48 protein-coding genes and 1 tRNA gene (1 of these 49 running past the window's edge) are annotated in these 57,671 nt (G+C 56.9%); 23 read left to right on the top strand and 26 right to left on the bottom strand.

The window, feature by feature from the left end:
- Positions 1 to 2,490, bottom strand: partial view of a molybdopterin oxidoreductase family protein gene (locus tag ACVDG4_RS16870; protein ID WP_447236326.1) — the 5' portion only. Its footprint begins 315 nt before the window's first position; the window shows 2,490 of its 2,805 coding nt (coding positions 1-2,490); the start codon lies at positions 2,488 to 2,490; the stop codon falls past the left edge of the window.
- Positions 2,491 to 2,776: 286 nt separating this feature from the next.
- On the opposite strand from ACVDG4_RS16870, the gene ACVDG4_RS16865 reads away from it, so the two are divergent.
- Positions 2,777 to 4,273 carry a BCCT family transporter gene (locus ACVDG4_RS16865; RefSeq protein ID WP_447235961.1) on the top strand — a complete coding sequence of 499 codons (1,497 nt, stop codon included), beginning with the start codon at positions 2,777 to 2,779 and terminating at the stop codon, positions 4,271 to 4,273.
- Between the two features lie 126 nt (positions 4,274 to 4,399).
- Here the strand turns inward: ACVDG4_RS16865 and ACVDG4_RS16860 are convergent, their stop codons facing one another.
- Entirely contained in the window at positions 4,400 to 6,658 is a 2,259-nt protein-coding gene (locus tag ACVDG4_RS16860; RefSeq protein WP_447235960.1) for a putative bifunctional diguanylate cyclase/phosphodiesterase, read from the bottom strand.
- Between the two features lie 140 nt (positions 6,659 to 6,798).
- Positions 6,799 to 7,788, bottom strand: coding sequence for an ABC transporter substrate-binding protein (locus tag ACVDG4_RS16855; RefSeq protein ID WP_133949476.1), 990 nt, complete (start codon positions 7,786 to 7,788; stop codon positions 6,799 to 6,801).
- A gap of 413 nt (positions 7,789 to 8,201) precedes the next feature.
- Here ACVDG4_RS16855 and ACVDG4_RS16850 point away from each other — a divergent pair, with 413 nt between their 5' ends.
- On the top strand, positions 8,202 to 8,903 hold the full coding sequence (locus ACVDG4_RS16850) for a nitroreductase family protein (RefSeq protein WP_447236325.1): 702 nt from the start codon (positions 8,202 to 8,204) through the stop codon (positions 8,901 to 8,903).
- Positions 8,904 to 8,969: 66 nt separating this feature from the next.
- Here the strand turns inward: ACVDG4_RS16850 and ACVDG4_RS16845 are convergent, their stop codons facing one another.
- Genes ACVDG4_RS16845 through ACVDG4_RS16835 form a run of 3 tightly spaced genes read right to left on the bottom strand, consistent with a single transcriptional unit; the run spans position 8,970 to position 11,491 of the window.
- Positions 8,970 to 9,533 carry a TadE/TadG family type IV pilus assembly protein gene (locus ACVDG4_RS16845; RefSeq protein ID WP_447235959.1) on the bottom strand — a complete coding sequence of 188 codons (564 nt, stop codon included), beginning with the start codon at positions 9,531 to 9,533 and terminating at the stop codon, positions 8,970 to 8,972.
- A 1-nt stretch (position 9,534) separates the two neighbouring features.
- Positions 9,535 to 10,074, bottom strand: a complete 540-nt coding sequence (locus ACVDG4_RS16840) for a TadE/TadG family type IV pilus assembly protein (RefSeq protein WP_447235958.1) — start codon at positions 10,072 to 10,074, stop codon at positions 9,535 to 9,537.
- Positions 10,075 to 10,084: 10 nt separating this feature from the next.
- Positions 10,085 to 11,491, bottom strand: a complete 1,407-nt coding sequence (locus ACVDG4_RS16835) for a pilus assembly protein TadG-related protein (protein WP_447235957.1) — start codon at positions 11,489 to 11,491, stop codon at positions 10,085 to 10,087.
- Between the two features lie 394 nt (positions 11,492 to 11,885).
- On the opposite strand from ACVDG4_RS16835, the gene ACVDG4_RS16830 reads away from it, so the two are divergent.
- Positions 11,886 to 12,785 (top strand): heparin lyase I family protein, encoded by a 900-nt coding sequence (locus ACVDG4_RS16830; protein ID WP_447235956.1) that lies wholly within the window; start codon positions 11,886 to 11,888, stop codon positions 12,783 to 12,785.
- Positions 12,786 to 12,873: 88 nt separating this feature from the next.
- Here the strand turns inward: ACVDG4_RS16830 and ACVDG4_RS16825 are convergent, their stop codons facing one another.
- From ACVDG4_RS16825 to ACVDG4_RS16775, 11 genes are all read right to left on the bottom strand, one after another.
- Positions 12,874 to 14,010: an acyl-CoA dehydrogenase family protein gene (locus ACVDG4_RS16825; RefSeq protein ID WP_447235955.1), complete on the bottom strand. Its 1,137-nt coding sequence runs from the start codon at positions 14,008 to 14,010 to the stop codon at positions 12,874 to 12,876.
- A 13-nt stretch (positions 14,011 to 14,023) separates the two neighbouring features.
- The gene (locus ACVDG4_RS16820; protein WP_447235954.1) at positions 14,024 to 15,217 is read right to left on the bottom strand and encodes an acyl-CoA dehydrogenase family protein; all 1,194 of its coding nucleotides are present in this window, start codon (positions 15,215 to 15,217) and stop codon (positions 14,024 to 14,026) included.
- Positions 15,218 to 15,289: 72 nt separating this feature from the next.
- Positions 15,290 to 15,751, bottom strand: coding sequence for a MaoC family dehydratase (locus ACVDG4_RS16815; RefSeq protein ID WP_447235953.1), 462 nt, complete (start codon positions 15,749 to 15,751; stop codon positions 15,290 to 15,292).
- A gap of 231 nt (positions 15,752 to 15,982) precedes the next feature.
- Positions 15,983 to 16,429, bottom strand: coding sequence for a MarR family winged helix-turn-helix transcriptional regulator (locus ACVDG4_RS16810; protein WP_409685133.1), 447 nt, complete (start codon positions 16,427 to 16,429; stop codon positions 15,983 to 15,985).
- Between the two features lie 161 nt (positions 16,430 to 16,590).
- Complete coding sequence (locus tag ACVDG4_RS16805; RefSeq protein WP_447235952.1) at positions 16,591 to 17,793, bottom strand: CaiB/BaiF CoA transferase family protein; 1,203 nt, start codon at positions 17,791 to 17,793, stop codon at positions 16,591 to 16,593.
- 1 nt (position 17,794) lies between these two features.
- On the bottom strand, positions 17,795 to 19,936 hold the full coding sequence (locus ACVDG4_RS16800) for an acetate--CoA ligase family protein (protein WP_447235951.1): 2,142 nt from the start codon (positions 19,934 to 19,936) through the stop codon (positions 17,795 to 17,797).
- A 14-nt stretch (positions 19,937 to 19,950) separates the two neighbouring features.
- The gene (locus ACVDG4_RS16795; protein ID WP_447235950.1) at positions 19,951 to 21,474 is read right to left on the bottom strand and encodes an AMP-binding protein; all 1,524 of its coding nucleotides are present in this window, start codon (positions 21,472 to 21,474) and stop codon (positions 19,951 to 19,953) included.
- A gap of 21 nt (positions 21,475 to 21,495) precedes the next feature.
- The gene (locus tag ACVDG4_RS16790) at positions 21,496 to 22,275 is read right to left on the bottom strand and encodes an enoyl-CoA hydratase-related protein (protein WP_447235949.1); all 780 of its coding nucleotides are present in this window, start codon (positions 22,273 to 22,275) and stop codon (positions 21,496 to 21,498) included.
- A 104-nt stretch (positions 22,276 to 22,379) separates the two neighbouring features.
- The gene (locus ACVDG4_RS16785; protein ID WP_409685118.1) at positions 22,380 to 23,585 is read right to left on the bottom strand and encodes an acetyl-CoA acetyltransferase; all 1,206 of its coding nucleotides are present in this window, start codon (positions 23,583 to 23,585) and stop codon (positions 22,380 to 22,382) included.
- Positions 23,586 to 23,597: 12 nt separating this feature from the next.
- Positions 23,598 to 25,085, bottom strand: a complete 1,488-nt coding sequence (locus ACVDG4_RS16780) for a hydroxymethylglutaryl-CoA synthase family protein (RefSeq protein WP_447235948.1) — start codon at positions 25,083 to 25,085, stop codon at positions 23,598 to 23,600.
- Between the two features lie 29 nt (positions 25,086 to 25,114).
- Positions 25,115 to 25,528, bottom strand: a complete 414-nt coding sequence (locus ACVDG4_RS16775; protein WP_447235947.1) for a PaaI family thioesterase — start codon at positions 25,526 to 25,528, stop codon at positions 25,115 to 25,117.
- 199 nt (positions 25,529 to 25,727) lie between these two features.
- Here ACVDG4_RS16775 and ACVDG4_RS16770 point away from each other — a divergent pair, with 199 nt between their 5' ends.
- The 7 genes from ACVDG4_RS16770 to ACVDG4_RS16740 all read left to right on the top strand — a co-directional run bounded on the left by ACVDG4_RS16770 (position 25,728) and on the right by ACVDG4_RS16740 (position 32,397).
- Positions 25,728 to 26,648 (top strand): SDR family NAD(P)-dependent oxidoreductase, encoded by a 921-nt coding sequence (locus ACVDG4_RS16770; protein WP_447235946.1) that lies wholly within the window; start codon positions 25,728 to 25,730, stop codon positions 26,646 to 26,648.
- Positions 26,648 to 27,508, top strand: a complete 861-nt coding sequence (locus ACVDG4_RS16765; protein WP_447235945.1) for a MaoC/PaaZ C-terminal domain-containing protein — start codon at positions 26,648 to 26,650, stop codon at positions 27,506 to 27,508. Before ACVDG4_RS16770 ends, ACVDG4_RS16765 begins: the two co-directional genes overlap by 1 nt.
- Before the next feature lie 19 nt (positions 27,509 to 27,527).
- The gene (locus tag ACVDG4_RS16760; protein ID WP_306147909.1) at positions 27,528 to 27,974 is read left to right on the top strand and encodes a MarR family winged helix-turn-helix transcriptional regulator; all 447 of its coding nucleotides are present in this window, start codon (positions 27,528 to 27,530) and stop codon (positions 27,972 to 27,974) included.
- A 33-nt stretch (positions 27,975 to 28,007) separates the two neighbouring features.
- Positions 28,008 to 29,153, top strand: a complete 1,146-nt coding sequence (locus ACVDG4_RS16755) for a CaiB/BaiF CoA transferase family protein (RefSeq protein WP_447235944.1) — start codon at positions 28,008 to 28,010, stop codon at positions 29,151 to 29,153.
- Positions 29,154 to 29,347: 194 nt separating this feature from the next.
- Positions 29,348 to 30,412: a C4-dicarboxylate TRAP transporter substrate-binding protein gene (locus ACVDG4_RS16750; protein ID WP_306147907.1), complete on the top strand. Its 1,065-nt coding sequence runs from the start codon at positions 29,348 to 29,350 to the stop codon at positions 30,410 to 30,412.
- Positions 30,400 to 30,999 carry a TRAP transporter small permease gene (locus ACVDG4_RS16745; protein ID WP_447235943.1) on the top strand — a complete coding sequence of 200 codons (600 nt, stop codon included), beginning with the start codon at positions 30,400 to 30,402 and terminating at the stop codon, positions 30,997 to 30,999. Before ACVDG4_RS16750 ends, ACVDG4_RS16745 begins: the two co-directional genes overlap by 13 nt.
- Positions 31,000 to 31,053: 54 nt before the next feature.
- On the top strand, positions 31,054 to 32,397 hold the full coding sequence (locus ACVDG4_RS16740) for a TRAP transporter large permease (RefSeq protein WP_447235942.1): 1,344 nt from the start codon (positions 31,054 to 31,056) through the stop codon (positions 32,395 to 32,397).
- Between the two features lie 82 nt (positions 32,398 to 32,479).
- Here the strand turns inward: ACVDG4_RS16740 and ACVDG4_RS16735 are convergent, their stop codons facing one another.
- From ACVDG4_RS16735 to ACVDG4_RS16700, 8 genes are all read right to left on the bottom strand, one after another.
- The gene (locus ACVDG4_RS16735) at positions 32,480 to 32,929 is read right to left on the bottom strand and encodes a GNAT family N-acetyltransferase (protein ID WP_447235941.1); all 450 of its coding nucleotides are present in this window, start codon (positions 32,927 to 32,929) and stop codon (positions 32,480 to 32,482) included.
- A 156-nt stretch (positions 32,930 to 33,085) separates the two neighbouring features.
- The gene (locus tag ACVDG4_RS16730; protein ID WP_447235940.1) at positions 33,086 to 34,249 is read right to left on the bottom strand and encodes an acyl-CoA dehydrogenase family protein; all 1,164 of its coding nucleotides are present in this window, start codon (positions 34,247 to 34,249) and stop codon (positions 33,086 to 33,088) included.
- Positions 34,250 to 34,311: 62 nt separating this feature from the next.
- The gene (locus ACVDG4_RS16725; protein WP_447235939.1) at positions 34,312 to 35,859 is read right to left on the bottom strand and encodes an AMP-binding protein; all 1,548 of its coding nucleotides are present in this window, start codon (positions 35,857 to 35,859) and stop codon (positions 34,312 to 34,314) included.
- Positions 35,852 to 37,048, bottom strand: coding sequence for a CaiB/BaiF CoA transferase family protein (locus ACVDG4_RS16720; RefSeq protein WP_447235938.1), 1,197 nt, complete (start codon positions 37,046 to 37,048; stop codon positions 35,852 to 35,854). Before ACVDG4_RS16720 ends, ACVDG4_RS16725 begins: the two co-directional genes overlap by 8 nt.
- Positions 37,049 to 37,070: 22 nt before the next feature.
- Complete coding sequence (locus ACVDG4_RS16715) at positions 37,071 to 38,858, bottom strand: acyl-CoA dehydrogenase family protein (RefSeq protein WP_447235937.1); 1,788 nt, start codon at positions 38,856 to 38,858, stop codon at positions 37,071 to 37,073.
- A 63-nt stretch (positions 38,859 to 38,921) separates the two neighbouring features.
- Positions 38,922 to 40,712, bottom strand: coding sequence for an acyl-CoA dehydrogenase family protein (locus ACVDG4_RS16710; protein ID WP_447235936.1), 1,791 nt, complete (start codon positions 40,710 to 40,712; stop codon positions 38,922 to 38,924).
- A 44-nt stretch (positions 40,713 to 40,756) separates the two neighbouring features.
- Complete coding sequence (locus ACVDG4_RS16705; RefSeq protein WP_447235935.1) at positions 40,757 to 41,923, bottom strand: acyl-CoA dehydrogenase family protein; 1,167 nt, start codon at positions 41,921 to 41,923, stop codon at positions 40,757 to 40,759.
- 7 nt (positions 41,924 to 41,930) lie between these two features.
- Positions 41,931 to 43,148, bottom strand: a complete 1,218-nt coding sequence (locus ACVDG4_RS16700) for a CaiB/BaiF CoA transferase family protein (protein ID WP_447235934.1) — start codon at positions 43,146 to 43,148, stop codon at positions 41,931 to 41,933.
- A gap of 201 nt (positions 43,149 to 43,349) precedes the next feature.
- Here ACVDG4_RS16700 and ACVDG4_RS16695 point away from each other — a divergent pair, with 201 nt between their 5' ends.
- The 13 genes from ACVDG4_RS16695 to ACVDG4_RS16635 all read left to right on the top strand — a co-directional run bounded on the left by ACVDG4_RS16695 (position 43,350) and on the right by ACVDG4_RS16635 (position 57,332).
- A complete protein-coding gene (locus tag ACVDG4_RS16695; RefSeq protein WP_447235933.1) occupies positions 43,350 to 44,120 on the top strand; it encodes an IclR family transcriptional regulator in 771 nt (256 codons plus the stop codon).
- 430 nt (positions 44,121 to 44,550) lie between these two features.
- Positions 44,551 to 45,588, top strand: coding sequence for a TRAP transporter substrate-binding protein DctP (dctP, locus tag ACVDG4_RS16690; protein ID WP_447235932.1), 1,038 nt, complete (start codon positions 44,551 to 44,553; stop codon positions 45,586 to 45,588).
- A gap of 134 nt (positions 45,589 to 45,722) precedes the next feature.
- Positions 45,723 to 46,322: a TRAP transporter small permease gene (locus ACVDG4_RS16685; protein ID WP_447235931.1), complete on the top strand. Its 600-nt coding sequence runs from the start codon at positions 45,723 to 45,725 to the stop codon at positions 46,320 to 46,322.
- On the top strand, positions 46,319 to 47,728 hold the full coding sequence (locus ACVDG4_RS16680; protein WP_447235930.1) for a TRAP transporter large permease: 1,410 nt from the start codon (positions 46,319 to 46,321) through the stop codon (positions 47,726 to 47,728). Before ACVDG4_RS16685 ends, ACVDG4_RS16680 begins: the two co-directional genes overlap by 4 nt.
- Positions 47,729 to 47,756: 28 nt before the next feature.
- Positions 47,757 to 49,016: an MFS transporter gene (locus ACVDG4_RS16675; protein WP_447235929.1), complete on the top strand. Its 1,260-nt coding sequence runs from the start codon at positions 47,757 to 47,759 to the stop codon at positions 49,014 to 49,016.
- 55 nt (positions 49,017 to 49,071) lie between these two features.
- The gene (locus ACVDG4_RS16670; protein WP_447235928.1) at positions 49,072 to 49,575 is read left to right on the top strand and encodes a MaoC family dehydratase; all 504 of its coding nucleotides are present in this window, start codon (positions 49,072 to 49,074) and stop codon (positions 49,573 to 49,575) included.
- 218 nt (positions 49,576 to 49,793) lie between these two features.
- Complete coding sequence (locus ACVDG4_RS16665) at positions 49,794 to 51,176, top strand: V-type ATP synthase subunit B (RefSeq protein WP_447235927.1); 1,383 nt, start codon at positions 49,794 to 49,796, stop codon at positions 51,174 to 51,176.
- Positions 51,176 to 51,799: a V-type ATP synthase subunit D gene (locus ACVDG4_RS16660; RefSeq protein ID WP_306147889.1), complete on the top strand. Its 624-nt coding sequence runs from the start codon at positions 51,176 to 51,178 to the stop codon at positions 51,797 to 51,799. Before ACVDG4_RS16665 ends, ACVDG4_RS16660 begins: the two co-directional genes overlap by 1 nt.
- A complete protein-coding gene (locus tag ACVDG4_RS16655; protein WP_447235926.1) occupies positions 51,796 to 53,589 on the top strand; it encodes a V-type ATP synthase subunit I in 1,794 nt (597 codons plus the stop codon). The genes ACVDG4_RS16660 and ACVDG4_RS16655 overlap by 4 nt, the downstream gene beginning before the upstream one ends.
- Positions 53,586 to 54,035: an ATP synthase subunit C gene (locus ACVDG4_RS16650; protein WP_008195907.1), complete on the top strand. Its 450-nt coding sequence runs from the start codon at positions 53,586 to 53,588 to the stop codon at positions 54,033 to 54,035. The genes ACVDG4_RS16655 and ACVDG4_RS16650 overlap by 4 nt, the downstream gene beginning before the upstream one ends.
- A gap of 9 nt (positions 54,036 to 54,044) precedes the next feature.
- Positions 54,045 to 54,746, top strand: a complete 702-nt coding sequence (locus tag ACVDG4_RS16645; protein WP_447235925.1) for a hypothetical protein — start codon at positions 54,045 to 54,047, stop codon at positions 54,744 to 54,746.
- Positions 54,747 to 54,750: 4 nt separating this feature from the next.
- A complete protein-coding gene (locus ACVDG4_RS16640; protein WP_447235924.1) occupies positions 54,751 to 55,500 on the top strand; it encodes a hypothetical protein in 750 nt (249 codons plus the stop codon).
- On the top strand, positions 55,497 to 57,332 hold the full coding sequence (locus tag ACVDG4_RS16635) for a V-type ATP synthase subunit A (RefSeq protein ID WP_447235923.1): 1,836 nt from the start codon (positions 55,497 to 55,499) through the stop codon (positions 57,330 to 57,332). The genes ACVDG4_RS16640 and ACVDG4_RS16635 overlap by 4 nt, the downstream gene beginning before the upstream one ends.
- A 215-nt stretch (positions 57,333 to 57,547) precedes the next feature.
- On the opposite strand, the gene ACVDG4_RS16630 is transcribed toward ACVDG4_RS16635, so the two are convergent.
- A tRNA-Met gene (locus ACVDG4_RS16630) sits at positions 57,548 to 57,624 on the bottom strand.
- Positions 57,625 to 57,671: the final 47 nt, after the last annotated feature.

Below are 57,671 nucleotides of genomic sequence, written 5' to 3'. Positions count from 1 at the left end.
TGCCATGTGAGCAACCGGCACAACGATCTCCCCATGGGGCGAGGTTACCTTTGCCCAATCACCTTCTGAGAAGCCATTTTCTTCCCAAATCCGGGTCGGCACATAAAGCGGGTTCCGGCCGTGGATCTGCCGGAGCCAGGCATTCTGACTGCCCCATGAATGATACATCGCCATTGGCCGCTGGGTAAGCGCATGAACCGGATAGGCGTCCGGGTCCGCAATGGTATCGCTGAGTGGTGGATACCAAACTGGGAGCGGGTCGAAGGCTTGCCTGACTTGATCTCTCAAACGATCGGGCGGTTGCCGGTCACCGTGCCCTTCTGCGGCCAGCTGGAACCGGCGCATGGGCTCGGAATAGATCTCAAAGAGATAGGGCTGCGGGCTGTCGAACAGACCCAGATTTACGGCCCAGTTCTGATAGGCCGCATTCCAAGGCTTATAAAACGCGGCTTCCTCCGGGATATGCTCGACGAAGAAACTGCCGTTTTCGATGTAGCGATCCAGTTGGGCAGGGTTCACCTCACCGCGGCCAGCTTGCTCGCCGTTCCCGCGGAAACCGGCGAGCGGCCCGATCCCCGGTCGGCGCTCGTGATTGACGATGTAGTCGGCATAGTCGGCATATTTGGCGCTGCCGTCTTCATTGACGAAACCGGGCAGGCCAAGCCGTGCACCGAGATCCACCAGAACGGATTGGAAGCCCCGGACATCGCGGTCCGGCTCAATCACCGGCCAGCGGATCGCATCGGCTGCCGCATCCGCTTCGCAGATCGGCCGGTCCAGCAGGCTGATGCAGTCGTGCCGTTCCAGATACGTGGTGTCCGGCAGGATCAGATCCGCATAGGCGACCATTTCGGAGGAATAGGCGTCCGAATAGATGATCTTCGGGATCATATAGTCGCCGTTCTCATCCTTATCCGTCAGCATCTCCATGACACCACGGGTGTTCATGGAGGAGTTCCAGGACATGTTCGCCATGTAGAGAAACAGCGTGTCGATCTTGTAAGGATCGCCCGCATGGGCGTTGGAAATCACCATATGCATGAGGCCATGGGCCGACATCGGGTTTTCCCAGGAAAACGCCTTGTCGATCCGCGCCGGCGTGCCGTCGTCTTTCAACGCCAGATCGTTCGGGCCGCGGACGAAGCCAAGATGCGGGCCATCCAGCGGACAATCCGGCTGGGTCTTGCAATGCGGCGTCGGGTGCGCCGTGACCGGCTTCGGGTAAGGCGGCTTGAACCGGAAGCCACCCGGAACCTCGACCGTTCCGAGCAGGATCTGCAGCACATGCAGCGCCCGGCAGGTCTGGAACCCGTTGGAATGAGCAGAAACCCCGCGCATGGCGTGAAAACTCACCGGCCGGCCCGGCATGGTCTGATGGGTTTCGCCGCGGAAATCGGTCCAGGGTTGGTCGATCTCGAATGCTTCTTCGAACGCCACGCGGGCAAGCTCTGCGGCAACAGCCCGGATCTTGCCGGCAGATACGCCACAGGCTTCGGCAACCGTCTCCGGGGCGTAGGCATCATCCAGATAGCGCTCCGCAAGATGCTGAAAGACGGTCCTGCAGGACACGCCATCTGCGTCATATTCTGCACCGAGATCCGGTCGGACACCTTTCTGGTCGAATGGTGCCGGTTTTCCGGTCACCCGGTCGATCACAAGGGACTTGCCGTCAGCATCTTTCAGCAGCAATCCGTGGTCGTCAGACCCTGGATTGTCGATCACCAAACAGGGGGCATTTGTGAAGCGGGCCAGATAGTCAAGATCGATATGTCCAGTTCTCAGAAGCACATGGCAGAGAGACAAAATGAACAGTCCATCCGTGCCCGGGGTGATTCCAACCCACTCATCGGCAATGGCGTTGTAGCCGGACCGGACCGGGTTCACACCGATGACCTTACCGCCCCGCGCCTTCAGTTTGCCGAGGCCCATCTTGATCGGATTCGAGTCGTGATCCTCTGCCACACCGAACAGCATGAAGAGCTTTGTGCGGTCCCAATCCGGCTGCCCAAATTCCCAAAAGGCGCCACCGATCGTGTAGATACCGCCGGCTGCCATGTTGACCGAACAAAAGCCGCCATGAGCGGCATAGTTGGGGGTACCGAAGTTCTGTGCCCAGAAACTGGTGAAGCTCTGGGATTGGTCGCGACCGGTGAAAAATGCCAGCTTTTCAGGAGCGGTCTTGCGGATGGGCTCTAACCAGGAAACGGCTGTTTTCAGCGCTTCTTCCCAGCTGATTTCCTCAAATTCACCCGACCCACGCGGGCCTGATCTCCTGAGCGGTTTGCGCAATCTGGACGGTGCGGTGACCTGCATGATCCCGGATGCGCCCTTGGCGCAGAGCACGCCCTTGTTCACCGGATGATCCCGATTGCCCTCGATGTATGCGACTTTCCCGTCCTTTAAATGGACGTTGATCCCACATCGGCAGGCACACATGTAACAGGTGGTTTTTCGTATTTCATCGGAGACAGCCGGAGACGTCTCCACCATCGGTTGACTATGATTGAGCACATCCCCTCCCAAGGCGTCTCTAGAAATCGCATCCTGCCAAACTGCGCCACAGCGAAATCTGAGTTTCATTTGGGCGCTTTTATGAGTACGGCTTTCCAACTGAAGACTTGAGTTGGCTTGACGTCAAGAGGGGCAGAACACTTCTGCGGCTGAAGTGAGCCTCTGTTTTTTCTTCGCGCAATTAGAATACTCGGGCGCGCTTCTGACGGCCTAGGCATGGATCACAAGATGGGCTAGCGTTCGCAAATTCTGTCTGGAGGCCCCCTTGGATTCAAACCGCCTGCTTCTCACATGTTCCATTGGCCTTTGTGCCGTCGTCGGCTTGTGGGGTGTCATCGACCCGGAAGGCCTACAGGCCATCGCGCGCGAGATCGTTGATCAGTACTTCATAAGCCGCGGCTGGTTCGTGATGCTGTCTGTCACGATCATGCTGCTGTTCTGTCTTGGTCTGACCTTCAGCCGTTTTGGCGACATCCGCCTCGGTGTCGATGATGACCGGCCGGAATACTCGACACCGACCTGGATCGCCATGCTGTTTGCCGCCGGTATGGGTGTCGGACTGTTGTTTTGGGCGGTGGCGGAGCCCCTGACTCATTTTGCGTTCTTGAAAGACAAGACGTCGGTCCCGGAAGCTGCCGATTTCGCGCTGCTGGCAACGAACTTTAACTGGGGCATTCATGCCTGGGCGATTTATGGCACGACGGCGCTGGCGATTGCTTATTTCAGCTTCCGGCGGGGCACGCCGATGCTGGTCAGTGCGCCTATCAAAAGCCTGTTCCCTGGCGAGAAGTGGGCCAATCTTGTTGGCTGGTTTTCAGACTTCATGGCAATTGCTGCAATCGCGATCGGGGTTGGTGGATCGATTGCAATGGGTGTATTTCAGGTTGCCGATGGCGTATCGGTGCTTGCTGGCACCCAGACGGCGGCGCCGTGGCTTGTCGGCTTGATTTTTGTTGTCATGGTCATTGCATATATTCCGCCCCTGATGGTCGATCTCAGTACCGGCATGGCAAAGCTTTCTAACATCGCCATGAGCCTTGCGATCGCCCTAGTCGCTTACACAGTTATCATGGGCCCGAGCGAATTCTTGATGAATTCGGTGATTGGCGGTATCGGCATGTACATTGCCGATGTCATCCCCGCCGGCTTCCGCACCTTTACCTTTTACGGTGACGAGATCGGCCGGTGGTTTCAGGACTGGACACTCACCTACATGGTTTGGTGGATCGCTTGGGGTCCGTTCGTCGGGGTCTTTGTTGCGCGGATATCCAAGGGCCGCACGATCCGTGAATTTGTTCTCGGCGTCCTGATCGGCCCAACTCTGTTTTCCACGATCTGGTTTGGCGCTTTTGGCGGAGTTGGCATCTTTGAGACCCTCAACGGCAAGGGCGAGTTGCTTGCTTTGACACAGACCAACGTCGAGCGCATGACGTTCGCTCTCCTTGATCGCCTTCCTTTGGCCACCTTGACCACACTGGCAACCATTCTGGCGGCCTTCCTCTTCATTGTGACGAGCGTGGTGAGTGCCGCCTTCGTACTCGGCATGTTTTCGACTGGCGGCAATCAAAACCCGAGCACAAAGATCAAGGTCATCTGGGGCGGATTGCTGGGCATACTCGGGGCAGCGATGATCCTCTCGGGATCCATGTCGGCCGTGAGGACACTTATCGCCCTCGGCGCGTTGCCTTTCGTGTTTATAACGATGCTGCTGCTGGTTTGCCTGATAAAGGCGCTCATCCTCGATAATCCCAAGGAGGCTTAAAATGCTTATCGGTGATCCCGTCGATACACTTATGAACTTGGGGACCTTTGCGTTTATCGGCTTCCTTGCCTGGATCCTGATGCGCAAGATACCAAAAAGCTAAAGGCAGTCAGGGACTGAAACGCGTCAGCTCGCGCGCTTCAATCCGCCCTCGGCCAACGGTGCCGGCCGGTCGAAAAGATAGCCTTGCAAGTACTCGCAGCCCGCATTGACCAGAAACTTGCGCTGATCATCAGTTTCGACACCTTCACCGATCGTTTTCATTCCCATGACCTTGGCAATGCCGAGAAGCGTGCGGACCAGCATGTCGTTTTCTTCGCTGATGCCAATGCGCGCCACAAAGCTGCGGTCGATCTTCATCGTGTTGAACGGGTATTTGTGCAGATAACTCAAGCTGGAATACCCGGTCCCGAAGTCGTCAATCGCGAGGCCGATATTCATGTCACGGAGTTCAGCAAAGACCTTCTGGGTGCACTGGTCCTCCTCCAGCACCAAGTCTTCCGTGATCTCAAGCAGCAATTGGTCAGCAGACAAACCATAGGTCATCAGAAGGTCAGCCACATGCTCGGCAAACCCTTCTTTCTGAAACTGGCTTGAGCTCACGTTGACAGAAACACCGGTTTCGCCCCAATTGCTGGCGTCGCGGATCGCCCGCTCCAACACCCAATTGTCGATTTCGGATGTAAACCCAGCTTCCTTGGCAATGGGCAAAAACAACCCTGGAGAAACAAGCCCCCGTTCGGGATGGCGCCAGCGAATAAGAGCTTCAGCGTGTGACCGTTCGCCCGTCTCGGACACCACGATCGACTGATAAAACAATTCAAACTGATCGTCCTGAAGGGCAGTCGCCAGCTCACTGCGGAGCTGTCGGCGTTCGCAGCGCTCCTCATCCATCCTATTGTCGAACAGCCTGTAAGACCGTTTGCCTTCGGCCTTACACCTTTGAAGAGCAACATCAGCGGATCGAATGATGTCGAGTATACCTCGGCCGTGGTCCGGAAAACGGGCAATCCCTGCGCTGCAGGATGCATCGATCAGACGCCCTTCAAACTCAATTGGCTCGATCAGATCATCAAACAATCCAACCAGATTGCTCGGGAAGTGGTCTTCCCCGACCCGGCCTTCTACCAGAATTACAAATTCATCGCCGCCAATCCGACCGATCAGCGCGTCCGGCCCAAGACGCTTTCGTATCCGGACGGCTTGGCTCATGATCAGCCAATCTCCAGCCATATGCCCATGGATGTCGTTGACTTCTTTCAAGTTATCCAGGTCCAGATAAACAAGACTGGCGCCGTTTATGCGCACGTCTTCGGATGACAAGCGCTTGCCGGCTTCCTTGTAAAACTGGGCACGTGTGGTGAACCCGGTCATGGAATCATGAGACGCCGCCCGACGCGCTTCCTGCTCCTGCACCGCCAGTTCACTTTTGGCCTGTGTGATCTGACGTAAAGCCGCCAGAACCATGATCAAAATGGTTCCAAGAGACAAAAACAGCACCGGGATCGAAGACACGATAACCCCGGTTGCACGGCTGATCGGATTCCAAACAAGCAGAGCCACACTCGAACCCGCTGCATTCTTCAACGGAATTCCGATCATCCCTTCTGGAACTTCATCCAACAACTCAAGTTGTTCGACAGGCAGGATGGACAGCAGCTCAGCCAATCTGCGGTCGTTCAGCTTGAAAACGGATATCAGGATGTAGGGCTCCTGATAGACCATCGGAATACCGCCAGGATCGGGGACGATCGCAAAAGCGGTTACAAGACTTGGAATGCCGTTAATCCGGAAGACATCCGATCCATTCAGATCAGCCAAATCACCGACGAACAGTATATCTCCAGCTTCATTCGCGCTGAGCCCGGCGAGATAATTGTCACGTATCAGCTGCAACGCATTAGCAAAGTCACTGCTCAGGATATGCTGAAACACCGGTTGCGCCGGTTCGCCTGACCGGCTGGCAGAAAATGTCAGGCCATCACTCGGCTCTATCAGCCCGGAAAAGTCGGGGGAAAAGTCGCCGGCCATATCGACGCCAAACCGGTCTGATATCCAGTTCGCATCTGGTTTGGAAACAACATTGATGTAAGCGGCATTGGAGGCAGCGTACCGCTCCATCTCGTCGACAAGCGACTGCTGGTAGCTGTCAAAAATCCGAGAAACCGCCATGACTTCGCGCTGCGCGGTTTCCTTTTCGGCGATCCAGACCTTGATGAAGACTGCGCCGAAAACAACCAACACGATCGTGAATAAAACAGGCACGACGGCGACTGGCGCGACAAATAGCGTATTTATTCCAATGCGTCTTTTTACGATGCCTTCTCGGTTTTCACTTCCGTCATCATAGATCGTTTCGTCATTTTTATCGTCAATAATACACATATTCTATCCAGATCTGGACGATATGAAGTAGTGTTTAAAGGTAATTCTCTAATTTTCTCTCAATACGTGTAAAACAACAAAAAAGCCGGAACGGATAACCCGCCCCGGCTTCAGAACTATTTGAGCGACAGATGCTTCGCTTAGAGCTTGTCTGTCACTGCCGTTGAGGTCGCGCCCTCCGGCTCCTTGGTAATAACCGGATCAGACCCACCGGAAAGGAGAGACTTTACGGTCCGCTCATAGGCGGCCATGTCCAACTTGCCGTCAGACCCATCGACCAGCTTGTTGATCTCGCCAACCATCCGGATCTGATGCTTTTCAGTCTGAGCACCGGTGGCGTCGTTTTCCAGAACGATTTCAGCTGCCTCTTCCGGATTTTCGGCAGCATACGCCCAGCCCTTCATAGAGGCTTTTACAAAGCGCGCCAGCTTGTCGACCATTGCCGGGTCTTCCAGGCTGGACTCCAGGACATAGAGGCCATCTTCAAGGGTCGCGACGCCCTGGTCTTCATATTTGAAAACCACCAGCTCTTCCGCCGGGATGCCCGCGTCGATGACCTGCCAATACTCGTTGTAAGTCATCGTGGAAATGCAGTCGGCCTGCTTCTGTAGCAACGGATCCACATTGAAGCCCTGCTTGAGAACCGTCACGCCACCGTCACTGCCGTCCGTCGGAATGCCAAGCTGGCTCATCCAGGACAGGAACGGATATTCATTGCCGAAGAACCACACGCCAAGCGTCTTGCCGCGGAAGTCCTCCGGAGAAGAGATTCCGGTTTCCTTCCGGCATGTCAGCATCATCCCGGACTTCTGGAATGGCTGGGCGATGTTAACGAGCGGCACGCCCTTTTCGCGCGACGCCAAAGCGGACGGCATCCAGTCGATGATGACATCTGCGCCACCACCGGCGATCACCTGTGGCGGCGCAATGTCCGGACCGCCCGGTTTGATTGTGACATCAAGGTCTTCTTCTTCGTAGAAGCCTTTGTCTTTGGCGACGTAGTAACCTGCAAACTGGCCTTGCGTAACCCATTTCAACTGAAGCGTCAGCTCGTCGGCAGCCTGAGCACCGGTCGCAAACAGACCAGCGCCAAGGACCGAAGCCAGTGCCAGACTTTTGAGTGCCTTCATTGCCATTCCCCTATTGGTTATGGGCGTGCCTTGCTGGCTCCGCCCGTCTCTGGAAGTCAAACCTTGCCGGGAACAAAGGAATGAACATCTCCCTCACGCTCTTGCACATTCCCCGCAATATGGCCGCGCTGCGCTGTGCGGGCGTGTCGCCTTCTTCACAGTCAGCCTGACCAAATGGTCAAGAAAATCTAGAAAGCTGCCAGCTCTCTGGTCAAGACTATTTTTTAGTCATGCGGAATTTTAATTCTGTTGACCCGTTAATTCGCTCATATTGTTTCTATTTTCCAATTTCCACTCAAGCTTGCATTGCCATGATATTGGCAATTCCTGCAGTATCAACCTTGCTGCCTTTGGATGGAACTCGGGCAAGCCTCATACTGATGGACAACAGCCAAGACGCGCAAGGTCTTTCCATGATCGACAAATCAAACCTCGTCTATACGGCTCTGCCAATGCCGGATCGGCGGGCTATTTCCGATGAAGACATGCGCCAGCGCGCCAATGAGTTTCTGGAAGACGTCCGCACCCGGCATACGGTTCGCCAGTTTTCCGACAAACCAGTCGAGCGCAGCGTGATCGAAACCTGCGTACGCGCAGCCGGCACCGCTCCTAGCGGCGCCAATCATCAACCCTGGCATTTCGTGGCAATCCGCAATCCAGACCTAAAACGCCAAATTCGAGAGGCCGCCGAAGAAGAAGAGCGAAAGTTTTATGATGGCGGGGCGGGGGATGCCTGGATCAAGGCGCTGGAACCGATCGGCACCAACGCGCACAAACCGCATCTGGAAATCGCTCCGTGGCTGATTGTGATCTTTGCACAGCGCTGGGGCACGTATGAAGACGGAACGCGCTACAAGCACTACTATGTTCCTGAAAGCGTCGGAATCGCGACTGGTGTGCTGATCACGGCTTTGCACCATGCTGGCCTCAGCACCTTGACCCACACGCCAAATCCGATGCGGTTTTTGAACGATATTTTGGACCGCCCAGAAGCCGAAAAGCCCGTCATGATCCTCGCTGTCGGCCATCCGGCAACAAACGCCACCGTTCCTGCTGCAGCCAAAATCAAAAAACCGCTTGAGGAGATCCTAAGCGTGTTTGATACCGAGGCTTAATTCGGGAAAAATGGGCAACTTGAGAGCTGTCTTATGGACTACGCTATTCCGGTGTTTGCGCCACAATCAGCTGTCGTCTTCGTGCACTATTTCTGTTTTGAACCGCGGGCGCCGGATATGGAAATCATTCAGACTGAAGTCACCGACAATGTCACTTACAAACAAGGCTGAATGCTCCAACGACAACTGTACGACGATGACAGTGTCGCCTTCTGCGAGGGTCGGAAAATCAAACTGGGCCAAATCATCATCTTCCAGAAGCGCATCGTCATCATTACTTTCTGACCAGTGAACCTCCAATTCATCCTCATCATCGAAGAAATTGCGGACACTCGAAACTGTCATGATGAAATTGCTGTCAGACGCGTAATTTCCGAGGATCGACACTGCCGTTGCTTCAATAAGATCGAAATCATCCTCTGTAAACGTATCTCCATTGAACCGGGTAACGAGATCTGTTGTCACACTTGCTGCTCGCTCAAGCTGACGGGAAGCACGGAACCCATCAAATAAACTGGCGGTGTTCAAGAAGATCAGGATCAACAAGGGGAAAATGAGCGCAAACTCGACCGCGGCAGCTCCCTCTGCAGCCGCCCGAAAGCTCCGGATCCTTTTAAAGAACAACTGCATCTTAAAAAGGCTCGTTCATGAAGGCCATTGAAGAGATTATTTCGAACCGATTGTTGTCGGTTTTCGAGAGCTCCAGGCCAAATCCTAACCCCGGTGTATAGACATCCGTTGTAACGCACGCCCGCATAAACACGATGCTGGTCCCAGCGCCCGGATTGAAGTTCACAACAGGCTCGAATTCATCACCTTCATCGCGGCAGACTGCGTCCGTGTCCGGCAGATCGACTAGGTTATCGATTTCCGTGAGCTCGATAGTGATATTGTTCGCGCAATTCGGAACAACAACACCTACGAGATCGCAGATATCTTGCTCAAGGTCATCGCTGGAAACCGTATTGTTCGCCAATCCTTGTGTGACTGTCCCGATATAGACTGATTTTGAGGTTGTGTTTACAGCATGATCCAGCATTGCCATGCGGATGAACAAAAGCCCCATCTCAAAACAGGACAGAAACAACGCAAAAAATGGCAGGCCAATCAGCGCAAACTCTACGGCAGTCGCACCGTCTTTCTTTTTAAGGAAACTTCGCAGGACACGCATTGAAATCAACCTAGCCGGAGATGCGAAGACTGTTTACTGACGCCGCAATAGCATTGAATGCATCATCGATGTTCAATCCCTCAACAAAATAGTAATTTGAAAGACTTGATGCACAGTATTGAAGAAGCCTGTCTGGCAAGGAGCCACTACTTATCTGAAATCCTATTGTATACACTTGAACATTGTTATCGTTCAAGTATTCACAAACGCGCTTAAAGTATGCAACCGCATCATCAGCTTTGGAGGAAGCGGTGTTTATGTTGCCTTTTGATACGATGGTTTGCTGAGTGCTGTTTTTGATTTTTCCAGTCGTTGTGTAATCTCTCGGCCGAAACTGCGCAGTAATCGCGCCGTCTGTCATGATAACCGCAACCTTAAGCGTGTCCTCATCATTAAAATCAGCAGGCCGGTCCGAAAAATCACCGCCCAGCTGCCCCCTCATGTCACTGGACAGAACCTTTGCACCCCACAGCGTTCCGATGTCCATGCCGGTACCGTCGGACAGGTCCATGTCATCAATCAACGCCTTCAAGTCGGATGTGTTATTTGAGTTAAGAAGCATTGCGGTGTCGTCAGACGGACACCAGGGATTGGTCGCGACCCATTTGGTAAAGTCAGGTATTTGCGGGCGGCTGTTCGCCGGAATCGCGGTCATATCGAAGTCGTCATCTGTGTATTCGATGCACCCTTCTCTCTCCGTAGAGAACATGAATTTGCCGTAGGGAACGTTTTTGTTCACGTAGTAATCAGCCGAGCTTGGTGAGTCGATAACCCCCGGGGTCGATGAGTTCACAGCATATCTGTCGTAGAAATCCCCGATGTTAACGGTTCCGCCAAACGGTATAATGCTCAGGGACGTGTATTCCCGATCGTCTTCGTTCAGCATTGTGTCAATAAATGACTTAGCAGCTGAACGCAGGTTCGTAATTTTCGAACCGCCCATGGACGAGGAGATATCAAGTACAACCGCCACTTCGACATTTGTTGCTGCTTGCTGAGCAACTGAAGATGCCAAAACACTCGTCGTGTCGATCCCGGCCAGCTTCAAAATCGTCATTTCGATGTCAACGGTCGCATTGATCTCGACAGACTTTGCATTGAGGCTGTCCGTGACATTTCCCATGGTCAGATTCAAAGTTGTCCAGGGCGCGGTGTCGGGCAGGTTGGCTCGGACATACTCATCTACCGTATCTTCGATACTCGCAGTGTTGCTCAAAGAAGCGGCCGCAAGCGTCGCTGAGTCCAACGTGGATTGGAGTTTTGCCTGAGCGGTCGTCATCCGGACGACATCGAGGCTGCCAATCGTGATCAGCATGAGCGGCACAAACGCCAAAGCTGTAAGAATGGCGACATTACCGGACTGATCCGCCCCCAAGTTGGAAAAACGGGACGCAAGTTTTTGAAGAAGTGAGCGCAATTGCGAAATCCGTACTCTAGAAATGCCTTACAGCGGTGGCACCATTTTTCTCGCCCTGAACAGTTCACGGTTGATCAGTGGACGGCACAGTATTTTTGAAATAACAATCCGATCACTTCTATAAAGTTAATCTGAATAAATAAATTAGATATGGTTACACTTGCCTGAATGCAGCTTTATTGCCTATTTTTTGTTCATAGTACGTATTTTTGCCAATATCTATGTAGGACGAGCTCCGAATTTGATCATTCGCATAAAAAAGCAACTTCCTTCTTTTCCAGATAAAAGTGCAATTGGCCCCAAAAAACTGTGATCACAAGTCTGTGTTTACGGAACGATAAGCACGCCCTCGCGTTCGCTCAGTTGATGAATGAAAGCAAAAAAGGACTTCCCTATGACAGCAGGCGACACCGGCACCATGTCTTTTTCGAAAGCAAAAGCTTGTTCCGTTTGCGGAGCTCTAACGCTCTTGGGCGCGTCAGCCGCACTCGCTCAAGACGAGATCGTGATCGGTGGTAAAGCCGTACCTGTCGAGGAAGACTCCTACAAATGTGATATGACCGCTGAGGAAATCCCGGATGACCTGAGCATCAAACGGTTGGCGAACTGTGAATCCGCCGAACTCATCGATTTTGAAATGCCGGGCAAAGATCTGCGCGCCGTAAAGTTCACCATTTCACCGGATGACAAACCTATTTCATCCGGGATCCGCGCTGAGTTGCGCGATATGTACGTAGCCAAAAATGGCGAGGAAGTCTGGTACCGGATCTCCACATTGATCCCGGAGACGTTTCCCATGGAAGCAGACCACCGGCTTGTCCTGTCTCAGTGGCACGAGCGGCTAAGTGAAGGTGGCTATAGCTTGCGACCCAACATTTCGCACCGGCTCTGGAACGGCCGTTTTGTCGTGACGCTATGGAGCGACGACGTCATCGAGCGGCTTGGCACCATCGAAGGAGACGGCCAGATCCTTTATTCGGAGCCACGGATCGACCAGGGCGTCTACCACGAATATGTCTACCGTGTTGTGTGGTCGCCAAAAAATGATGGCCGGATCGACTCCTGGATGCGGCAGTGTCCGCCCCTGCGGGAGACCTGTGACAGCGATTGGCAGGACATGATTCAGTTTGAAGGTACAACCGGCTATTCCAACGACAAGATAGACGGCTATTATTTCAAGTACGGGCTCTATACCGTGAGTGACTTCGACGTGCCGTTTACGGCGTTTCACAAGGATTACTGGAGCGGACCAACCGCTCAGAGCATCGGATTGTCCGATCCGATCTTCAAATGAGCCCGGCGAAAAATATGTCTTTCGGCTAACATGTTAACGCAGTCGGGAGGACTATCCTCCCGATCGCGTTGCTCAGCAGCCACGATATCTAAGCCATCTGGCGGGCGTAGCGCTCCAAATGGTGGTCGGTATCGCCGAACGCTTTTTCTGCGACCATGACCCGTTTCACATAGTCACCAAGCTCATATTCATCCGTCATGCCGATGCCGCCATGCATCTGGATCGCATTTTGACAGATCACCCGCCCGCGTTCGCCAAGGTAGACTTTGGCGGCAGAGACAGCTTTCTTCCGAATGAGGGCCTCCGGGCTATCGGCGGTCATGGCGGCTTCAAACACCAGCGACTTGGCATGCTCGAAATCAATCATCATTTCGGCCAGCTGATGCTGAAGTGCCTGGAACTCGCCGATCGGACGGCCGAACTGGGTGCGAACCTTCAAATACTCGGTCGTCATGGCGATGATTTTTTCGAGCGCTCCCAAAGCCTCTGCGCAAAGTGCTGCGGTCCCTAGATCTGCGATATGTTCGATGAGGTCTGCCGCCTTGTCTTTCGGACCCAGCATCTCAGATGCCGCCACAGGAACATTTTCAAGCACAATGTCCGCACCGGTCCGGCCATCTGCAAACCGGTAGGGTTTCATCACCACACCGCTTGCGTCCGGCCGTATGAGGAACAAGGTAAGACCATCCGGATCAGCCGCATGTCCTGAGGTTCGGGCCGACACGATCAGAATGTCCGCTGACGGGGCGCCGATCACTGATGTTTTCCGGCCGGAGAGCCGGTAGCAATCGCCGTCCGGTTCCGCACGGGTCGCAACACTTGAAAGGTCAAACCGGCTTTCCGGTTCCAAAAACCCGACCGCGGCGCGTTTGGAGCCGTCCGCAATACCGGGCAGAAAAGCGTTTTTCTGGTCGTCTGTTCCAGCCAATTGAAGGGCGCCCCCGCCCAAAACAACGCTTGCCGTGAACGACTCGAGCGAAAGGTGACGCCCAAACTCGACGGCCGCGACCATCGTGTCGACGGCGGTGCCGCCAACTCCCGCATAAGCCTCTGCGATGGGCAGGCCCAGCATTCCAAGCTCGCTGAGCGCCGACCAGATCTCGGGATCATGGTCCTGATCACCGGCTATGAGAGACCGGCGCATGGCCTGGCTGCAGCCATCGCTCAACACCTTGCCGAGACTGTCGGAAATCAGGGATTGTTCTTCAGAATAAATGAAATTCATGATGCCGGTCCGCTTAGCTCAGGAGTGTTTTTGAAATGATGTTCTTCTGAATCTCGGTCGAACCGCCGTAAATCGTTGCCTTTCGGCGATCGATATAGGCCGGCATGCGCGGGATTGCATAATCCGGGCCGACTGTGTCGCCGTTCCACGCCGGATCCATCGCCGCTTGCTGCCATGGCAAGGCATATGCTCCGACCGCATCCATTTGCAATTCGGCAATGCGCTGCTGCACTTCGGTGCCTTTGACCTTCAAAACGGACGGGAAGGCTCCGTTCAAACCCGTTTCACTGCCGCTCAGCATCCGCATGTTGGTCAGTTCCAATGCCCTGAGGTCGATCTCGAGCCGCGCGACCTTCGCCGCAAACAGCGGATCCTCGATCAAAGGTTTGCCGTTTTTTTTCTCTGTCCGGGCGATATCCAGGAGCTTTTCGAACTCGGCCTTACAGCCGCCGACGCCGGCAATTCCGGTGCGTTCATGCCCGAGCAGGAATTTGGCATAGTCCCAGCCCTTGTTTTCTTCGCCGACCAGGTTTTCCGCCGGGACCCGGACATTTTCCAGAAAGACTTCATTGACCGAATGCATGCCGTCAAACGTGATGATCGGGCGGACTGTGATGCCGGGGGATTTCATGTCGATCAGAAGGAACGAAATTCCCTGCTGTTTCTTTGCCGCATTGGGATCAGTGCGCACCAGGCAGAACATCCAATCGGAAAAATGGGCATATGAGGTCCAGATCTTTTGTCCATTGACGATGTAATCGTCGCCGTCGCGAACCGCTGCCGTTTTTAAGGACGCCAGATCCGACCCGGATCCGGGTTCGGAAAAGCCTTGGCACCACGGCACTTCACCGCGGGCAATCCCTGGCAAGTGACGGGCTTTCTGGTCCTCGCTGCCAAATTCAATGATCACCGGACCGACCATATTAACGCCAAACGGCAGAACGCGGGGCGCTCCGGCAAGGTAGGCTTCTTCATCGAAGATGTTCACCTGCACCGGTGTCCAGCCGCAGCCGCCATGTTCCTCGGGCCAGCGGGGCACCAGCCAACCCTTTTTTCCAAGGATCTGCTGCCAGAGCATGAAGTCTTCGCCATCAAGCTTTTGTCCTGCTTTGACCTTGTCACTGAGACCTTTTGGCAGCTCCGCCTCCAGGAAGGCCTTTACCTCAGTCCGGAAAGCCTCGTCTTCCGGCGTATAATTGATGTCCATGCCTCACTCCCAATTTGTTTATTTGCCTCTACGCATCGGCCGCTCCCCCAGCGGCTTCGACGCCAATGGCTCTTACCGTCCCGCGACCAGCCGTTTGGCGGTGTAGGTGATGACCGTTTCGCCATGTTGATTGACGATGTCGTTGCGCGTCGTCACCACGGCACGGTTTCCCTTGCTGGTCTGGCGGACCTCTAATACCTCCACGATGGCGTGAACGGTGTCTCCAGCAGCGACGGGTGCCAGAACCTTCTTTTCGACTTCCAGAAGCGCCAGCCCGGTCGCCTGGATGAGGGTCTGGCACTGAATGCCCTCGATCAACGTGTAGGTCAGTGCCGCAGGTGCGACCCGCCCGCGAGCCGCGACACCCTGCCCAAAGGTTTGATCGGTAAACAGGACTTCGGTCATTCCGGTTACACCGACAAAGGCGATGATGTCTGCTTCCGTAATTGTGCGTGCCAGAGTCCGGTACCGGTCACCGGCAGAAAAGTCCTGCCAGTAGAACCCCGGTCCGACGAGCCGTGGAGATTGCGTCATGTGTCCAAACACTCTTTTAGGTGCGTGGCCGGGGGTCCGGAACACCCGATCACGTTTTCATAAGTATATTTATTATTATATTGCGAACTAATTTTCTAGCAAGCGTTTAAATCGATCTAGCAGGCTCAACGCTCTTTGCAGGGTCAGTCAAAACAGAACACGAACAGACCGCCAGCTTTGAAAGCCAGCGCCTTGTTTCAAAATTTCTTTGAAGAGTTAACTCAACCCGGCTTAAGCGCCAGATCCGCTCAACCGGCCTTGAAGGTTCTGCCGTGCCTTGCGCAGGGTCGTGATCAGATGCTCAATGTCACTGTCATCGACACCCTCGAATGTGACTTCATTCATTTGGCGCATGCTTTCGCCGATTTTCTTCCAGACTTCCTGCATCTTTGGCGTCAGCCAAACACGTTTGGCCCGGCGGTCTTTGTCATCCGGCCGACGTTCCACGTAGCCCTTGGCTTCCAGCCGGTCGACAAGACCGCTGATCGTGACCGTTCCGATATCCATCCGGGATGCAAGATCCGTCTGGGTCAGACCATCATCCTTGTGAAGATGATTGAGCAGGAACACCTGCACATGGGTCAGGTCGTACTCGGTTGCCAGCTGATCAAAAAGAATCCGGCGGAAACGGGCAATGTCGCTGAACAATGTACCGAGCTTGCGATCCAGGTCGTGCATATGTGTCCAATTTCAGGTTTACCAAAACCGATTTCATCAGCGGATCTACGCCACCCACTTTTTGCTATCGGTCCGGTCAAAGTCTTTATCCTGCCTTAGCGGCGCGCGATCCTTAGCAAAATATGTACATGCGAACAATCGTCAGTTGGTCGAGGGTAAACTTACGGAGCTGTTTCCAGGCATTTTGTGATTTCTGACGCAGAGAAACCAAGTTCTTCCAGAACTTCACGACTGTGCTGCCCGACCTGAAACGGTGGCTCTGCCTTTTGGTGTGGTCCGTCCTCGTTCGCAACAAAGGGGGCACCGAGCAAAGTGACGGGGTCTGATGTGTCGTCTAGTTTCCCTGCCTCCACAAGCAGGCCGCGATGGTCTAGCTGCGGGTCAGACAAAGCCTGACCCAGATCACGAACGGCTTGAACGGGAACGCCATGCGCCTTCAGGATTTTCAGCCATTCCTCCGTCGAACGGCTTAGCAAGACAGGCCGGATCAGCTCCCGGCCTTCTTCAATATGTTTGTGGCGGGCAAGCTCAGAGGAAAAACGCGGGTCCTCCAACAGCTCCGCAAAACCGAGCGCCTTGAACGCCCCTTGCTGCTGATCTGAGGTCAAGGTGGCGAGCAGGATCATGCCGTCCGATGTTTCGAAGGTCCCGGCAGTCGGTTGGGTCATTGGGGATTCATTGCCCATCAGGGGCGGCAGATGCCCTCGAACCAGATAGTCCGCCCCTTGGCAACACATCAGCTGAAGGGCCGTGTCATACATGGCAACGTCCAGAAACTGGCCTTTGCCGGTCATGGCCCGCCGATAGAGCGCAGCGGCTATGGCATAGGCTGCCGAAACGCCGGTGGTGACGTCTACAAGCATAAACCCGATCCGGGTTGGCCCTGTCTCGGGGAAGCCGGTCAGCGACATCATTCCAGAATCTGCCTGTATCGCAGAATCATAAGCTTTTTCAGAAGACCTCGGTCCGCTTTGACCATACCCGCTGATGGAACAATAGATGACATCCGGGTTGGCTCTTCGAACCGTCTCGTAGTCAATGCCGAGTTTTTGTGCCGTTCCCGGCACGAAGTTTTCGATGACAACATCCGCGCCAGAAACCAATCGGCCAGCCGCCTCGCGTCCAATCTCCGACTTCAGATCAAGGGCAAGGCTGCGCTTTCGAAGATTGCCGGTGAGGAACGCAGGCGAGAGGCGTTTTTCCGCCATCTCAGGACTGGCCAGCACCCCGCGCAGCTGGTCTCCGTCGCCGGGAGGCTCGACCTTGATGACATCTGCATCGAGCAACGCCAGCATTTGCGCAGCCATCGGCCCTGACAACGCACGGGTAAAGTCGATGACGCGCAGTCCCTTGAATGCCCGCATGTCACTTACCCGCCGGATCGCCGGCAAGCATTGTGGCTTTGGGTACAATGACCGCATCCAGGGCAACAGCGCCCTCCGGCAGGACGACAAACGGATTGATGTCGATTGATTCCAACCGGTCGGCATTTTCTGCGGCAAAGACCGAGAGCCGGGACAGGGCTTGTGCCAATGCATCAATGCCCGCAGGCGGTGCGCCGCGCACACCATCCAGCATCGCCCGTCCCTTGATCTCGCTGATCATGCGATGCGCTTCGTCAATGCCAAACGGGGCCAGGCGGAAGGTCACGTCCTTCATCACTTCAACGAAAACCCCGCCAAGACCAAACATCACCGCCGGACCGAGCGCCGGGTCATTCGTTACACCAAGGACCGTTTCAACACCGCCTGAAACCATTTCACAGACGAGCACACCCTCCATTGTGGCATCGGGCTGGGCTTCCCGCGCGCGTTTCACGATGGCCTCAAAACCTTCGGTGATCGCCAATTCATCGTTGAGACCGATCAAAACGCCGCCGATTTCGGTTTTATGCAGAATATCCGGCGAGGCGATTTTCAAGACCACCGGGCCGCCAATTGCGTACCATGCCTTGACCGCTTCTTCGGCACTTGCCGTCAGGAAATCACGGGTCACCGGGATACCGGCGCTTGCCAGAATGGCTTTTGCCCCGGCTTCCGACACCCGTTCATCCGGCGCTTTGGCCACATCAGCCGGAAGATCTGAAGGTGTATCCGGCTGGCCGCGTTCGAAGGTCTCGTGAAACTGGGCAAGGGCCGCCATTGCGCGGATCGCCATCACAGGATCCTCGTAACAGCCGATGTTGAGCGCTTCATACTCGGCAATGATTTCGGGTGTGGCGATCATGCTGAGCGCCAGCGGTGTTTCAGGGTGTTTTGCTCGCAGGTCCTTGAAAGTCTGAAGGCAGAAGTCCTTAAGCCCCGGCGCCTGTGGGGCGCTCGCAAGATAAATTGCATAGGCATCACAGCCGCTTTCGCGGATTGATAGATCAATGCCCTGACCGATGACTTCCGGCTGGTTGAGCACCTGCCCTGTTATGTCGATCGGATTACGCACACCAGCGTATGGAATCAATCCCAGCAGTTTTTGCTGTAAGGCCTCTGGCATCGCTGGAATGTCCAAGCCGTTTTTGACAGACTCGTCAGCCATCTGAATACCAATGCCGCCGGAGACGGTCTGAATGGCCATCTTCCGGCCCGTTGGGAACAGCCCGGTCTGGCAGGCATAGGCGACATCGACCATTTCCTGGCAGCTGTGCGCCCGGTAAACGCCATATTGTTTGAAGAGCGCATCGTAGATCGCATCATCACCAGCGAGACTGGCCGTGTGTGTGGCCGCAGCTTCTGCGCCCACATCCGTATCCCCGACCTTGATCATGATCACCGGCTTCTTCGCGGCGCGGGCCAGATCAAGGGCCGCACACATGCGGTCTCGGTCCTTCACGCCCTCGGTATAGGCCATGATGGTCGAGACATCCGGATGGTCGGCGTAGTAGGCAATGACTTCGGCCACATCGATGTCCGATTCATTGCCGGTGGTCACCCAGAGGTCGGTAGCAACACCGCGCCGCTGCGCCATGTAGAACATGTGCGCCCCATAGGCACCGCTCTGACTGACGATTGCCGTTTTCCCCGGAGCAAGGCACAAGCTGGCCTGAACACTGGAAAACGTGCCGAACCAGCCGGCACTGACGCTGAACGCTCCGATACAATTCGGACCGATCAGCCGCATCCCGGTTTTCTGCGCCGCTGCCGCAATCCGTTGCTGTACTTCGACGCCCCCTGCTCCGAGTTCTGCAAAACCGGAGCTGAAGATGATCGTGGACTTGGTGCCCATGGCGGCGCAATCCGCAACCGTCTTTTCAACGAGAGGCGCGGGCACGGCAACAATTGCGCAATCCACCGCTTCGGGCACCTCGGTGATTGACGGATACGCCTTGAGACCCTGAACCGTTGGCCGCTTCGGGTTGACGGGATAGATCCGTCCCTTGAAACCGCCAGCAATCGTACTGGAAACCGGCCGCCCGCCAATCCTGGTTGCATCATCCGACGCCCCGATGATTGCAACGGATTGAGGCTTCAGGAGAACATCGAGGCTGGCGTTGGTGGTGGGCAATACATCGGCCATGAAATATTCCTTACTCAAATCCGCCGGCCGGCATCGGCCCAAAAAGCATCCCGCAGCTTGCGCTTGAAAATCTTGCCATTGTCGTCCCGCGGCAAGCTGTCCTTAATCAGGATCTTACGGGGGATCATGTAGCTGGCAATCCGGGACCGAAGGTAGTCCTGCAATTGACCGGTATCGATGGTGGTGTCCGGTTCCGGCTGAATGGCAACAGCGATGGCTTCGCCAAGCTCAGAATCCGGAATTCCAAAAACCGCACAATCATGGACCTGATCATGGCCGAACATGGCGGCCTCGATCTCCGCCGGATAAATGTTAACCCCGCCGGAGATGATCATGTCGCGCTTGCGGTCGGAGATGAACAGATAACCATCGTCATCAAGGTAGCCAATATCGCCAACAGTGAAGAGTCCGTCGCGCTCAACAGCGGCCCGGTCCTCCGGCCGGCCCTCGTAGACAAAGTCGGGAAAGGAATGCAGACGGCAATAGATTTCGCCTGGCACATTCGGCGGGCACTCCGACCCATCTTCGGCAATGATCTTGATGGTCGCGTCCTCAACGGCGCGGCCCACCGTGCCCGGCTTCTGAAGTGCCTCTTCGCTGGAACACAACGTCACCGCACCGGTTTCAGTGCCGCCGTAATACTCAAAGATCACGGGTCCCCACCAGTCGATCATCGCGCGTTTGATATCCGGGGGGAACGGTGCGCCGGCGGCAACGATGTGCCGCAGGGAGGATGTGTCATAGTGCCGGCGCACCGCAGCTGGAAGTTTCAAGAGCCGGATGAACATGGTCGGTACCATGAAGGCCGTCGTGATCCGGTACTCCTCAATGATCTGAAGGATCTTTTCCGGATCGAATCGCGGAACAAGAACAAGATCGCCACCCACATCAACGGTCAGCATGGCAAACCGGTTCGGGGCCGAGTGATACATCGGAGCCACCATCAGGGTCCGGCAATGTTCGGAAAAAATCCTGTTGTACCCGGTGCTGACCAAGGTTGGATTTGTCAGCCTGCGCACGCCCTTGGGGTGTCCGGTGGTCCCGGAGGTGTAGATCATCGCAGCCTGACCATGGGCGTCCGGTCCGTCCCAGACAGACTGCGCTGCGAGCCAATCCTCCCAGACCGGGAACCCCTCCGGCACAGCACAGGCATCTCCTGAGAGGCCATAGCTCGCTGCAATGTCAGCCGGGGTCGGCACAATCACGATCTGAAGCTGGTCAATGACATCAGCCGGAAGGTCCGGGCCGACCTGGTTCCAAAGATCCACGTGAACAACAAAAACCTTGGCCTTGCAGTCCTTCAGTATATAGGCGGCTTCCTCAGCCGTGAAACGCCAATTGACCGGAACGGCTGCTGCTTTCACAAGAGCGGCCGCCAGATCCATCGCCACCAGCGGAAAATCATTCCGCATCATGGTGGCGACAGTCCCGCCTTCCGTGACGCCGGCTTTCAGGAAACCACTCGCCGCTCTTCGGGCAAGGGTACGTACATCGGATTGAGCCATGGACCGCGGCCCGCAATACAGTGTCTTTGGCATAAGGTCGGTACTCTTCCCGTTCTAATAGCCCAGAAAATTGGGCTTACGGCTTTCACCAAAGGCGCGGACGCCTTCTTCGAAATCCTGAGTGTTGAAGGCCTTGCTTTGGCAGGCTGCTTCCAGGCGCAAGGACTCGTCGAGAGTCGCCGATTGCGCGGCTGCGATCTCGCGCTTGATCAGGCCAAGGGCAACTGTCGGACCGGAAGCCAGACGCTGTGCAAGTCCGGTTGCGGTATCCAAAAGGCTGTCATCTCCCGCGATCTCGTGAACAAGGCCCCAGTCTTTTGCCGTTTCTGCGTCCATCGACCCGCCCAGCATCGCCAGCGCCGTGGTGCGCGACGCACCGATCCGGTGGGTTAGGAGCGAGGAGGCCCCGCCGTCCAGAACCGCGCCGATCCGGGCAAAAGACAGGTGAAACTTCGCGGACTTGGCTGCAATAACGATGTCGGACGCCAGGACAATGGAAAACCCGGCACCGGCCGCTGGACCATTGACGGCCGAAATGACCGGAACCGGCAGGTCGCGCAAGGCCTGAACCACCCGATTGATGCCGCCGAGGATCTGCGTCTCGATATGCTGACGGCGCGCGAGGATTGTCTCGAGGTCGAGATCGGCACCGCTGCAAAAGCCGCGGCCGGACCCCGTGATCAAAACAGCGCGCACACTCGGAGCATGCAGCTCCGAAAGGAGCTCCGACAAGATGCCCTCGCGCATGTCCGTTGACAGAGCGTTCAACCGGTCAGGACAGTTGAGGGTCAGGCTCAGCACACCGCTGTCCCGCTTTACAAGTAGATCGCTCATTGCTCCTCCCCAGGATGCTGTTGCAACCGGCACTTCTGTCGAACTGCTGTGACAAGGCCCGGCTAGGTATCAGTCACCGGGCCCTGCCATCGCGATGGCGGCGCTTACGCCCCCATCTTTCCGACGATTGCCAAAGAGCAGACGTTCTGGTGCGGGAAACCACCCAGATTGTGTGTCATGCCGAAAACGGGTTCTTCCTTGCGCTGGCGGTCGCCCGCCCGGCCCTGAAGCTGCAGATACATCTCGTAGATCATTCGGAGACCCGACGCTCCGATCGGATGGCCAAAGCATTTCAGGCCACCATCGATCTGGCAGGGGACCTTGCCGTCGGCATCATAAAAACCGTCCATGATGTCCTTCACAGCCCCGCCTTCCGGTGAGATAAACAAGTCTTCCATTGTCACCAGCTCGGTGATCGAAAAGCAGTCATGCACTTCAAACAGGCTTATCTGATCGCGCGGATTGGTGATGCCGGCTTCCTTGTAAGCCCGCTCGGCGCATTTGCGCGTCGTCACGAAATGGCTGCCGTCCCAGGAATTGTGCTGCGCTTCCAGTCCGTTCGAAGCCGCAAGCTGCAAAGCCTTCACGGTAATGAGGTCATGTTTGCCCAGCGACTTGGCGATCTCCGGTGTCGTCACGATGGCACAGGCCGAGCCGTCGGAGACGCCGCAGCAATCGAACAGACCCAGCGGCTCTGCAATCATCGGGGCATTGAGCACCTTGTCTTCATCAATCCGGTTGCGCAGGTGGGCCTTGGGATTGCGCGCGCCATTGTCGTGGCTTTTGACAGAGATATGCGCCATCGCGCGTTTCAGGTCACCGGCGTCAATGCCATGTTTTGCGCGATACGCGGATGCGAGCTGTGCGAAGGATCCAGGCGCGGACACGTTGGCCCAGAAAAGATCATTCACCGAGCCGCGGTTGCGCTGAGGCAAACCGCCGTAACCAGTATCCTTCAGCTTCTCGACACCAAGAGCCAGCGCGATGTCGGCCGCCCCGGCTGCGACAGCATAAACGGCGCCCCGGAAAGCCTCCGAGCCGGAGGCGCAGTAGTTTTCTACGCGCGTGACCGGAATATTCGGCAAACGCAGCGCCATCGACAGGGGCACGGCGGACTTGCCGACATGCTGTTCCTCAATGGCCGTCCCGAGCCAGGCGGCATCGATCTGGTTTTTCTCAATGCCTGCGTCGCCGAGGGCCTCGGTGAATGCTTCGATCATCAGATCTTCGGCATTGTCGCTCCAGCGCTCGCCAAACTGCGAACAGCCCATGCCGAGAATGGCGACCTTGTCTCTAATTCCAGATGCCATGTTCTTTCCTCCCTATTCGGCCGCTTCGGCGGGCGCGCTGGCCCGATCATCATTGTCTGGCGTTGCCTTCCAGAAGTACCGGCGGAAACCACGGTTCCTGTCGTAGTCCTTCACCCGGAACATGAGCTTCATGGGCATGCCGACGGCCAGTTCCTGGTCCGGATCAATGTCTGTGAAGTCGGCCATCAACCGGCCGCCGTCCTCGAACTGGATCATGCCGTAATAGGCGGGCGGGTCTGGAGAGAAGGTCAGCCGGTCGGCCGTGAAGGAATTCAACCGGGCCTTCTTGTCTGCAAATTCGTGGTCTTCCTGCGTGCCGATGGCACCGCAATTTGGATTGACGCAAACATTGCTTTTGGGGAACTGCAGTGTGCCGCATTCACTGCAGCACCCTCCGATCATGCGCTGAGCCATGTCCCGGTTTCGATAGTGGGTGGAGAGACCGGTCTGTTTATCGACCTCCGCCCTTATGCCTTCTTCCATCGTGACCAAGCCATTGACAGTGAGAAAGCGGGCGTAGTTGGTGTCCGTCCGGCGGCGGGCCAGATGGCCGGACACAGCGGTTCTCGGTGCAAGCTTTTCGATGGCGTCCGTCACTTCGAAGATCAAAGCATCGCACCCCTGGCCAAAGCCGGTCACAAGGATTTTGTCGCCCGGTCTTGCGGTTTCCAATGCGTGCACCAGCATGATGACAGGATGGGCGGCCCCCGCTTCCCCGCAAGTCGCTTGGAGATTGTCGGCAACGGCCTCGTCCGCAAGGCCCACCTTCTTGGCGAGCATGCTAGCGACCCGCTTCATGGCGGCCGGGAAGCAAAACGTCGTGACATCGCTTGCCGCAGTGCCTGTTTTATCAAGCACGGCTTTGATCGCGTCAGGCACGATCTTCAAATAGCCTTCATCCCGCAGCCAGCGCTCCTCCCAGGCATAGTCATACGCGTGACCGGATCCCCGGAAATGATCGACAAAGTCGGCAGATACGGTGTGCGCCCCGATGAATTTCGCAATCACTTCGCCGGTGCCCACCAAAACCGCCGCGGCACCATCGCCATAGGTCATTTCCTGCGGGCTCGCGGCCTTGGTTTTACGTTGTTCGGAGGCGGTAAAAAGAATTGGCCCTTCGGTACCAGAGGCCGCTTGCAAGGCGACCGACAATCCGGAACTGCCCGCGCGCTGAGAGGCTGCCAGATCGAGAGTCATCAGTTGGCTTTTGAGGTTCAGCGCGTCGGCAACCACCCCGACATTCTGTCGGTCATCGAACGGAAAGCTGGTCGACGCCATAAAGACTGCAGAAATCTCGGAACGATCGAGCCCGGTCAGGCAGTCCCTGGACGCTTCGACCGCCATGGTGATGGCGTCTTCGTCCCAATTGGCGATGGTACGCTCGCCCTTTGCCAATCCCTTCAAGCCCGGATTGTACCAGCCGTGCATCTTGCTGATCTCAGCACGTTGCAACCGGCTTTGCGGCAAGTAGCCGCCGAAGGCCAGAATTCCCAAGTCCATGATGCTCCTCCTCACGCGCCTTTCAGCGCTTATGTTTTCGGCTTCCGGTCAAACAGCTTGAACGCGCCCGATGCGGTGGCGATCAGAGTGCCGTCCGGCAGCAAAATTTCTCCTTCGGCAAAAAACACGGACCGCCCCCCGCCAATCCGGCGGCCATGCGCTCGCAGCAACCCTTTGCGCATTGGCGCGACGAAATTCGTGTTTAATGTCAATGTCATGCAATAAAAACGCGGCTCCGGGGGCGGGCGATAACAGCCGGCCATGCCGCATGCAAAATCGAGCGCACTCACCAAAACACCGCCATGGGTCACGCCCATGACATTGGTATGGTAGCTGTCGATCTCGACCTCGACACACGCATGATTGCGCTGCCATTCGCTGAGCTCAAACCCGACATGCTTGTTGAACTCCCCTATTGGCCACGATGTCTCGGCAAGGGTCATGATTTCTCCCGCTCTTACAGCTCCGGCCTTCGCAACGATCCATGATGGCCGCTGTCCGAAGCATCGCCTTCCAGCCGGATATTATATGTCTTGATTATTATTCGCAAGCGTATTATTAATCTGCGATACAAATTTGGTGGCTTATCTTCTTACGCGCCGCAATTGCCCGATTTTGAGGCCAAAATACTGAGGGATGGGAATGTCTGACAAAGCTTTACTGGATGGAAAAGTTGCAATTGTCACCGGCGCGGGCCGCGGTGTTGGCCGGGAGATTGCTCTTTTGATGGCTCAAAAGGGTGCCTGCGTTGTCGTCAATGACCTTGGCGGAACTGGCGGTGGTGAGGGCGAGGATGCGCTCCCGGCAACCGAGGTCGTCAACGAAATCACCGCCGCTGGCGGCAAGGCCGTTGCAAACTTCGACAGCGTCACGGATTCAGCTGCAGCCCAAGGCATGATCGATCAGGCAATCGAAAACTTCGGCAAGCTCGACATCGTGGTCAACAACGCCGGCATCGTCCGGGACGCAATCTTTCACAAGATGACGGAAAACGAGTGGGATCAGGTGATCGCCGTCCACTTGAAAGGTGCCTACAATGTCAGCCGCGCCGCCGCGACCGTGTTCCGGGAGCAGCAATCCGGCCGCATGATTCACATGACATCCACGTCCGGATTGATCGGCAACTTCGGTCAGGCCAACTATGCCGCCGCAAAACTCGGTATGGTCGGCCTGTCACGCTCCATCGCCCTCGACATGGCGCGCTACAATGTGACATCCAACGCGATTGGACCTTTTGCCTGGAGCCGCCTGATCGGCACGATCCCGATCAAGTCCGAAGAAGAGCGCATCCGGGTTGAGCGCCTGAAGAGCATGACCCCGGCAAAGGTCGCGCCGCTGGTTGCAGCTCTTGCCTCCGATGCCGCCCAGAATGTCACCGGCCAGGTGTTTGTGTCCCGGGGCAGCGAGGTCATGCTGCTCAGCCAACCGCGGCCGATCCGGTCCATGGCGCGTCCCGACGGCTGGACGCCGGAATCCATTCTCGAACACGCATTCCCGGCTTTTTCCAGCACACTTGTGCCCCTTGAGCGCTCAGCCGACGTGTTCTGCTGGGATCCGGTCTGATGGCCATCGACTATGACAAGCTGATGGCCTGGCCCTTCGAGGAGGTTGAACAAACCTACTCAATCAAGGACAGCATCATCTATGCCCTTGGCGTCGGATATGGCCATGACCCGGTCGACGAGGGGCAACTGCCCTTCGTTTTCGAGGAAGCCGATTTCAAGGCTGTGCCGACCCTGGCCGTTGTACTGGCCGGTCCAGGTTTCTGGTTGCGCGATCCCGAGACGGGCATCGACTGGCGCAAGATCCTGCATGGGGAACAAGGCATTCGCTGGCACAAGCCTCTGCCGAAATCGGCGACTGTCACAGCCCGAACTCGTATCACCCGCATTCTCGACAAGGGGGCGGACAAGGGCGCGCTGATCTATTCCGAACGTGATCTCGTTGACAAAAGCACCGGCGACAAGCTCGCCACTTTGTCGTCAACCACCTTTGCGCGCGGGGATGGCGGTTTTGGCGGGGCACCAGGCCCACAGCCGCAACCGCACGAAGTACCTGAGCGCGCGCCCTGCGCTGTGTGTGACCTCCCCACAAGGCCGCATGCAGCGTTGCTTTACCGCTTGTCCGGCGATCCCAATCCGCTGCATGCCGACCCAAGGGTGGCCGCGGCAGCGGGGTTCAAAGCGCCGATCCTCCATGGCCTTTGTACTTTGGGGATCGCCGGACATGCGGTTCTGCGCAGCTTCTGCGGATATGACACGACCTGTTTAAAATCCTTGAAATTGCGGTTTTCAAGCCCGGTCTATCCAGGCGAAACCATCCGGACGGAGATGTGGCAGGATGGCGGCGTTGTCTCTTTCCGGTCAAAGGTTCTGGAGCGCGATACGGTGGTGTTGAACAATGGATGCGTCGAGCTGGGATAACAAAGAGGGAGGACGCGAAATGGATGCAACGCTCGCGGCCTGCAAATCGATCTTTCAGGACATTGCCCGGTTTCGTGGCCTTCTGTTCGATCGCCTCATCGCTCCCTACGGACTGACCATGTCCCAGGCCCGGGTGCTTTTGCACCTGCTTGCCGAAGACAAGCTGACCCAATCAGATATCGCGCGCCGCATGGATGTCGGAACAGTGACGGTCGGCGGCCTTGTAGACCGATTGGAAGCACGCGGCCTTGTTGAGCGCCGGGCGGACCCGATCGACCGGCGCGCGAAGCGGGTGTGTCTCACGGCCGAGGCCCGGCCTCTGGAAAAAATCATGGATGAATGCAGCGCCGAAGTAGATGGCGCGTCCTTCAAGGGCTTGCCGGAAACCAGCATTCACGTTTTGCTGTCCAACCTGCAAGCGGTGCGGCAGAACCTGCTTGAAACACTGAACAAAGATGCCGGCTGAGCGCGGCGATAACAAAGTCTAGGAGGACTGGGGATGGGGCCACTTCACGGTGTGAAGATCGTTGAATTTGCCGGTATTGGGCCGGGCCCCTACGGCTGCATGATGCTTGCCGATATGGGGGCCGAGATCCTGCGGATTGACCGGGAACCGACCGGAGCGCCGGATATTGAAGGCATTGACGAACAGCGGAGAAACAGTGTTGCCCGTGGCCGCAAATCCATCACGCTTGATCTGAAGGATCCTGCAGCCGTTGAGACCGCGCTCAAGCTGATCGAAAAGGCAGATGCTGTTGTCGAAGGCTTTCGCCCCGGCGTTATGGAACGGCTCGGTCTTGGCCCGGACGTATGTCTTGCCCGCAACCCGGCGCTTGTTTACGCCCGCATGACCGGCTGGGGCCAAACCGGTCCCTTGGCACATGCAGCCGGTCACGACATGAATTACATCTCGCTGTCCGGGGCCCTTTGGTCCTTTGGAGAGGAGGGGCGCGATCCGGTGCCACCGCTCAATCTCCTCGGAGATTATGGCGGCGGCGGCATGTTCCTCGCTTTTGGCATTGTGTGCGCCTTGCTGAGGGCCAGAACAACCGGTGAAGGCGATGTGATTGATGCCGCCATTTCAGACGGAACTGCCGCTTTGATGGCGCCGGTTTATATGTGGCTCGCCAACAATCGCTGGCAAAACCGCCGGGCCAGCAACCGATTGGACGGCACGGCGCCCTATTACGGCGTTTACAAGTGTTCCGATGGCAAATGGGTGTCGATCGCACCGATCGAGGAAAAATTCTGGCAGCTGTTCCTGCATTTGCTGAAGCTTGACGAAGCAGACATCGGCGACCGCCATGACACCCGCCAATGGCCGGACATCCGGCGCCGCTTTGAAAGCATCATCGGCGCACAGCCACGCGAGTATTGGTGTCAGCTGTTTGAAGGAACGGACATCTGTTTCGCGCCAATTCTGGACCTAGAAGAGGCTCCGCTTCATGCACACAATGCGGCGCGGGAGACCTTCGTGGAACGTGATGGCATCGTTCAACCGGCGCCGGCCCCGCGTTTTCAGAATGCCAAAGCCACATTGCCGTCCCGGCCGCCGCTTATCGGCGAACATAACGAGACTATCTTACGGGACTGGGGAGTGGCTGACGATGATGTATCAGCTCTAAAGAAAAGCAGCGCAGTCTGACAACCGATGCCAACCCGCAACGCCGGGCCGGGTGTCAGCCGCACTTGCGCAATTATATAATATGCGTATAATTCGTATACTTATAATAATAGACCAAATGTATTGAGTTGTGAGGGAGCGAAACGCGGCGAACACACGCAGGCCGCATGGATCGGCACCTATCTGGCCCGGTCCGAACACGGGAGGAGATAAAGATGATTTCCATGAAGTCGGCCCTTTTGGGTCTGGGCTTGACCATCGCCATGGCAGGCGTGGCATCCGCTGAAACCATGCTGCGCTATTCCGAAGCCGGCCCAAACCGGGGCGCCAGAGCCAAGGCCCTGCAGTATTTCCTCGATGAAGCGAGCCGTATGACGGAAGGCCAGCTGACCTTCGACGTGCATTGGGGCGGCGCGCTCCTGAAATGGTCAGCCGTGCTGAACGGAGTTGCCGCTGGCGCTGCCGACATGGGAACCGTCATTGCACCCTATTCGCCCAAGCAGCTTCAAGGCCTTGCAATCGGGGATCTGCCTATTTCCTCATCCGACACCTGGGTCGGCCTGAGAGCGATGCACGAGTTGATGACCACGAACGCACAGCTCCAGGACTTTCTTGCGAAAGAAAACGTCGTCTTCCTCAGCAACTTCACCTCTACCGGCACCCAGTTTGAGTGCACCGGCGATCACAAGATCGAAACGGCCGACGACTTCAAGGGCCTGACCGTGCGGGCGACCGGGACGGTCGGCAAGGCGCTCAATGAGCTTGGTGCCAATGTCGTCAACATGACCTTCGACAAGGTGTATCAGGCACTGGATTCCGGTTTGGTCGACTGTGCCGCCGGTTACTATTACACCAACCGCGCGTTCCGGCATTATGAGATTGTCGATCACATCACCGAAGCCAATTGGGGCCAGGTCGGCGGCTTTGCCTTGGTCATGAACAAGGATGTCTGGGAAGACCTTCCTGCGGAGTATCAGAACGCGATCATGACCGCCGGATCCCAGATGATTGACGAGTTCGCTCGCATTCAAATCGAGACCATTAACGACGTGAAAGCCGGGCTTGCGAGCGGCGAAATCGGGCGTCAGGTGCCCGTTGTAGCGCTGGACGACACTGAGCGCGCAAAGTTGCTCGCCATGACGGACAAATATGTCCAGGAATGGATTTCCGACATGACGGAGCGGGGGTATGACGGCCAGGCGATCTGGGATCAGTACGCCGTTCTCGTCGACAAGTATGCGGATGAACTGAACACCAAAGGCTATCCATGGGCACGGTGACGCCCGGCAAACCGGTCCCGCCTGGCAACGAGCGGAGCCAGTTCTCCTCTCCCTTGAGACTTCTGGCCGGGCTGGAAACAGCGTTCATAGCAATTGCTGCTGTCGCCATTTTGGGCATGTGCGTTTACATCACGCTTGGCATTGTCCTGCGCACCTTTGTCGGAATGCAAATCCCGGATGAAGTCGTGATTGTCGGAGACCTGATGATCGGCGCCTTGATCCTGCCACTGGCCTATGTGGCGGCGGATCGCGGTTTTATTGCCGTTGAAGTGATAACGGACCTGCTGCCGAAAGCTGCCCAAGTCTGGCTTAATGTGCTTGCGGCCATAATCGGACTGTGCGCGGTGATCCCGATCACTTATGCCGGATATCTTGCCATGATCCACGCGATCGAAAGCGGCAACTATTTCTTCGGCATTCTGGAAGTGCCTGAATGGCCGGGGCGGGTCGCCTTCTTTGCAGGCTACGCCTTGTTCTTCATCCGCCTGACTGTCTTGTTCCTTCAAGACGTCTGGACCGCCATCGGCTCCGGCGGCGGGGGGAATCCCGGCAAGACACACGATCCAAGCTGGGAGGAGGCTGCCTGATTTCAGGCAGGCGGCCACCTCGTTCATAATTCACCCTGAACGAGAGACACTCTAGTGGACCCCTCAACAATTGGTATCATCGGCTTTGCGGCAGCGCTCACACTGCTTATCCTGCGCGTTCCAATTGGATTTACGCTGGTCAGCGTTTCCTCTATCTGCGCTTTGGTCACATATGCTTGGCGCCCGGGCTCTGAATTCAATCTCGACCTTGGCCTGCGTCCGGCGATGGCGCTGATTGAATCCAACGCCTTTGAGTTCATTCACTCCTATTCCCTGTCGATGGTGCCGCTGTTCATTGCAGCCGGTCACATCGCCTATCACACCCGCATTACAACGGATATTTATGACGCGGTCCGGGTTTGGATGTCCCGCCTGCCGGGCGGCTTGGCCGTTGCCTCGCTGATCGGCTGCGGCGGTTTCTCGGCGATCACAGGATCCAGCGTCGCCTGCGCCTCCTCCATGGGCCGGATTTGCGTTCCGGAGATGTTGCGCTACGGCTATGACAAGCAGCTGGCAAGCGCCAGTGTCGCCGCGGGTGGCACGCTTGGCGCACTCATCCCGCCAAGCGTACTGTTCATCCTGTACGGCACCTTCACCGAGACATCGATCAGCCGGCTGTTCATGGCTGGTGTGGTGCCAGGTCTCTTAAGCCTTGCCGGGTTCATCATCACCGTGCTGGTCTGGGTCAAACTCCGGCCGGAAGCGGCCCCCGTCCCCGAAGGTGACATCTCCGGAGACGACCGGTTTACGGCCGCGATCAAAGCCTGGCCAGCCGCCACACTGATGATCATTATCATTGGCGGGATCTATGGCGGGATCTTCACCGCCACGGAAGCAGCTGCCGTCAGTCTGTCTTTCGTGTTGATCTACGGAACAGTTTCAGGCCGGTTGCGGTGGGCGGATTTCGTCCTGTCGATGCGCGAGACCGCCTATCAGACCGGGTCGTTGTTTTTCATTGCGGTCGGCGCAAAGATCTTCGTTTCCTTCGTCTCCCTGACCGGGGTGACGGGCGGGTTGGTCGATATCGTGTCGTCTTCGGGCCTGGAAACCTGGATGATCCTGTTGTGCATCGTCGCGATTTACCTGGTGATGGGCATGTTCCTGGATCCGATCGGCACCATGCTTTTGACCCTACCCTTCACGGTCCCGCTTATTGAAGGCATGGGATTTGATCTTATCTGGTTCGGTGTCATCGTCGTCAAACTGCTGGAAATCGGCCTGATCACACCGCCGGTCGGCCTCAATGTCTTCGTCATCAATTCGGTGGTTGGACGGGAGATACAGGTTCACACGATCTTCTTCGGGATCATGAAGTTCCTGGTGCTGGACATTGTTGTCCTATTGGCACTTCTGGCCTTCCCGATCCTGTCACTCGGCCTGCCGAGTTTGATGTTCTGATCAACATAAGGCACTGCCCCGGTCTTGCGCCGGGGCCTGATTGCATTTGGTCCCGGCGCAAGGCCGGGACGGCAAAAGTTTTTCAGATGATGGTTTTTTCAAAATAGACGCGGTTGAATCCGTCTTCCGTTCGGCGGCCGGTCTCTTTGTAGCCGATTTTCGGATAGATGCTGAGATTGGCCGTCATCTTTTCATTTGTGTAAAGGCGGATGGCGGAAAGACCGAGCGCACGGGCTTCCGCCTCGCAGTGGGACATCAGGGCCTTGCCGATGCCTCGACCGGCCGCGGCCGAGACAACAGCGACATTTTCCAGGAACATGTGATCCGCCCTTGGGAAATAGACGACGAAGCCGAGGAGACTGCCGGTCTCGTCTTCTGCAACATAAACTTGCCCAGCGCCAATCTGCGTCTCAAAATCGGCAATCATGGGCGCCGGCTTCCGGCCAATAGCCGCGATATAGGGCGCATAGGCCTCTTCCGCACAGGCACGGACAGCCGATACATCGTCTGGCACGGCGGGCCGGATCTTCATTGCAGGGCACTCCGGATCAACTGATTGCTGCCCCATTCATTCCGGCAGAGTAGTCGTTTTGCAAGAAAAGACCCGGACGCCACAAAACGTCCGGGCAAGAAACACGCCGGTGATGTGCGCAGGGAGTGTCGAGGGGACCGTATTGCGCACTGCCCGTTATTTGGCTCGCTGGTTGAACCGGCGGCCGACAAGGGCGCTTGCAATGTTGGTTTTCTGGATGTCGATGGACCCGCCGGCGATGCCCCAGCCCCAGCTGTCCCGCATCTTTTGCTCCATCGGATATTCGCGTGAATATCCATAACCGCCCATCAGCTGCATGGCCTTGCCGGTGACTTCGCGGGTCATCTCATTAGCAAAACACTTGGCAATCGAACTTTCCCCAACCGACGGAAGACCGCTTTCAGCGTTCACGACAGCCCGGTAGAGTAGCAGGCGCGCTGCATCCAGTTTCATTTTCATGTCGGCGATTTGAAGCTGAACCGCCTGGAAATCGATGATCTGTTTGCCGAACTGCTCCCGCTCCTGAACATAATTCAGGACGTAGTCGAAGGCAGATTGCGCGCAGGCAAGGCTCATGGTGGTGTTGCCACAGCGTTCCAGATCAAACGCCTCCATGAGCTTCCGGAATCCACCGGCCGGGACAATGATGTTTTCGGCCGGAACGCTGACATCATCGAAATACATGTCTGCGCTGTGCACGCCGCGAAAGCCCATATGGTGCTCCCGTTTACCGAAGGTAAAGCCATCGGCCCCCTTTTCGACGAGAACAGCCCCGATGCCCTTCGCTCCGGGATCGTCGGACATACGGCAATAGACAACATAGGCATCCGAGTGGCCTGCGCCGGAACACCAGCGCTTTTGGCCGTTGATGATCACCCTATCGGCCTTAACCCGCGCCTTGGTGGTGAGATCGGTCAGCGCTGATCCCGCGCCCGGCTCCGACATAGAAACTGCAACGATCATGTCGCCGGAACAGACTTTCGGCAGGACTTTCTGGCGCATCGCTTCCGGGGCAAAATTCGCGATCGCAAGTGCCGGTCCGAAGCAGGATTCAAAGATCGGAAAAGCAACGCCGATGGAGACCTTGGCAACTTCTTCCAGCACCAGTACCGCTTCGAAATGGCTCATGCCGCCGCCGCCATAGGTTTCCGGCAGGTTCACCCCCAGAAGTCCGAGCTCGGCGAACCGGTGCATGACATCCGGTCCGGGCGACTCATCCGTTTCTTCAACCTCACGGGCTATGTCCGGCAATTCCGTCTGGGCAAACCGGCGCACGGTTTCCTGGAGAGCGGTCTGTTCTTCTGAAAGGGTAAAATCCATTTGCGATGCTTTCACTTTTCCGCTGAAACAGCGGCTATCTTGATTGGGTGTAAATTTGCGGCTCAGCTGGCTGCCTTTTCGCGGACGTCCCGCGCAGCTTCCCAATAGGGATCCCGGAGTTTGCGCTTGAAGATCTTGCCGGTGTCATCGCGCGGCAGAAGAGATTGGAATTCGATCCGGCGCGGCACCTTGAACCCGGCCAATCGGCTCTTCAGGTGGGCGATGACTTCTTCTGCCGTGAGATCACTCGAGGGCTCTGGCTGCACAACCGCCATCAGCGCTTCACCATACTCCGCATCCGGCACACCAAAGACGGCGCAATCGGCGACGCCTGACATGGCATGAAGTTCTGCTTCAATCTCTGCCGGATAGATGTTGACCCCACCCGAAATCACCATGTCCTTTGACCGGTCGCACAGGAACAAGTATCCGTCTTCATCCAGATACCCGACATCGCCCGTTGCAATGAGGCCACCGACATCGAGATCCGCCCGCGCTTTCGGATTGTTGGCGTAGGTGAATTCAGGGGCCGTATCGAGGCGGGAGACAATCTCGCCAGGTGTTCCGGCCGGCACGTCCTGACGGTCACCGTCCATGATCCGCAATGTCACGCCATCCAGCGCACGGCCGACCGTGCCGGGCTTACGGAGGCTTTCTTCCGGAGTGCAAAAGGTCACATAGTTTTGTTCGGTGCCTGCGTAGAACTCATGGACCACCGGTCCAAACCAGGCCTGCATCGCCGTTTTAACCTCCGGCGGACAATGCGCGGCAGCGGTCACGACATACTGAAGCGACGAGACATTGTAACGGTCTCGGATATCCGGAGGGAGTTTCAAGAGACGTGCAAACATGGTTGGGACCATGAAGGCCGTTGTGATCCGCTCCCGCTCCACTGTCGCGAGGAATTCCCGCGCATCGAAACGCGGCATCAGGAACACCTTGTCGGCCACAGCGTAGGTGCGCATCCCGAAGGAATTCGGTGCCCCATGATAGAGCGGGCCGCAGATCAGCGCCCTGATGCCCGGCGTGATCCCGTAAATCCGGTCGCGGACCGCAAGAAACTCTTTCGCCAGGCCCGACTCCTGCGGCAGCTTGATCACGCCCTTGGGTTTTCCGGTGGTGCCGGACGTGTAGGTCATCGTGTCGGTAAAGTCCCGGCACGGATCTGTCAGCGGTGGGTGTGTTTCAATGAAGTGATCCCAGGGCACCGTTTCAACGGTTTTAACGCCATTCAAGTACGGGAGCCGGTAGGCCACGCGCAGTTCCGGCGGGGTGTCCACCTCAAGAACAAGCATATCCTTTGGAATTACGCTGCCGAAGGTTTGCAGGAGATCTGAATGCGCGATCAGCACTTTTGCGCCGGAATCCTGAAGAACATAGGCAATTTCCGGCGGCGCCAAATGCCAGTTGACGGCCACCGGGCTTGCGCCAAGCAGCGAGGCCGCCCGCGCAGCTTCAAAAAAGGAGAAATCATTGCGCAACAACAACGCAATGCTGTCGCCGCGATTGATGCCATAGTCCCGCAGACCGGAGGCCGCGCGATGAGCGCGCCCTTCGCAGTCCGACCGCCGGGTGGAGCGTTCACCGCTGTACAAAACCGTGTCAGACATGGCGGGCCTCTTCAGCATTGTCGTTGGTCCCATTCATTGCTGGCACCTTGGCACCCACCAGCGCGCGGGCTGCGCCAAGAACAGCCTCAGTGTCTTCGCCAACATCTGGAACATGGGAGCCAACCGGCAGCGGAGCTCCGGAAAACTGAAATGGCAGACTCGCGACTTTAAAAGCCTCTGCACCGGTTCCGACCGTGCTCATCAGGTCCCGCACCGTGACCTGTTCGTCGCAGATTGCTTCGGCGACTGTCTGATAGCGGGCACAAGGTATCCCAGCGCCCATCAAGGTCGCTTCACAGTCAGCGGCGGTCCGCGATTGCGTCCAGTCCTCGACCAATGACGTAAGGGCCGGCCAATTCTTTTCACGTTCCAGCTGGGTGTTGAAACGGGTGTCGTCCTTCCATTCCGGGTGATCCAGAAGGTCTGCGAGCCGCTCAAAGATCCGGCTCGTGATCGGCACGGCGATCACATGCCCATCGGACGCCCTCACCGGTGTCGCCAGCCAGCGGTCAAACGAACTTGGCGTCTGAGCTTCTTGCATTTCCAGGACGAGCAGATTGATCATGCTGTCCATCAAGGCAACATCGATGTACTGCCCAGCCCCGTGGCGGAGCTGCCCAATCAGGGCGGTCTGGATCGCGCTGAAAGCAAACAGGCCGCCAATCAAATCAGCGTACCAGATCCCGGTCCGGAACGGCTTGTCCACATCCTCGGCATAGGACATCGCGGCAAGGTCATGACCAGAAAGCGCATGCAGGATGGGGGCATAGGCTGGGTGCCGGGAGCGTGGCCCTTCCTGGCCAAAGCCGGAAATCGAGCAATAGACCAGATCTTTGCGGCCTTTGGAGAGGGATGCGTGGTCAAGCCCAAGATCGCGAACGACGCCCGGGCGGAAATTCTCAACCACCACATCACAAGATGCGGCAAGCGTGCGGATTGCCTCCAGATCGCGTTCAGAGCGGAAATCGATCTCAATGCTTTTTTTTCCGGCGTTAAAATGGCCGAAATAGGTGCTCTTTCCGTTGCGCAGCGGTTCCTTGACCCGCATGTGTTCTCCGCCCATCGGCTCAATCTTGAAGACCTCTGCGCCGCAATCGGCAAGGAGACGAGTGCAGTAGGGGCCGGAGATGATCCGGGTCAAATCAAGGACCCGGATCCCGTCCAGCGGTTTTTTGGTGTTCAGTGCCATAAAAGATTTTTCCCGCATGCGGTTACTGCGTCAGCACATCGCTGGCCATGTCGAGCGACACCGGTGCGTCGGCGAGCAGAAGATCGGTCGCCGCCTTTTCAAAGCCGGTTTCGCCAACTTTCAGCGGGTCTTGCGCCCGCAGCCGGTGGTCGATCACCATCCGGGCAAGCAGCAGTCGCCGGGCATCGCGGCCAGCTGCGCCCAGCGCCGAGCCTTCGGTTGCGAGCAATGTGGCTGTCGCTGAGTTGTAAACCGCGCTGGAGGCCTTGCGCGCCAGTGTCTGGTTGCCGCTCATGGCAACATCCTCGGCAAAATCGATGGCCTGCTGGACGGTGCTGCGCAGTTCGCCCTTGAACTGGCCCGGCATGTTGGAGCTGGTGTCGATCTGATCCATCAGCTCTTCCTTGAGGTCCTTGTGCGCACCGACCTTGGCAATCGCACGTGTCGTGATGTCGAGCGAGTTGATGTTGGAGGTGCCCTCCCACAAGACACCCAAATGCGCATCGCGCACCAAACGGGCGTTGACGAAATCTTCGATGTAACCGTTGCCGCCGCGTACTTCCATCGCACCCGTTGCAACACGAACGTTGTCGCGGGCGGTCCGGTATTTGTGCGCCGGGGTCAGGATCCGGGTGATCATTTGCGCCCGCTCATCACCAGCCTCCGCCAGGCTGATCTGATTGCCGAGGTACAGTGTAATCGACAACGCCTGTTCGGTCGGTACCATCAGTTTCATCAACTGACGGCGCAGGAGCGGCTTGTCGATGATCTTTTCCTGAAACGCATGCCGGTTCTGGGCTGTGACCAGCGCCTCGTTGAGGCAGCGGCGCATCATGGCGGCGGCCCGGCACCCATGGGACAGGCGCGACAGGGACACCTGATCCATCATCATTTTCAGGCCCTTGTTTTCATGCGGGCCCACTTCACCGAGCGGATAGGCAACGGCGCCATCAAAGACGATCTCGCCGGACGCCATGGAGCGGCTACCAAGTTTGTTCTTCAACCGCACAATCCGGTAGGAATTCCGGCTGCCGTCGTCCAGGCGGCGCGGCAGGGCGAAGAGCCCCAGTCCCTTGTTGCCGGCCGGAGCGCCTTGCGGGCGGGCAAGCAGAAGGGCGACATCGCCATCCGTGCAGGAGCAGAACCACTTTTCGCCGTAGAGCTTCCAGTTACCGTCTTCGAAACGGGCTTCCAGCTGGATATTGGAGACGTCCGATCCGCCGGTGCGCTCCGTCATGAACTGGGCACCCTTGAGCATGGTCTTGGTGTCCTGGCTTATCAGGCCATCGTAGAAGCGGGCCTTGGTGGCCTCATCCCCATAATCCTTGATCAAGGTCGCCGTCGTTTCCGTGGCCGAAATCGGGCAGAGTTGGCCGAACTCCGACTGGCCGAAGATGTATTGGAAAATGAATTTCACGGTATGCGACATTGGCTTGTCCCAGCCGAACACTCCCGGCTTATGGATCATCGCGGCCAGGCCATAATCGCCCAGCGCGACGTCTTCCATGTTGCGGTAAGCCGGATGGAATTCGATCCAATCTTCGAACCGTCCCCGCGGATCCCGGTGATGGAGAACGGGTATGTGCTTGTCCGCCATGCGGGACCAGTCATCAACCTCGTCGCCGACCAGCGCACCGAATGTCTCAAGATGCGGCTCAAGGTGGGCCCGCAGATCATCCGGCAGGTAAAGGGTAACAAGATCCTGAAGGCTCTTGTCGATGCTGTAAAAGTTCAACCCATGGCAATCCGGCGCCACCAGGTTGGCAAGCTCTGGGGTTGGCAATGTATGGTGTTGCGGTTGAACATTCATTTTGAAATCCTCCCAATAGGGTTTTGCTGCCTGTAATTTCCGGCCGGCCTGTTGAATTGAAATTCAAAGAGATAAGGTCTGTTCAGCTGCCCCGATCGAAACCGGGGCGTCGCTCAAAAGAAGATCTGTTGCGGCTGTCTCGAAGGCGCTGCCGTCGCTGGACAGCGGATCTTGTGGCGACAGACGGTGCGCGACGACCATTCGCGCCAGCAACAGCCTGCGCGCGTCCCCACCTCCGGTGCCAAGGCGCGCACCTTCGCAGGCCAAAAGAACGGCGGTCGCGGAATGGTAGACGGCACTGGCGGCCTGGCGGGCAAGGCTCTCCTCCCCGCGCCGGGCGATTTCTTCGGCGAGATCCAAGGACTTGATCAGGGATGATTTCAAGACGTTGGCAAAGGAGTTAGGAAGCCCTGGACAGCCGTCAATCTGCGCCAGCAGTGCGGATCTCAAGTCCTTGTGAGCCTCTATCCGTCCAATTGCCCGCGTTGTGATGTCCAGCGCATTGATGTTGGACGTGCCTTCCCACAGAAGGCCAACATGGGCATCCCGGACGAGACGGGCATTGACGAAGTCCTCAATGTACCCGTTGCCGCCACGGACCTCCATGGCACCTGTCGCGACGCGGATGTTGTCGCGCGCCGTCCGGTATTTGTGGGCCGGGGTCAGGATCCGGGCGACGCGCTCGGCATGGGTGTCGCCGTTTGCGGCTTCGGTCAAAACAGTGCCGAGATAGAGCGTCATCGACAACGCCTGTTCGGTCGGCACCATCAGTTTCAACAGCTGCCGGCGCAACAGGGGCTTGTCGATGATCTTTTCGCGGAAAGCGGTGCGGGTTTTTGCAACCGTCATGGCCTCGTTGAGACACCGGCGCATCATTGAAGCAGCACGGGCACCATGAGACAGGCGGGACAAGGACACCTGGTTCATCATCATCTTGAGGCCGGGGTTTTCCTTTGCCCCGACATCCCCAAGCGGATAGGCAACCGCCCCCTCAAAAACCACCTCGCCGGAGGCCATGGAGAGCGTGCCGAGTTTGTCTTTGAGACGCACAATCCGGTAGGCGTTCCGGCTGCCATCCTCCAGACGGCGCGGCAGAGCAAAAACCGCCAGTCCCTTGTTTCCGGCCGGGGCGCCTTGCGGGCGGGCAAGCACCAGCACGACATCGGAATCAGCGGCGGAACAGAACCACTTTTCACCATAGAGCCGCCATGTGCCGTTCTCATTGCGGGCCTCGACGGCGAGTTGCGACACATCTGACCCGCCATGGCGTTCGGTCATGAATTGTCCGCCAGTCATCCGGGTTTCCGGATTCTGGCTGATCAGCCGGTCATAAAATCGTGTGATAAGCGCATCACTACCGAATTTCCTGATCATGGCGGCGGTGGTTTCGGTCATCGAAATCGGACACAGCTGACCGAACTCCGATTGCCCGAGCAAATACTGGAAGACAAACTTGACCGTGTGCGGCATCGGTTCGGGCCAGCCGAACACCCCCGGTTTTCCGGTCATACCGGCCATTGCGAAGTCACAAAACGTGATCTGCTCCATGCGTTTGTAGGCCGGATGAAACTCGATCCAGTCTTCAAAGCGCCCGCACGGGTCACGGTGATGGAGAACCGGCACATGCCGGTCAGCCGTTCTGGAAAGCGTGTCAATTTCACCGCCCACCAAAGCACCGAATTCTTGCAGTTTCGGCCAGAGATGAGCGCGCAGATCTTCAGGTAGGTACAGCGTCAGAAGATCCTGAAGGCTGCGGTCGATCTCAAAGAAGTTCTGTCCATGGCAATCCGGCGCAACCAGCTCGGCGATTTCGCCGGAAGGCATAGCGGTGTGCTGGCCTGTGTGGATGTTCATGAACGCAGTCTCCAAAACAAAAGGGCGCGGCAAGAAATCTGATCTCAATAGGACTTCGGCAGCCCCAATACCCGTTCGGCGATATGGCAAAGGATGAGTTGTTGGCTAACCGGCGCCAGGCGGGGAATCATGGCCTCGCGCATATAACGCTCGACGTGGTATTCGCGGGCATATCCGAACCCGCCATGGGTCATGACCGCCTGCTGGCAGGCTTCAAACCCGGCTTCCGACCCCAGATACTTTGTGGCATTCGCCGCCGGGCCACACGCAAGACCGGCGTCATACTGGCGGGCAGCTTCAAGCGCCATGAGCCAGGCGGATTCCAGCATCATCCAGTTGCGCGCGAGCGGGTGCTGGATGCCCTGGTTCTGCCCGATCTGCCGGTCAAAGACGACGCGCTCGTTGGCATAAGCGCAAGCCTTGCGCATCGCTGCATGGCCCAGACCAATGGCTTCCGATCCGATCAGGATCCGTTCCGGGTTCATGCCGTGCAGAATCGCCCGGAATCCTTCGCCTTCTTCACCAATAAGGTTCTCAGACGGGATCTCGAAATTCTCAAAGAAGAGCTCGTTACAATCGACCGTCTTCCGGCCCATCTTGTAGATCTCCCGGACCGTGATCTGGTCACGGTTGAAGTCGGTGTAGAACAGGCTGAGCCCTTGTGTCGGTTTTTCGACCTCCTCAAGCGGAGTTGTACGGGCGAGGAGCAGGATTTTCTCCGCAACCTGCGCCGTGGAGATCCAAACCTTTTGACCATTGACCAGATAACGGTCTCCTTGACGCCGGGCGGCCGTTTTCAGATGGGTCGTGTTCAAACCGGTGTTGGGCTCGGTTACGGCGAAGCACGTACGTTCCTGACCGGCGACGACCGGCGGCAACATGCGCCTCTTCTGCTCGTCGGTACCGAAAACAACCACTGGCGAAAGACCAAAGATGTTCATATGCACGGCAGAAGCGCCGGAGAGCCCGGCCCCGGATTCGGCAATCGTGCGCATCATGATGGCAGCTTCAGTAATCCCAAGACCTGCGCCGCCATAGGCTTCGGGGATACAAATGCCGAGCCAGCCAGCCTGCGCCAGGGCTTGAAAGAACTCGGTTGGAAAGCCGCCGGCCTTGTCTTTTTCGAGCCAGTAAGCGTCATCGAACTGGCTGCAAAGGCTTGCAACAGCATCCTGAATGGCCGTTCTGTCGGGGGAAAGCTGTATATCCATTGTCGCCTCAAGCTGGGACCGGTTCAGATACAGGTGCGGAGACAATCCCCGACTGCAGCAATTCGTAGATCGTGTCTTCGCTGAGCCCGGTTTCCTTCAGAACTTCAACGGTATGCTCGCCAAGGACGGGCGGCGGCTTGTGCGCATTTGATTGCGTCCGGGACCATCTAACCGGTACTTTCGTGCGCCGCATCCGGCCTTCGCTTGGGTGATCGTATGTCTCGAAAAAGCCGACATCGCTGAGATGCGGGTCGTCCAACAGGCTCTCAAGGGAGTGCATCGGCATAACCGGGATATCCGCGGTCTCAAGCAGCCCGAGCCATTCGCTGCTGGTCTTCGTCTTGGTGACTTCACTGACAGCTTTGCAAAGATCGTCAAAATGCTCTTGCCGCCCGGTGAAAGAGGAGAACCTGTTGTCAGCCGACAGAACGGCTGGCTTTCCGGTAGCCTCCAGAAACCGGCCCCACTGCGCATCCGAATACAGGAGCAGGCAAATGTAGCCGTCCTTTGTGCGCAAAGGCCTGCGGGCTTTCGACGTAAGACGATGGTATCCGCCCGCATCTAGCGGTGGTTCAAAAGAAAGGCCGCCCAGATGATCCCCGAGAACGAAATTTGCGACAGTCTCAAACATCGGAATGCTGATCTGCTGCCCCTCACCGGTCCGGCCCTTGTGAACGAGCGCCGCAAGAATCGCGTTGGCAGCGGCCAAACCAAATGCCCGGTCGGCAATTGCATTCGGGAAATAGCGGGGCACCCCGCCGCTCGCCTTGGCCTGAAGGAACGGCAGCCCGACAGCACCCTGGATGAGATCATCATAGGCAGGCCGTCCTGAATACCGGCCACCTTCATCAAATCCAAGAAGCGCGGTGTAGATGATGTCCGGTTTGACCGCCTGAATGGTGTCGTAGGAGAGACCCAAGCGCATCATCGCTTTCGGACGGCTGTTGGTGACGAAGATATCGGCGGTCCGGATCAGGCCCAGCAAGACCTCGCGGCCGTCTTCTGTTTTCAGGTCAAGGCAAACGGAGCGCTTGTTGTAGTTGGCATTCATATAAAGCGGGCCCATGGCCGCCGACCGCATTGGTCCCACCTGGCGCAACATGTCACCTGCCGGGGATTCAATCTTGATGACGTCGGCGCCGTAGTCGCCCAGCGTCTGCGTCGCAACCGGTCCGGCGAGCACCGCCGACATGTCTATGACACGTATGCCTTCCAAAGGGCCCATGCGAAAAACCTTGGCTTATGTCTACATATATGAATAATAAGTCCATATATTGAAACAATGTCAAGCCAATCATCGATGATTGCTCGCGTTTTGTGGGAAAGCGCGATAAAAGACCGAGACCAGAAATGAAGACTTCGACAGGCTGCCCGGTTGCGCCGACACGCTGCGGAATCAACGCCTTGCAACAAAAGACCGTGCCCCATGGCTGTTAAACAGATCCAGAACGCACTCGATCTGATCGAGTATTTCGCCCGCACCAAAAAACCGGCAAGTCTGGCGGAACTTCAGCAGCATTTCGGATGGCCGCGATCGAGCGCCTACAATATTTTGAACACACTGGTGGAACGCGGCTACATGTATGAGCCTGCGCGGCGCGGCGGCTACTATCCAACGCCCAGGCTTGCCAGCGTTGCTGAAAGCATCATGTCCGCGGATCCGCTCAATGAACGGCTGGCAGAACTCTTACGGAAACTTGCTGATGAAACCGGCGAAACGGCAATACTCGCCGCACCCGCCGGACGGTTTTCCGTTTATCTCGATGTCATCGAATCCCCGTCCCCCATCCGCTACGCAGCGCATGTGGGCATGCGGATCCCGATCCATGCCGGGGCTTCCGGGCGCGCTCTTTTATCTCTCTATTCAGAAGCCGAGCGCGGGGCCCTTTTGAGCAAGGTCTCCTTTGACCGGTATGGCGCAAACGCCCTGATGACGGCCGAAGACGTTGAAGCGGCACTTGCAAAATCCAGGGACCGCGGTTGGTATCAGAGTATTCGCGAATACAGTGCGGACCTTGCAGCAATTGCCATTCCAGTGATGGTCGATGATCGCAGATTTGCGGTTGTTGTTGCCGGCCCGCAGTACCGGCTTGAAAACAAGTGCGCTGATGTTGCCGCGACCTTGCAAAGGCTGACGGCAGAGTTTGGCTTTTCAAGCAACGAGATCACGTCAGACCCGATTGCGGCCAGCCATTAATCCAAGGCGATTAACCGCGAGTAACAACCTCGTTCGAAGAACCGTTCGCTTGCCGCAGTCGCGCCACGCCTGCGTCTGCCGCTGCGCTCGACAATCGATAGGCATTGGCGGCCGGCGCTATCGCGCATCCGGTCCCTCGGACGAGACTACGGTCTTATCAATCCTATAACTTGTTATTTTCATTCCTTCTTTTGCCCAAGGCGATTTCCCAATCCTACGGAAAATACTCCTTGCCGGTGACCAGACGGGCTGAAAGCCAAATTTGTCGACTGGACATATGTCTCGATATATGATCATTTAGTCCATAAATAAGAACAAAAAAATTGCCGCCCTCGCTCAACCGATACCTTCAGGAACAGGTCAGCAGGGGAGAGACAGGGCGCTGAGCCCGAAAACCGCCGTTTGGCGGATCTCAATTGGGAGGAAAAAGATGAAACGCATCAAAAACGCGGTCTGCGGTGCTGTTGCTGCCTGTTTATTTGCAGCGCTCATGCCGCAACCGGTCATGGCTGCAAATGTTGATGGCCCACCAGTCTTCTGGAAATTCTCGGTTTGGGGCAAATCGCGGGCTTTGACAGCCGGCCCGGAACACCTTGCAGCGCGGCTTGCCGAAGAAACTGGCGGAAAGTTCCAACTCAAGATCTTTTACGGCGATCAGCTGTCCAAGGCGAAAGAGAACCTCGACGGCCTGAGGGTCAATGCTTTTGAAGCTGCGATCGTCTGCAATTTCTACCATCCGGCAAAAACACCTGCCTTGATGGTCATGAGCCTGCCTTTCCTGCCGATCAAGGATTTCGACACGTCGATCGCTGTGCGCGATGCGCTTTATCAGCATCCCGTTGCAGTGTCCGATCTGGAGAAATGGAACGCCATCAGCTATGCGTCGACGCACTTGCCCCAGTATGAATTCATGGGAACCGGTGAGCCGCCGAAAACCCTCGAGGATTGGAACGGCCTGCGGGTGCGCGCCGGCGGCGGTGTTGGCCTGGCTATGGAAAAACTCGGCGCAGTGCGTCAGTCCATGCCAGCAACGGAAGTCTACACCGCGCTTCAGCGCGGCATTGCCGACGCGGTCTCCTTTCCTTTCACTTATGCGCATGGTGCCTACAAACTGCAGGAAGTGGCGAACTGGTTCACGGGAAATCTGAAGCCCGGAACGGCCGATTGCCCGATCGTTTTGAACAAGACGTCCTATGAAAGCCTTCCAGATCAATACAAGGATCTGCTCGCGTCACTGAAACCCGAAATCGATGAAGTCTATCGCGAGGTCTACGGAAAAGCTGATGAGAAATATCTTCCGATTTTTCAGGAAGCTCTGACCGAAGTCACCTACGACCCGGCAACCCGTCAAGAGTTCCAAAACGTTGCTGGCGAGCCGATCTGGCGGCAGTGGGTTTCGGACAATCAGGAAAGCTTTGACGCACAAGGCGTCCTGGACACGGTTCTGAATGCCGGCAGCGGCAGCTAACACACCTTGAAAGGCACCGATCCAAGCCGGTGCCTTCCTTCACGGTCTTTCATTCCTGCGGGCTGGGCCATTTATCCAGTGCGCGAGAGCAGTCCCCTTCCCGCAATCTGACCAGCTTCGGAACCTGATTTCCCATGACAGGAACACATGGCGGCGGCGCCCTTTTATTGTCGATGAACCGCGGATTGGGTGCAGTTGAAGACACGCTCAATATCATCGCGGCTTTGACGATCTTCATCGTGATGCTGGTGACGACTTTCCAGATCTTCTGCCGGCTCGCGGGGTATCCGATCCCAGGTTTTCTAGAAGCATCCGAACAGGCAATTGCCGTATTTGCGTTCCTCGGTGTGGCTTATGCACAGCGGTATGGCGCGCATATCCGGATGGACATGCTGGTGGGCGCTGCACATGGGCGCATGCGCTGGTTTTTGGAAACGGTTGCCACCTTGCTCGGCATGATCCTCATTGCTGTTCTCATCCGCTACAGCTGGAGCTTCTTCTACAGCTCCTTCGAGGTTGGCGATGTCACATACGACTACGGGATTCCAACGTGGCCATCGAAACTTCTGGTCCCGTTCGCCTTTTCCATCTGGTTCCTGCGTTTGAGCCTGCAGTTTATCGGCTTTTTGCGCCTGTTCATCTGGCCCAAGGCAGATCCGGTTGCGGTGCCGGTCATCAAGACCGCTGCTGATCACGCCCAGGATGAAGCCTCCAGTGCTGGAGGCGGAAAATGAGTTTCCTTGAAACCCTCACAAGCGGTGCACCCGGTATTTTCTTCGGTATCGGCTACAGCAATCCTGCGCTCGTTGGCGTCATCTGCATGGGACTGTTGCTGGTTTTTGTTCTGATCGGTGTCCGGGTCGTCTTCGCGGCCGGGCTGGTCGGATTGATCGGGCTTGTCGAACTCATCGGATGGCATGCGGCGGCCGGCAGTATCGGCTCTATCCCGCACTCAAAGTCCGTCAGTTTTGTTCTCGGGCTCATTCCGGTCTTCATCCTGATTGGCTATCTCGCGTTTCATGCCGGCATGACCGCGCAACTCTTTGCCGCCGCGCGGGCCTGGATTGGCTGGCTGCCGGGTGGTCTCGCCGTCGCAACCGTCTTTGCAACGGCAGGCTTTGCCGCCGTTTCCGGCGCTTCAACCGCAACGACAGCGGTGTTTGCCCGCGTCGCGATCCCGGAAATGCTCAAGGCCGGTTATGACCGTCCGCTCGCCGCCGGCGTTGTCGCAGCCGGGGGAACGCTCGCCTCCCTGATCCCGCCATCAGCGATTTTGGTCATCTATGCCATCATCGTTGAAGAATCGGTCGGAGCGCTGCTGCTCGCGGGCTTCTTGCCTGGCCTGTTTTCCGCAGCGATTTATGCCGCGATTATTGTGCTCTGGGCCAAATTCCGCCCCGAGGCCGGGCCAGCCGTGCGCGGCGTAAGCTGGCGGGAACGGTTTCAATCCTTGCCGGGCGTTTTACCGATCGCAGCTGTGGTCGGAATTATCGTCAGCGCGATCTACACCGGCTGGGCTGCCCCCACCGAAGCAGGAGCGCTTGGGGCATTCGTGGTTCTGGTGATGGCCTGGATCAACGGGATGCGTTGGCCAAGCCTCAAGGCCGCCCTGATGGAAACGTCCAAGCTGGTGGTGATGATCTTTTCATTGATTTGGGGCGTGCTGATTTTTGGCCGATTTTTGGGGTTTTCCGGCCTCCCGGAAACGTTTGCCAACTGGATCCTGTCCTTTGATGCCGATCCTTATCTGATCCTTGCCGCCATTTTGTTGGGATACGTGATCCTCGGGATGTTCATGGATGCCATCGGGCTTCTGCTTTTGACTTTGCCGGTCGTTTATCCCGCCGTTATGGCTCTGAATGGCGGGCCGGATGTCACCGCAGCCGATAGCGCCTTCGGCATGAGTGGGACGCAGGCCAGCATTTGGTTCGGGATCATTGTGGTGAAAATGGCCGAGGTCTGCCTTATCACGCCCCCCATCGGTATCAATTGTTTTGTCGTCAATGGCGTGCGCCCGGACATCCCGCTCTCTGACGTCTTTCGCGGCATTTTCCTGTTTTTCATCGCGGACGTCCTGACAATCGCGGGTCTCATCTTCTTTCCCCAAATCATCACCTGGTTGCCGAGCATGATGAACTAGGCCGCGTGGACCGATTGGAGCCTCAAGCATGTTGAAACGGCCAGACCCGGCCACGCGCGAAATGACACGATCCGCGGTCGCGGTTCTGGTCTTTTGTGCCGCAATGAATTTCTTTTCCCGCGGCGTCAGCGAGCCGTTTGCCGTATTCCTTTTGCCGGTCACCGCCGACCTTGGTTGGAGCCGGAGCACATACGGAACCATCTACTTCGCCTATATGGCCACCATCGGGTTTTCCGCGCCCGTGATCGGGATGTTGTTCGACCGGTTTGGTCCGCGTCCGGTCTACACATCAGGGGTTTGCCTGTTTGGTTTGGGCTTATTGCTGGCGAGCACGATGGAACATCTCTGGCAGGCCATTCTCGGCCTCGGTATCATGACCGGTATCGGCATATCAGCAACTGGGATGACGGTCGCATCCGGTCTGGTGAGCCGCTGGTTTGCCCACCGGATTACATTGGCAAACGCCCTTGCCTACACCGGGATACCTCTGGGAATGGTCGTCATCGTTCCCCTGACCCAGATCATGATTGAGGCGACAGACTGGCGAACTGCCTACGGAGTCCTGGGGTGGGCCAGCCTTGCAATGGTCGCCGTGATCTGGCTCTTGCCATGGCAAACAATGGGTGGCGGCGCTGACCATATACCGCCTCGCCATTCAAACCGCGGCTTCAGTCTGGGCGCGGGTGTTTTGCGGCATCCCGCGTTTTGGGGATTGTTTGCAACGTTGTTTCTCGCATCAGTGACCGTTTGGTCCGTAATGCTGCAGGCAGTCGCCTACCTTATTTCTGCTGGGTTTACCCCGGTTATAGCCGCCTTCGGTTATGGGGCTGTCGGCGCGATGTCTGTCGTCGGCCTTGTTTGTTTCGGATGGGCGAGCGACCGGTATGGCCAGCGTAATTCGGTGACAGTCGGCTATCTTCTGTCAGCTGTCGGCGTGGCTCTGTTGTGGCAGCTCCAGGAAACACCAAACCTTCTTGTGTTAGCTGGGTTTGTTGTAGTTTTTGGTGCCGCAATGGGCTCGCGCGGTCCGGCCGTATCCGCCCTTGTCGCAAGGCTCTATCCCAACAATGTCGCCGCGATTTATGGAGCAACAACCATCGGTCTCGGATTGGGCGGGGCCGTTGGCGGTTGGCTATCATCCGCGCTTTTTGACTGGACCGGCAATTACGGCGCCGGCTTCACCCTGTCTATTGCTACCTCCCTGATCGGCATCACGCTTTTCTGGCTGATCAAGCCGCTCTCCGCCGGGCGCTGGCCTGATCCAAATCCGGTTTCAGAGATTCCCTGAAAGACCCGCAACAGGCATTTTCCAATGTTTCAACTCTCAATCGAAAGGATCCTCAATGGCAGATCAAGCGACCGGACCCGATTGGACGCCCGCCAACCATCGGCCAGGACCTTCTCTCTATTTTGAAGACCTGGAGGTTGGCCGCCGCTACGGGCTGCCGTCCCGCACGCAAACCGATGCCCTGTTTGCTGCGTTTCAACTGGCGTCCGGAGACAATGATCCGATCCACTATGACCGGGTCTACTGCCAGTCAATCGGCCACAAGGACATGCTGGCGCACGGCATGCAGGTCCTCATCCAGTCAGCCGCCGGTGCCGGCACGTTTCCCGAAGAGGTTGCCGACGCGTTGATCGGTTTCATCGGACTGGAATGCAAGTTCATGAAGCCGGTCTATGTCGGCGACACGCTCTATTCGGAATTGGTGATTTCCGAGCTGATAGAACAAAACACCACGGGTGTCGTGGTCATGACCGCAACGATCCGCAACCAGGATGGCGTCACCGTTCTGACCGGCGAGCATCGATATCTGCTCCGAAAGCGGCCCACAGATTCTGGCTGATGAGCAGCGAACTCGCACGCTCTTGATCAATGTCATATCCGTGTAAATGAAAGTGAATTTAACTGATCCCCGGTTGAGATTCACCAGATCCGGGCTAATCGTGCGCCGGGCTCGACACATATCATTGTCGAATTTTGCCTTGCGAAAAGTCCTTGAAGTGGTTCAAGTTTGTTTCAACAACCACGGTTTGTCATTGGTCAACAGACGCGAGGATCCGCATGCTTGTCTCACACACCCGGATCGTTGACATCGTCGGAGACATCATCCGGATCATGGTGTCCTCGACGAAGAGTGAGGCCGAAGGCCGGCCCTGTCTCGGGGATTTGGCGATTGTGGAAACCGGCGAGGGCACGTCTTCGCTCGCTCAGGTGATCAACATCGACCAGGACATGGTGTCGCTGCAGGTCAACTCCGGCACCAAGGGTTTGGCCAACAATGCGTCTGTCCGGTTTCTCGGAGAACCGGCGAAAGTTACGTACTCCGACAACATCCTTGGCCGTGTGTTTGATGGTGCCGGCACCCCGATTGATCAAGGACCGGACCTTTCGACCGATCCAACTGTTCCAATCGGAGGCCCATCGGCGAACCCGATGAAACGGGTGCTCGCCTCGCGCATGATCCGTACGGACGTGCCGATGATCGACATTTTCAACTGCCTCGTCGAAAGCCAGAAGATCCCAATCTTCTCCGTCTCGGGCGAACCCTATAACGCGTTCCTGGCGCGCATCGGCATTCAGGCGGATGCGGATATCGTCGTCTTTGGCGGGCTCGGACTGATTTTTGACGACTACGCCTTTTTCCGGAAACAGTTTGAAGATGCGGGTGTTTTCCCGCGGACGGTGATGTTCATCAATCAGGCGTCTGATCCGGTTGTTGAACGCCTCCAGGTTCCGGACATGGCTCTGGCCGTTGCCGAGAAATTCGCGGTTGAGGAAGGCAAGCGCGTTCTGGTCCTGATGACCGATATGACCGCCTTCGCCGATGCCATGAAAGAAGTCTCGATCGCCATGGAACGGGTCCCAGCCAACCGCGGTTATCCGGGCGACCTCTATTCCCAACTTGCGCGGCGCTATGAAAAGGCCTGTGATTTCAAGGGATCTGGGTCCGTCACGATCCTGACGGTGACGACCATGCCGGGCAATGACGTCACACATCCGGTACCGGACAACACGGGCTACATCACGGAGGGGCAGTTCTACCTGCACAGCGGGATGCTTGATCCGTTCGGATCTCTCTCGCGCTTGAAGCAGCACGTTATCGGCAAGGTGACGCGCGAAGATCACAACCAGATCATGAACACCATGATCCGGTTCTATTCGGGGGCCCGGGATGCAGAACAGAAGCAGTCGATGGCGTTTGAATTGTCCGACTATGACCACCAGCTTCTGAAATTCGGCGCGCTCTTCCGAAAGCGGTTCATGGATATCGAGGTGGCCATTCCCCTTGAAGAGGCGCTGGACCTGTGCTGGCAAACGCTCGCCGAGTGTTTCTTGCCCGAACAGCTTTTGATGAAACAGGGGCTGATCGACAAATATTTCCCCGGCGAGAAAGCCGCTTCGAAGGGCGCGGCTCAAGATGGTGCGGACGGGGAGGCTGCCTGATGGCCAAGCTTGCGCTCAACAAGTCATCCCTTGCCCGGGAGAGCGCACATCTTTCTGAATACAAACGCTTCCTTCCGTCTTTGGAGCTGAAGCGTCTGCAGATCATGGCCGAGAGGGCGAAAGCCAAAGAAACCGCACTCCGGCTTGATGCGGAATATGAGCGCCGCTTTGACGAGATCGCAAAATCTCTGCCGATGCTCGCAAACGAGCAGGTTCCTGTCGAAGGGATCGTGACCCTCAAATCTGTCAAACGGGGTGAACAGAACCTGTCCGGCACTCGGCTGCCGACGCTTGAGAATATCGAAGTCGACGTCAAGCCCTATTCTCTTCTCGCTCGGCCGCACTGGGTGGATCCTGCGGTCAACGGGCTGAAAGAGCTCTTGAAGCTCAACCTGGAACGCGAGGTTGCACGGGAGCGGATCGAAAAGCTGCTTGAAGCCGAAGCGGTGATTTCGCGGCGGGTCAACCTCTTCGAGAAGGTTCTCATCCCGCAAGCCCAGAAGAACATCAAAAAGATCCGTATGGCTTTGGCCGATGCTGAACGCGATGCCGTGGTCCGCGCTAAAATCTCCAAACGAAAGACAGCGGCGCGAAGCGCAGTAAAGGGGATGGCTGAGCTATGAGCATTGTGCCCCTCACAAAAGTCAGCCTCATCGGCGTTCTGGAAGACAAGGAAAAGGTTCTGGAAGCCACTCAGGCTTTTGGAGCGCTGCATCTCATTCCCCTGAGTGATGCGCAAAAGGAACTTGAAGCGGTGCCAGCCGGGACAGGCCGGGAAGCCGTGGAGGCTCTTCGTTGGCTGATGGATGCGCCTGTGCAGCGGTTGCAGGTCACAGACCCGAGCAGCTTTGACCTCAATGAAACTGTCAGCCGATCAGTCGAAAACCGGCAATTGATCAAAGACTGCGAAGATCGCTTGGCGCGGCTGAAGAAACGTATTCACGATGTCGAACCCTGGGGCGAGTTCAATTTCACCGACCTGGAGAACCTGAAAGGCAATCGCCTCTGGTTCTACGTTGTCCCCACAGGAAAGCTCAGAGAAATTGATCCGTCGGATAAGGTCCTGGAGGTCGTGCACGCCGATGCCTACAGGGCCTATGTGGTGGTGTTGTCACCGGACGAGCCGGAGGTTGGCGACATGCCCGTCCCCCGGGTTCATGTCGGCGCGGTCTCTCTCTCAACGCTCAAAAAACACTACGAAGAAGCTGCGATTGAACTGGAAGAGCTGCAGTTACAGCGGCAGGCGCTGACAAAGTGGCGGTTTTTGCTGGCATCAAACCTTGCAGCAGCGAGAGATCAAGCCGCACGTCATCGCGCAGGCCTGGAAACCGGAGATGCCGGACGGGTTTTTGTGCTCCAGGCTTGGGCACGGCAGGACCAAGTTGAAGAAATCGAGGACCTTTCTGGAGAGATCGGTGTTGCGGCTGTCTTTGACGACGTAACCGCAGAAGACCAGCCACCGACCTTGCTTGAAAACCGGCCGGGGTTAGCCGCGGGCGAGGATCTCGTTGAATTCTACCAGACACCGGGATATCGAGACTGGGATCCGTCTGTCATCGTCTACATATCGTTTGTCATCTTCTTCGGAATGATCATGACAGATGCTGGATATGGCCTATTGATCCTGGCACTGCTATACCTCTTCCGAAACCGCTTCAGCAATTCTGAACAAAGCCGGCGGCTCTTACGCATGGCCATGTGGCTGATGGTCTCGACAGCCGCGTTCGGTGTCGCAACGGGCAGTTACTTTGGTGTTGCGCCGCCGGACGGCAGTTTCCTGGCGAAACTCAAGGTCCTGCATCTGAAAGACGTGGATACGATGATGAAGATCACGCTGATCATCGGTGTGGTGCACATTGTCCTGGCCAACCTCATGCGCAGTCTTAATGAAACAACCCCAAGCGGACGGTTTCAGCCACTTGGCTGGTGTCTTGTCGCTTTGGGCGGGCTCGCGACATTCCTAGGACAAGGCACGGCCTTTGCCACACTTGGCCCCGGCGCCGTTGTTGCCGGGCTATTGACCGTCGGTTTCTTCGGAAGTGATCGGAAGGTCAATTCGCTGTCGTCCGGCGGGATGCGTGTTTTCGATGGCTTGGCCTCCCTTGCACGGGTCGTGAATATCTTTTCCGATGTGCTCAGCTACATGCGGCTTTTTGCGTTGGGCCTGGCGGCTGCATCGCTCGCAGAAACCATCAACACGCTTTCCGGCCAGTTGAATGACGCGGTCCCTGGCGTTGGATTGCTGATTGCAATCCTCGTTCTGATAATCGGCCACTCTATCAACATCGGCCTTGGACTGATTGCGGGGTGCGTCCATGGCCTGCGCCTGAACGTGATTGAATTTTTTAATTGGGGTTTGAAAGACGAGGGCACGGCCTTCCGTCCATTCAAGAAAGAGGAGACACGCCTGTGAACGAATTCGTTGTGGCGCTCGGTTGGTTCGGGCTTTATGCGCCGGTGGCTCTTGGCGCGATCGGGAGTGCCTGGGGCTGTGCTCTGGGAGGCAGCGCCGCGATCGGCGCAATGCTCGACAGCGATGGCGGTTACGGCCGGTTCATCGGTGTGTCTCTCATGCCGTCCTCTCAGGTGATCTACGGCATCGTCATCATGTTCTCGCTCCAGCAAACAACCGTCGATGCAGCAAACGGGGCTGCCATGTTCGGCATCGGTGTTCTGTCGGGCTTCACCATGCTGTTCACCGGCATTCGGCAGGGCGAGGTTCTGGCATCGGCCATTCACGCGTCCAAGGCAAAACCCGAGATTTTCGGCATCTCGCTCGCACCGGCAGCAGTTCTGGAAGGCTTTTCGGTCTTTGCGCTGGTGTTTGCGCTGGTGCTCGCCGGAACAATGCCGAGCTAGGAGGCGACCATGTCAGAAACCAATACCGCCGGAGAGCTTGAAACTGCCGCAGGCGCTGGCGTGCAGGCCTTGATCGACCGGTTGAAAGCGGAAGGGGTTGAGGCCGGTCAATCGGAAGCCGAAGCCATATTGGCAGACGCCAAAGCAAAGGCAGAGGCCCTGGTCGCAGAAGCTGAAAAAAGGGCCGCTGCGCTGAAGGCAGCCGCCCGGGCAGAAGCTGCACAGGAGAAAGCTGCCACCGAGGATGGCCTGAAAGTAGCCGCCCGAGACCTTGTGCTTGATATGCGCAACGAACTCGGCGAACGCATCCAGCAGGAAGCCAAGCGACTGGTGGCCACAACGCTCGCCGACGAGGCCTTTTTGCAGAAGTTGATCCTTGCGATGGCGGCCAATGCCAAAGAGAGCGCCTCCGTGAGTGATGCTGAGCCAATGGAGATCGTGTTTCCGGAAAAGATCGTGACCTTTGAGGAACTGAAACAGTCTCCGGAAGCGGTCGAACCAGGAACATTGACACATTTCGTCATTGCGCTCGCCGGGGATGTCTTGCGGGAAGGCGTCACATTCTCCACGGCTCCTGGGTTTGACGGCATCAAGATCAAGCTGACCGGGCGGGACGTTTCCATTGATCTGACCGAAGAGGCCATCGCAACGCTCCTAAAGCGCCACCTCCAGCCGAGGCTCAGAGCCGTCATGGAAGGGGTGTTGCGTTAAATCCATGTCCAACCCCCACCAGTACATCGCGCTGATCACCAGCTTGCCGCATCTTGGCAAGTTGTTCAGCCGCAAGGAGGTGCCGATTTCCCAGTACCGGCTGCGCCAGCGCATGGCGATGCTGGAACCTGGGCATGCCCGCCTGCTGAAAGAAATGGTTGAAGTGACGGCCTGGGCCGGCGTTGCACACATGGAAGATGACTTTGAGGTCATCCAGCGGGCGCGCGAAGTGATCCGTGATCTGGCTGAATACCCGGATCTCCAGCACCTGGTAACCGGGCGTATGGAAACGCGGACCCTGATTGCTGCACTTCGGCGGCGGCGGAACGGCCAAGATGCTGCAGGCGCGATAGAGGCTTGGGGATACGGCCGCTGGTGTTCGTTGATCAAGGCCAATTGGGCCGATCCGGCCTTCGGTCTGGGGCATTTCATGCCTTGGGTCGCAGACGCGCATCGATTGATCCGGGCAGAAGATCACATTGGCATGGAGCGATTGGTGCTGACCGAGGTGTTCCGCCAGCTGGACCAATATTCGATTGCCCATGAATTCGATTTTGAAGCTGTTGGGATATACGTGTTGCGTTGGATCATTGTGGAGCGCTGGTCGCGCTACAACGCTGATCAAGCCCGCGATCGCCTGAAAGCCCTCGTCGCTGAAGCACTGACCCCATCTGACACGGCAGCCGTGGTTCAATCCGTTTCTGCCGAACTTTTTACCGATACTTCTCCATCTCTTGAGGGAGTTCTCCCATGACCAGTCACGTCCAGCTTCCAGAGCCGACAGCTGAAATCATTGCCGTCCAGGACGACCTTGTGACACTGGCGCCTCTCGGGGAGGCCCCTCTGATCAAGAACGAGGTTGTCTATATCATCCCGCACGGTCCGGAACGGGAAGGAAAGCCCCGCGAATACCTGAAAGCCGAAGTATTGCGGGTTCGCGGCAAATCAGCCGAAGCGCAGGTTTTTGAAAACACGGCCGGTGTCCGCGTTGGGGACAAGGTGATTCAAAGCGGCGAGATGTTGTCCGTTGCTCTGGGACCAGGCCTCTTGAGCACGGTCTTTGACGGTCTGCAGAACCCCTTGGCGGATATAGCAGCGGAACACGGATTTTTCCTGCCGCGCGGGGTCTTGACCAATGCGCTTGACCACACCCGCAAATGGTCGTTTGAACCCAAAGTCACTTCGGGCGCTCCGGTCAATGCAGGCGACACGCTCGGCTTGGTTCCAGAAGGACGCTTCAATCACCGGATCATGGTGCCGTTTGGTCTTAAGGGAACCTGGACTGTTGAGCGGATCCGGGAAGGAACCTTCACAATCGAAGAGGTTGTCGTCACCTTGAAAGATGATCGCGGCAATACCCGCGATTTGACCATGGTGCAGCACTGGCCGGTACGCCGCGCAATCCCGGATGCTTTGGTAAAAGCGGGTCAAAGTGAGCGCCTCTATCCAAGCGAGCCTTTGATTACCACCTTGCGTCTGATCGACACGTTCTTCCCGATTGCCCGCGGCGGCATGGGCTGTATTCCAGGACCCTTCGGAGCCGGCAAAACGGTATTGCAGTCCCTGATTTCGAGGTTCTCTGCGGTCAATATTGTAATTGTGGTGGCTTGCGGTGAACGCGCGGGCGAGGTGGTGGAAACCATCACCGAATTTCCCGATCAGCCGGACCCGTCTGGTGATGGGACCTTGATGGATCGCACAGTCATTATCTGTAACACGTCGTCCATGCCCGTCGCGGCACGAGAAGCCTCGATCTACACCGGCATCACGCTCGGCGAATACTACCGCCAAATGGGCTTTGACGTCCTCCTGATCGCGGACAGTACATCCCGCTGGGCTCAGGCGATGCGTGAAACATCGGGGCGGTTGGAAGAAATTCCCGGTGAAGAAGCTTTCCCGGCCTATCTCGATTCCGCGATCAAGGGAATATATGAACGGGCTGGTGTCCTGAAAACCGCGACCGGTGATACGGGCAGTCTGACCATGATCGGCACGGTCTCGCCGGCCGGCGGAAATTTTGAAGAACCGGTTACACAATCAACGCTTGGTACTGTCAAAACCTTCCTCGGTCTCTCGTCAGAGCGCGCCTACAAGCGGTTTTACCCCGCCGTGGATCCTCTGTTGTCCTGGTCCCGCTATCACACACAATTGCGAGATTGGTACCATGAAAACATCGGGCCGGATTGGGTGCCGCGCGTTGAAGAAATGATCGATCTCCTCGCCAAGGGCGATGAAATCACGCGCATGATGCAAGTGACCGGTGAGGAGGGCGTGTCGACCGAAGATTTTGTTCTGCAACAAAAGGCCCTCTTTCTGGACATGGTCTATCTGCAGCAGGATGCGTTTGACGACGTGGATGTCTCCGCGCCTTTGGCCCGCCAGCAGGAAACCTTTGATCTTGTCTACAAGATTTCCCGGACACCATTTGAATTCGAGGACAAAGATTCGGCTCGCAAGTTTTTCACCGAACAAACATCTCTGTTTAAAAACCTGAACTATGCGGCAGACGGAAGCCAGGAACGGCAGCAGCTGCTCAAACGGATTGAGACGGGCGTGCACGCGGCCCCGCAGCGTCTAACAGATTGATATCGCGCGTTGGTTTTTTAGGTTAGTTGAAGCTTAATGGCGGTAATGTCCGCGCAGCAATGTCAAAACGCAAGTAGCCACGCGAGTGCGAGGCTTTGTTTTTTTGCGCTTCTGCGTCGGGCGCAGTTCTGCTTGATGGTGGGGGCTGAGCGTGTCACCAATATCCGCCGCCCGAATACACAAAAGGCCGCCCAAAAGGCGGCCATTCTTGTATTTGGTTGCGGGAGCAGGATTTGAACCTGCGACCTTCAGGTTATGAGCCTGACGAGCTACCGGACTGCTCCATCCCGCGTGAAGGTGGAGGCTATCGTTGAAGAGATGCACTCAAGTAGGCGTTAG

This window comes from Roseibium sp. MB-4 (assembly GCF_053005265.1).
The sequence above is the reverse complement of the archived record's forward strand: the minus strand, read 5'-3'. Positions and strand labels throughout refer to the sequence as shown.

What these genes read in the sequence shown, in the direction of transcription:
- ACVDG4_RS16840 (WP_447235958.1), bottom strand. Translation starts at nt 10,074, where the DNA reads ATGCGTGTCCTGCGAAGTTTCCTTAAAAAGAAAGACGGTGCGACTGCC.
- ACVDG4_RS16655 (WP_447235926.1), top strand. Translation starts at nt 51,796, where the DNA reads ATGAGCATTGTGCCCCTCACAAAAGTCAGCCTCATCGGCGTTCTGGAA.
- ACVDG4_RS16800 (WP_447235951.1), bottom strand. Translation starts at nt 19,936, where the DNA reads ATGGCCGATGTATTGCCCACCACCAACGCCAGCCTCGATGTTCTCCTG.
- ACVDG4_RS16830 (WP_447235956.1), top strand. Translation starts at nt 11,886, where the DNA reads ATGACAGCAGGCGACACCGGCACCATGTCTTTTTCGAAAGCAAAAGCT.
- ACVDG4_RS16780 (WP_447235948.1), bottom strand. Translation starts at nt 25,085, where the DNA reads ATGGACTTGGGAATTCTGGCCTTCGGCGGCTACTTGCCGCAAAGCCGG.
- ACVDG4_RS16745 (WP_447235943.1), top strand. Translation starts at nt 30,400, where the DNA reads ATGGGCACGGTGACGCCCGGCAAACCGGTCCCGCCTGGCAACGAGCGG.
- ACVDG4_RS16765 (WP_447235945.1), top strand. Translation starts at nt 26,648, where the DNA reads ATGGCCATCGACTATGACAAGCTGATGGCCTGGCCCTTCGAGGAGGTT.
- ACVDG4_RS16705 (WP_447235935.1), bottom strand. Translation starts at nt 41,923, where the DNA reads ATGGATATACAGCTTTCCCCCGACAGAACGGCCATTCAGGATGCTGTT.
- ACVDG4_RS16755 (WP_447235944.1), top strand. Translation starts at nt 28,008, where the DNA reads ATGGGGCCACTTCACGGTGTGAAGATCGTTGAATTTGCCGGTATTGGG.
- ACVDG4_RS16675 (WP_447235929.1), top strand. Translation starts at nt 47,757, where the DNA reads ATGTTGAAACGGCCAGACCCGGCCACGCGCGAAATGACACGATCCGCG.
- ACVDG4_RS16700 (WP_447235934.1), bottom strand. Translation starts at nt 43,148, where the DNA reads ATGGGCCCTTTGGAAGGCATACGTGTCATAGACATGTCGGCGGTGCTC.
- ACVDG4_RS16770 (WP_447235946.1), top strand. Translation starts at nt 25,728, where the DNA reads ATGTCTGACAAAGCTTTACTGGATGGAAAAGTTGCAATTGTCACCGGC.
- ACVDG4_RS16855 (WP_133949476.1), bottom strand. Translation starts at nt 7,788, where the DNA reads ATGAAGGCACTCAAAAGTCTGGCACTGGCTTCGGTCCTTGGCGCTGGT.
- ACVDG4_RS16720 (WP_447235938.1), bottom strand. Translation starts at nt 37,048, where the DNA reads ATGGCACTGAACACCAAAAAACCGCTGGACGGGATCCGGGTCCTTGAT.
- ACVDG4_RS16635 (WP_447235923.1), top strand. Translation starts at nt 55,497, where the DNA reads ATGACCAGTCACGTCCAGCTTCCAGAGCCGACAGCTGAAATCATTGCC.
- dctP (WP_447235932.1), top strand. Translation starts at nt 44,551, where the DNA reads ATGAAACGCATCAAAAACGCGGTCTGCGGTGCTGTTGCTGCCTGTTTA.
- ACVDG4_RS16790 (WP_447235949.1), bottom strand. Translation starts at nt 22,275, where the DNA reads ATGAGCGATCTACTTGTAAAGCGGGACAGCGGTGTGCTGAGCCTGACC.
- ACVDG4_RS16680 (WP_447235930.1), top strand. Translation starts at nt 46,319, where the DNA reads ATGAGTTTCCTTGAAACCCTCACAAGCGGTGCACCCGGTATTTTCTTC.
- ACVDG4_RS16695 (WP_447235933.1), top strand. Translation starts at nt 43,350, where the DNA reads ATGGCTGTTAAACAGATCCAGAACGCACTCGATCTGATCGAGTATTTC.
- ACVDG4_RS16710 (WP_447235936.1), bottom strand. Translation starts at nt 40,712, where the DNA reads ATGAACATCCACACAGGCCAGCACACCGCTATGCCTTCCGGCGAAATC.
- ACVDG4_RS16785 (WP_409685118.1), bottom strand. Translation starts at nt 23,585, where the DNA reads ATGGCATCTGGAATTAGAGACAAGGTCGCCATTCTCGGCATGGGCTGT.
- ACVDG4_RS16860 (WP_447235960.1), bottom strand. Translation starts at nt 6,658, where the DNA reads ATGTGTATTATTGACGATAAAAATGACGAAACGATCTATGATGACGGA.
- ACVDG4_RS16850 (WP_447236325.1), top strand. Translation starts at nt 8,202, where the DNA reads ATGATCGACAAATCAAACCTCGTCTATACGGCTCTGCCAATGCCGGAT.
- ACVDG4_RS16645 (WP_447235925.1), top strand. Translation starts at nt 54,045, where the DNA reads ATGTCAGAAACCAATACCGCCGGAGAGCTTGAAACTGCCGCAGGCGCT.
- ACVDG4_RS16845 (WP_447235959.1), bottom strand. Translation starts at nt 9,533, where the DNA reads ATGCAGTTGTTCTTTAAAAGGATCCGGAGCTTTCGGGCGGCTGCAGAG.
- ACVDG4_RS16775 (WP_447235947.1), bottom strand. Translation starts at nt 25,528, where the DNA reads ATGACCCTTGCCGAGACATCGTGGCCAATAGGGGAGTTCAACAAGCAT.
- ACVDG4_RS16815 (WP_447235953.1), bottom strand. Translation starts at nt 15,751, where the DNA reads ATGACGCAATCTCCACGGCTCGTCGGACCGGGGTTCTACTGGCAGGAC.
- ACVDG4_RS16735 (WP_447235941.1), bottom strand. Translation starts at nt 32,929, where the DNA reads ATGAAGATCCGGCCCGCCGTGCCAGACGATGTATCGGCTGTCCGTGCC.
- ACVDG4_RS16670 (WP_447235928.1), top strand. Translation starts at nt 49,072, where the DNA reads ATGGCAGATCAAGCGACCGGACCCGATTGGACGCCCGCCAACCATCGG.
- ACVDG4_RS16640 (WP_447235924.1), top strand. Translation starts at nt 54,751, where the DNA reads ATGTCCAACCCCCACCAGTACATCGCGCTGATCACCAGCTTGCCGCAT.
- ACVDG4_RS16665 (WP_447235927.1), top strand. Translation starts at nt 49,794, where the DNA reads ATGCTTGTCTCACACACCCGGATCGTTGACATCGTCGGAGACATCATC.
- ACVDG4_RS16730 (WP_447235940.1), bottom strand. Translation starts at nt 34,249, where the DNA reads ATGGATTTTACCCTTTCAGAAGAACAGACCGCTCTCCAGGAAACCGTG.
- ACVDG4_RS16760 (WP_306147909.1), top strand. Translation starts at nt 27,528, where the DNA reads ATGGATGCAACGCTCGCGGCCTGCAAATCGATCTTTCAGGACATTGCC.
- ACVDG4_RS16805 (WP_447235952.1), bottom strand. Translation starts at nt 17,793, where the DNA reads ATGCGGGCATTCAAGGGACTGCGCGTCATCGACTTTACCCGTGCGTTG.
- ACVDG4_RS16825 (WP_447235955.1), bottom strand. Translation starts at nt 14,010, where the DNA reads ATGAATTTCATTTATTCTGAAGAACAATCCCTGATTTCCGACAGTCTC.
- ACVDG4_RS16750 (WP_306147907.1), top strand. Translation starts at nt 29,348, where the DNA reads ATGATTTCCATGAAGTCGGCCCTTTTGGGTCTGGGCTTGACCATCGCC.
- ACVDG4_RS16660 (WP_306147889.1), top strand. Translation starts at nt 51,176, where the DNA reads ATGGCCAAGCTTGCGCTCAACAAGTCATCCCTTGCCCGGGAGAGCGCA.
- ACVDG4_RS16715 (WP_447235937.1), bottom strand. Translation starts at nt 38,858, where the DNA reads ATGAATGTTCAACCGCAACACCATACATTGCCAACCCCAGAGCTTGCC.
- ACVDG4_RS16820 (WP_447235954.1), bottom strand. Translation starts at nt 15,217, where the DNA reads ATGGACATCAATTATACGCCGGAAGACGAGGCTTTCCGGACTGAGGTA.
- ACVDG4_RS16685 (WP_447235931.1), top strand. Translation starts at nt 45,723, where the DNA reads ATGACAGGAACACATGGCGGCGGCGCCCTTTTATTGTCGATGAACCGC.
- ACVDG4_RS16795 (WP_447235950.1), bottom strand. Translation starts at nt 21,474, where the DNA reads ATGCCAAAGACACTGTATTGCGGGCCGCGGTCCATGGCTCAATCCGAT.
- ACVDG4_RS16725 (WP_447235939.1), bottom strand. Translation starts at nt 35,859, where the DNA reads ATGTCTGACACGGTTTTGTACAGCGGTGAACGCTCCACCCGGCGGTCG.
- ACVDG4_RS16810 (WP_409685133.1), bottom strand. Translation starts at nt 16,429, where the DNA reads ATGCACGACCTGGATCGCAAGCTCGGTACATTGTTCAGCGACATTGCC.